The organism is Caulobacter ginsengisoli (assembly GCF_030814835.1).
Taxonomy (GTDB): domain Bacteria; phylum Pseudomonadota; class Alphaproteobacteria; order Caulobacterales; family Caulobacteraceae; genus Caulobacter; species Caulobacter ginsengisoli.
The window spans coordinates 337,854-380,998 of the sequence record NZ_JAUSVS010000003.1 but is presented as its reverse complement, the minus strand read 5'-3'; the positions used below and the strand labels follow the sequence as shown (position 1 = coordinate 380,998).

The 43,145-nt window shown below is 68.2% G+C and carries 47 protein-coding genes and 1 tRNA gene (1 of these 48 only partly in view); 21 read left to right on the top strand and 27 right to left on the bottom strand.

Translation table 11 applies throughout. The annotated features are described in order from the left end of the window. Positions 1-188: 188 nt before the first annotated feature. Genes QO010_RS11670 through QO010_RS11655 form a run of 4 tightly spaced genes read right to left on the bottom strand, consistent with a single transcriptional unit; the run spans position 189 to position 4,585 of the window. A complete protein-coding gene (locus QO010_RS11670) occupies positions 189-1,034 on the bottom strand; it encodes an enoyl-CoA hydratase/isomerase family protein (protein ID WP_307349298.1) in 846 nt (281 codons plus the stop codon). An 11-nt stretch (positions 1,035-1,045) separates the two neighbouring features. Beyond that, on the bottom strand, positions 1,046-1,945 hold the full coding sequence (mmsB, locus tag QO010_RS11665) for a 3-hydroxyisobutyrate dehydrogenase (protein WP_307349296.1): 900 nt from the start codon (positions 1,943-1,945) through the stop codon (positions 1,046-1,048). Then, positions 1,942-3,087, bottom strand: a complete 1,146-nt coding sequence (locus tag QO010_RS11660) for an isobutyryl-CoA dehydrogenase (RefSeq protein WP_307349294.1) — start codon at positions 3,085-3,087, stop codon at positions 1,942-1,944. The genes mmsB and QO010_RS11660 overlap by 4 nt, the downstream gene beginning before the upstream one ends. Before the next feature lies 1 nt (position 3,088). Then, positions 3,089-4,585 carry a CoA-acylating methylmalonate-semialdehyde dehydrogenase gene (locus tag QO010_RS11655; protein ID WP_307349292.1) on the bottom strand — a complete coding sequence of 499 codons (1,497 nt, stop codon included), beginning with the start codon at positions 4,583-4,585 and terminating at the stop codon, positions 3,089-3,091. Positions 4,586-4,686: 101 nt separating this feature from the next. Between QO010_RS11655 and QO010_RS11650 the strand changes: the two genes are divergently transcribed. Then, the gene (locus QO010_RS11650) at positions 4,687-5,583 is read left to right on the top strand and encodes a LysR family transcriptional regulator (protein ID WP_307349291.1); all 897 of its coding nucleotides are present in this window, start codon (positions 4,687-4,689) and stop codon (positions 5,581-5,583) included. 49 nt (positions 5,584-5,632) lie between these two features. On the opposite strand, the gene QO010_RS11645 is transcribed toward QO010_RS11650, so the two are convergent. Then, positions 5,633-5,707 (bottom strand) — tRNA-Gly (locus tag QO010_RS11645). Positions 5,708-5,833: 126 nt separating this feature from the next. Here QO010_RS11645 and QO010_RS11640 point away from each other — a divergent pair. After that, positions 5,834-7,081: a hypothetical protein gene (locus tag QO010_RS11640; RefSeq protein ID WP_307349290.1), complete on the top strand. Its 1,248-nt coding sequence runs from the start codon at positions 5,834-5,836 to the stop codon at positions 7,079-7,081. After that, positions 7,081-7,683, top strand: a complete 603-nt coding sequence (locus QO010_RS11635; RefSeq protein WP_307349289.1) for an HD domain-containing protein — start codon at positions 7,081-7,083, stop codon at positions 7,681-7,683. The genes QO010_RS11640 and QO010_RS11635 overlap by 1 nt, the downstream gene beginning before the upstream one ends. A gap of 19 nt (positions 7,684-7,702) precedes the next feature. Here the strand turns inward: QO010_RS11635 and QO010_RS11630 are convergent, their stop codons facing one another. The 5 genes from QO010_RS11630 to QO010_RS11610 all read right to left on the bottom strand — a co-directional run bounded on the left by QO010_RS11630 (position 7,703) and on the right by QO010_RS11610 (position 10,612). Beyond that, positions 7,703-8,575 carry an alpha/beta fold hydrolase gene (locus tag QO010_RS11630; protein ID WP_307349287.1) on the bottom strand — a complete coding sequence of 291 codons (873 nt, stop codon included), beginning with the start codon at positions 8,573-8,575 and terminating at the stop codon, positions 7,703-7,705. A gap of 17 nt (positions 8,576-8,592) precedes the next feature. Further along, a complete protein-coding gene (locus QO010_RS11625) occupies positions 8,593-8,790 on the bottom strand; it encodes a helix-turn-helix transcriptional regulator (protein ID WP_307349286.1) in 198 nt (65 codons plus the stop codon). After that, positions 8,787-9,188, bottom strand: a complete 402-nt coding sequence (locus QO010_RS11620; protein WP_307349285.1) for a hypothetical protein — start codon at positions 9,186-9,188, stop codon at positions 8,787-8,789. Before QO010_RS11620 ends, QO010_RS11625 begins: the two co-directional genes overlap by 4 nt. Positions 9,189-9,321: 133 nt before the next feature. Then, on the bottom strand, positions 9,322-10,341 hold the full coding sequence (locus tag QO010_RS11615; RefSeq protein ID WP_307349283.1) for a 2'-deoxycytidine 5'-triphosphate deaminase: 1,020 nt from the start codon (positions 10,339-10,341) through the stop codon (positions 9,322-9,324). Positions 10,342-10,402: 61 nt separating this feature from the next. Continuing rightward, complete coding sequence (locus QO010_RS11610) at positions 10,403-10,612, bottom strand: hypothetical protein (protein ID WP_307349282.1); 210 nt, start codon at positions 10,610-10,612, stop codon at positions 10,403-10,405. Positions 10,613-10,792: 180 nt separating this feature from the next. Here QO010_RS11610 and metZ point away from each other — a divergent pair, with 180 nt between their 5' ends. Together metZ and apaG are read left to right on the top strand one after the other, a co-directional pair. After that, positions 10,793-11,989, top strand: coding sequence for an O-succinylhomoserine sulfhydrylase (metZ, locus tag QO010_RS11605; protein ID WP_307349280.1), 1,197 nt, complete (start codon positions 10,793-10,795; stop codon positions 11,987-11,989). Positions 11,990-12,016: 27 nt separating this feature from the next. Next, positions 12,017-12,448, top strand: a complete 432-nt coding sequence (apaG, locus tag QO010_RS11600; protein WP_307349279.1) for a Co2+/Mg2+ efflux facilitator ApaG/CorD — start codon at positions 12,017-12,019, stop codon at positions 12,446-12,448. A gap of 108 nt (positions 12,449-12,556) precedes the next feature. On the opposite strand, the gene QO010_RS11595 is transcribed toward apaG, so the two are convergent. From QO010_RS11595 to QO010_RS11585, 3 genes are all read right to left on the bottom strand, one after another. Further along, the gene (locus QO010_RS11595; RefSeq protein WP_307349277.1) at positions 12,557-13,456 is read right to left on the bottom strand and encodes an Hsp33 family molecular chaperone; all 900 of its coding nucleotides are present in this window, start codon (positions 13,454-13,456) and stop codon (positions 12,557-12,559) included. Between the two features lie 34 nt (positions 13,457-13,490). After that, a complete protein-coding gene (locus QO010_RS11590; protein WP_307349276.1) occupies positions 13,491-14,708 on the bottom strand; it encodes an FAD-dependent oxidoreductase in 1,218 nt (405 codons plus the stop codon). A gap of 153 nt (positions 14,709-14,861) precedes the next feature. After that, positions 14,862-16,097 carry a cytochrome P450 gene (locus QO010_RS11585; protein WP_307349275.1) on the bottom strand — a complete coding sequence of 412 codons (1,236 nt, stop codon included), beginning with the start codon at positions 16,095-16,097 and terminating at the stop codon, positions 14,862-14,864. Positions 16,098-16,232: 135 nt separating this feature from the next. On the opposite strand from QO010_RS11585, the gene QO010_RS11580 reads away from it, so the two are divergent. Together QO010_RS11580 and QO010_RS11575 are read left to right on the top strand one after the other, a co-directional pair. Further along, positions 16,233-17,267, top strand: a complete 1,035-nt coding sequence (locus QO010_RS11580) for a TauD/TfdA family dioxygenase (RefSeq protein ID WP_307349274.1) — start codon at positions 16,233-16,235, stop codon at positions 17,265-17,267. 276 nt (positions 17,268-17,543) lie between these two features. Further along, complete coding sequence (locus tag QO010_RS11575) at positions 17,544-19,043, top strand: flavin-containing monooxygenase (protein ID WP_307349273.1); 1,500 nt, start codon at positions 17,544-17,546, stop codon at positions 19,041-19,043. A gap of 5 nt (positions 19,044-19,048) precedes the next feature. On the opposite strand, the gene QO010_RS11570 is transcribed toward QO010_RS11575, so the two are convergent. Then, on the bottom strand, positions 19,049-19,339 hold the full coding sequence (locus QO010_RS11570) for a helix-turn-helix domain-containing protein (protein ID WP_307349272.1): 291 nt from the start codon (positions 19,337-19,339) through the stop codon (positions 19,049-19,051). Between the two features lie 211 nt (positions 19,340-19,550). Here QO010_RS11570 and QO010_RS11565 point away from each other — a divergent pair, with 211 nt between their 5' ends. Then, positions 19,551-20,831 carry a DUF418 domain-containing protein gene (locus QO010_RS11565; protein ID WP_307349271.1) on the top strand — a complete coding sequence of 427 codons (1,281 nt, stop codon included), beginning with the start codon at positions 19,551-19,553 and terminating at the stop codon, positions 20,829-20,831. Positions 20,832-20,850: 19 nt separating this feature from the next. Then, positions 20,851-21,432 (top strand): hypothetical protein, encoded by a 582-nt coding sequence (locus QO010_RS11560; protein WP_307349270.1) that lies wholly within the window; start codon positions 20,851-20,853, stop codon positions 21,430-21,432. A 9-nt stretch (positions 21,433-21,441) separates the two neighbouring features. Here the strand turns inward: QO010_RS11560 and argF are convergent, their stop codons facing one another. From argF to QO010_RS11540, 4 genes are all read right to left on the bottom strand, one after another. After that, positions 21,442-22,392 carry an ornithine carbamoyltransferase gene (gene argF / locus QO010_RS11555; RefSeq protein WP_307349269.1) on the bottom strand — a complete coding sequence of 317 codons (951 nt, stop codon included), beginning with the start codon at positions 22,390-22,392 and terminating at the stop codon, positions 21,442-21,444. Beyond that, positions 22,389-23,564: an aspartate aminotransferase family protein gene (locus tag QO010_RS11550; RefSeq protein WP_307349307.1), complete on the bottom strand. Its 1,176-nt coding sequence runs from the start codon at positions 23,562-23,564 to the stop codon at positions 22,389-22,391. Before QO010_RS11550 ends, argF begins: the two co-directional genes overlap by 4 nt. 157 nt (positions 23,565-23,721) lie before the next feature. Beyond that, positions 23,722-24,063: a beta/gamma crystallin-related protein gene (locus tag QO010_RS11545; RefSeq protein ID WP_307349268.1), complete on the bottom strand. Its 342-nt coding sequence runs from the start codon at positions 24,061-24,063 to the stop codon at positions 23,722-23,724. Positions 24,064-24,157: 94 nt separating this feature from the next. Next, positions 24,158-24,979, bottom strand: a complete 822-nt coding sequence (locus QO010_RS11540; protein WP_307349267.1) for an ABC transporter permease — start codon at positions 24,977-24,979, stop codon at positions 24,158-24,160. A 253-nt stretch (positions 24,980-25,232) separates the two neighbouring features. Here QO010_RS11540 and gcrA point away from each other — a divergent pair, with 253 nt between their 5' ends. The 5 genes from gcrA to QO010_RS11515 all read left to right on the top strand — a co-directional run bounded on the left by gcrA (position 25,233) and on the right by QO010_RS11515 (position 29,039). Then, a complete protein-coding gene (gene gcrA, locus QO010_RS11535; RefSeq protein WP_307349265.1) occupies positions 25,233-25,763 on the top strand; it encodes a cell cycle sigma 70 cofactor GcrA in 531 nt (176 codons plus the stop codon). A gap of 50 nt (positions 25,764-25,813) precedes the next feature. Further along, positions 25,814-27,385 carry an exodeoxyribonuclease VII large subunit gene (gene xseA, locus QO010_RS11530; RefSeq protein ID WP_307349263.1) on the top strand — a complete coding sequence of 524 codons (1,572 nt, stop codon included), beginning with the start codon at positions 25,814-25,816 and terminating at the stop codon, positions 27,383-27,385. A 37-nt stretch (positions 27,386-27,422) separates the two neighbouring features. Further along, a complete protein-coding gene (locus tag QO010_RS11525) occupies positions 27,423-27,632 on the top strand; it encodes a DUF2093 domain-containing protein (RefSeq protein WP_307349262.1) in 210 nt (69 codons plus the stop codon). Positions 27,633-27,730: 98 nt separating this feature from the next. Beyond that, on the top strand, positions 27,731-28,459 hold the full coding sequence (locus QO010_RS11520) for a M23 family metallopeptidase (protein WP_307349260.1): 729 nt from the start codon (positions 27,731-27,733) through the stop codon (positions 28,457-28,459). A gap of 109 nt (positions 28,460-28,568) precedes the next feature. Then, complete coding sequence (locus tag QO010_RS11515; protein ID WP_307349258.1) at positions 28,569-29,039, top strand: response regulator; 471 nt, start codon at positions 28,569-28,571, stop codon at positions 29,037-29,039. Here QO010_RS11515 and QO010_RS11510 read toward each other — a convergent pair. Further along, a complete protein-coding gene (locus QO010_RS11510; protein WP_307349256.1) occupies positions 29,036-29,965 on the bottom strand; it encodes a lysophospholipid acyltransferase family protein in 930 nt (309 codons plus the stop codon). The genes QO010_RS11515 and QO010_RS11510 overlap by 4 nt on opposite strands. A 139-nt stretch (positions 29,966-30,104) precedes the next feature. On the opposite strand from QO010_RS11510, the gene QO010_RS11505 reads away from it, so the two are divergent. Both QO010_RS11505 and hisN read left to right on the top strand, forming a co-directional pair. After that, positions 30,105-30,488, top strand: a complete 384-nt coding sequence (locus QO010_RS11505; protein WP_307349306.1) for a helix-turn-helix domain-containing protein — start codon at positions 30,105-30,107, stop codon at positions 30,486-30,488. A gap of 59 nt (positions 30,489-30,547) precedes the next feature. Further along, a complete protein-coding gene (hisN, locus tag QO010_RS11500) occupies positions 30,548-31,351 on the top strand; it encodes a histidinol-phosphatase (protein ID WP_307349254.1) in 804 nt (267 codons plus the stop codon). A gap of 149 nt (positions 31,352-31,500) precedes the next feature. On the opposite strand, the gene QO010_RS11495 is transcribed toward hisN, so the two are convergent. The 4 genes from QO010_RS11495 to QO010_RS11480 all read right to left on the bottom strand — a co-directional run bounded on the left by QO010_RS11495 (position 31,501) and on the right by QO010_RS11480 (position 34,406). Then, complete coding sequence (locus QO010_RS11495; protein ID WP_307349253.1) at positions 31,501-32,448, bottom strand: alpha/beta fold hydrolase; 948 nt, start codon at positions 32,446-32,448, stop codon at positions 31,501-31,503. Positions 32,449-32,456: 8 nt separating this feature from the next. Then, on the bottom strand, positions 32,457-32,765 hold the full coding sequence (locus QO010_RS11490) for an SCP2 sterol-binding domain-containing protein (protein WP_307349251.1): 309 nt from the start codon (positions 32,763-32,765) through the stop codon (positions 32,457-32,459). Positions 32,766-32,883: 118 nt separating this feature from the next. Beyond that, positions 32,884-33,531: a hypothetical protein gene (locus tag QO010_RS11485; RefSeq protein ID WP_307349249.1), complete on the bottom strand. Its 648-nt coding sequence runs from the start codon at positions 33,529-33,531 to the stop codon at positions 32,884-32,886. Next, entirely contained in the window at positions 33,528-34,406 is an 879-nt protein-coding gene (locus tag QO010_RS11480) for a class I SAM-dependent methyltransferase (protein ID WP_307349247.1), read from the bottom strand. Before QO010_RS11480 ends, QO010_RS11485 begins: the two co-directional genes overlap by 4 nt. A gap of 211 nt (positions 34,407-34,617) precedes the next feature. Here QO010_RS11480 and QO010_RS11475 point away from each other — a divergent pair, with 211 nt between their 5' ends. Continuing rightward, positions 34,618-35,076, top strand: a complete 459-nt coding sequence (locus QO010_RS11475; protein WP_307349245.1) for an Hsp20 family protein — start codon at positions 34,618-34,620, stop codon at positions 35,074-35,076. 67 nt (positions 35,077-35,143) lie between these two features. Here QO010_RS11475 and QO010_RS11470 read toward each other — a convergent pair whose 3' ends face one another. From QO010_RS11470 to gpmA, 4 genes are all read right to left on the bottom strand, one after another. Next, positions 35,144-36,403: a pentapeptide repeat-containing protein gene (locus QO010_RS11470; RefSeq protein WP_307349243.1), complete on the bottom strand. Its 1,260-nt coding sequence runs from the start codon at positions 36,401-36,403 to the stop codon at positions 35,144-35,146. A gap of 91 nt (positions 36,404-36,494) precedes the next feature. Further along, positions 36,495-37,754, bottom strand: coding sequence for a pentapeptide repeat-containing protein (locus QO010_RS11465; protein WP_307349241.1), 1,260 nt, complete (start codon positions 37,752-37,754; stop codon positions 36,495-36,497). A 36-nt stretch (positions 37,755-37,790) separates the two neighbouring features. Continuing rightward, on the bottom strand, positions 37,791-38,228 hold the full coding sequence (locus tag QO010_RS11460) for a bifunctional diaminohydroxyphosphoribosylaminopyrimidine deaminase/5-amino-6-(5-phosphoribosylamino)uracil reductase RibD (RefSeq protein ID WP_307349239.1): 438 nt from the start codon (positions 38,226-38,228) through the stop codon (positions 37,791-37,793). A gap of 193 nt (positions 38,229-38,421) precedes the next feature. Next, complete coding sequence (gene gpmA / locus QO010_RS11455) at positions 38,422-39,135, bottom strand: 2,3-diphosphoglycerate-dependent phosphoglycerate mutase (RefSeq protein WP_307349238.1); 714 nt, start codon at positions 39,133-39,135, stop codon at positions 38,422-38,424. Positions 39,136-39,230: 95 nt separating this feature from the next. Here gpmA and QO010_RS11450 point away from each other — a divergent pair, with 95 nt between their 5' ends. The 4 genes from QO010_RS11450 to QO010_RS11435 all read left to right on the top strand — a co-directional run. Continuing rightward, positions 39,231-39,482, top strand: coding sequence for a hypothetical protein (locus tag QO010_RS11450; RefSeq protein WP_307349236.1), 252 nt, complete (start codon positions 39,231-39,233; stop codon positions 39,480-39,482). After that, positions 39,479-40,432, top strand: coding sequence for a KpsF/GutQ family sugar-phosphate isomerase (locus QO010_RS11445; protein WP_307349235.1), 954 nt, complete (start codon positions 39,479-39,481; stop codon positions 40,430-40,432). Before QO010_RS11450 ends, QO010_RS11445 begins: the two co-directional genes overlap by 4 nt. Before the next feature lie 124 nt (positions 40,433-40,556). Further along, on the top strand, positions 40,557-42,059 hold the full coding sequence (locus tag QO010_RS11440; protein WP_307349233.1) for a phosphomannomutase/phosphoglucomutase: 1,503 nt from the start codon (positions 40,557-40,559) through the stop codon (positions 42,057-42,059). A gap of 120 nt (positions 42,060-42,179) precedes the next feature. Further along, positions 42,180-43,145: the 5' portion of a UDP-glucose dehydrogenase family protein gene (locus QO010_RS11435; protein ID WP_307349231.1), read on the top strand. Its footprint extends 336 nt past the window's final position; 966 of the gene's 1,302 nt are visible here — the first part of the coding sequence; it begins with the start codon at positions 42,180-42,182; the stop codon falls past the right edge of the window.

Sequence of the window (43,145 nt, the reverse complement as noted above, 5' to 3'; positions counted from 1 at the left end):
CCAAGGCATGGACCGCCCTCCTCAAGAGCAAATCCAGCCAATGATGTGTCAGCTATGTCCCCGAACACCCGTCAGGCATGTCCCCGGTCCGTACAACAAGGCCTAGGATGACGGTGTTGGGGAGGGGTGTCTGCCGAGCCAAAACCGCGAAGTGCTGGCTTGGTGACATCGCTGAATGTCAATTGAGCCTACCCCTCGCCCTCCGTCCGATAATCCCCAAACCCGCCATCCCGCGCGTCGAGGGCCTGGGTCACGCTTTCGCGGAACTGGGCGAAGGTGGCGCGGGAGCTGGCGGTGGTCAGGGCCAGGGCCTGGATGTCCGTGCCGGCCCGGATGGCGGCGCGCAGGCCCATGACTTCCATGGCCCGATGGACGCTGCGCTTGTTCATCTGCTGGACGTCGGTGGGGGTCTTGGCCACCCGCTCGGCGATGGCCAGCACCTCGGCGTCCAGCTGCTCGGCCGGGAAGGCGCGGTTGGCGAAGCCGACCCGCACCGCCTCGAGCCCGTCCATGGCGTCGCCGGTCAGCATCATCTCCATGGCCGGCCGCAGCCCGCAGAGCCAGGGATGGAACTGGTTGTCGGGCGGGCTCATCGAGCGGACGGGCGGATAGCCGATCCTGGCGTCCTCGGCGACGTAGACCAGGTCGCAGGCGGTCGCCAGTTCCGAGCCGCCGGCCAGGCACCAGCCATGCACCTGGGCGATCACCGGCTTGGCCAGGTCCCAGATGCGGAAGGCCCCCTCGACCACATGCCGGGCCCACTGGCCGGGCCCGCCGGCGGTGGCGAACGGCAGGGGCTGGTGGCGGGCCTCGCCGGAGAGGTCGTAGCCGGCCGAAAAGCAGGTCCCGGCCCCGCGGATGATGATGACCCGCACCTCCGGATCGGCGTCGGCCGCTTCCAGCGCCTGGAAGACCTGGCCCCGCAACTCGTTGGAGAGGGCGTTGCGCTTGTCCGGCCGGTTGAGGGTCAGCCGCCGCACCATGGGCGCGGGATCGTCGATCAGCAGGATGGGCGTGGTCACCGACGAGGTCATGGGGCCTTCTCCTAGTTCAGGGTGTCGAGCCTGCCTCGCATCAGCTGCAGCACCGCGGAGAAATCGCGGCCGCCATGGCCCAGCCCGTCGAAGAGAGCGTAGAGCGCCTCGGCCTGGGCGCCCAGCGGCGTGGTCGCGCCGGCCTTGGCCGCCGCCTCCTGGGCCAGCTTGAGGTCCTTGAGCATCAGGGCGGTCAGGAAGCCGCCCTCATAGTCGCGGTTGGACGGGGCGGTGGGCACGGGGCCGGGCCAGGGGCAGTAGGTGGTCAGCGACCAGCACTGGCCCGAGGACTTCGAGGCGATCTCGAAGAAGCGCTCGCCGTCCAGGCCCAGCTTCTCGGCCAGGGCGAACGCCTCGCAGGTCCCTAGCATGGAGATGCCGAGCAGCATGTTGTTGCAGATCTTGGCCGCCTGGCCGGCCCCCGCCTCGCCGGCCCGGATCACCGCCCGGGCCATGGGGGCCAGCACCGCCTCGATGTCGGCGAAGTCTTGCTCGCGGCAGCCGACCATGAAGGCCAGGGTCCCGGCGTCGGCCGCCATGATGCCGCCCGAGACCGGCGCGTCGGCGAAGCGGAACCCCGCCGCCGCGGCCTGGGCGGCCACGGCCCGGGCGCTGTCGACGTCGATGGTCGAGCAGTCGATCAGCAGGGCCGCCTTGGGGGCGTTGGCCAGCACCTGCTCGGCATAGACCGCCCGCACATGCTGGCCGGCCGGCAGCATGGTGATGACGATGTCGGCGTCAGCGACGGCCTGGGCCACCGAGCCGGCGGCGGAACAGCCTGCCTCGACGGCCTTGGCCAGCGCCGCCGGCGACAGGTCGAAGGCGCTGACCTGCGCCCCCGCCTTGACCTGGTTGGCGGCCATGCCCAGGCCCATGTTGCCGACGCCGATGAAGGCGATACGTCCGCTCATTGTCTGAACATCTCCCGTCCGATGATGACCCGCATGATCTCGTTGGTGCCTTCGAGGATCTGGTGGACCCGCAGGTCGCGGACGATGCGCTCCAGGGGATAATCCTGCAGGAAGCCGTAGCCGCCGTGCAGCTGCAGGGCGTCGTTGGCGACCGTGAAGCAGGCGTCGGTGGCGAAGCGCTTGGCCATGGCGCAGAGCTTGGTGGCGTTGGGATCGCGGTTATCGAGAGCGGCGGCGGCGCTCCGGACCATCAGCCGGGCGGCCTCCAGGTCGGTGGCCATATCGGCGATCTTGAACTGCAGGGCCTGGAAGTCCTTCAGCGGCCGGCCGAACTGGTTGCGGGTCTCCATATAGGCCTTGGCCGTATCGAGCGCGAAGGCCGCCCCGCCCAGCGAGCAGGAGGCGATGTTCAGCCGCCCGCCATCCAGCCCCATCATGGCGAAGCGGAAGCCCTCGCCTTCCTGGCCGATGCGGTTGGAAACGGGGACCCGGACATTGTCGAAATTGACCTGGGCGGTGGGCTGCGAATTCCAGCCCATCTTGCGCTCGTTGGCCCCGAAGCTGAGACCCTCCCAGCCCTTCTCGACCACGAAGGCCGAGACGCCCTTGGCCCCCTCGCCGCCGGAGCGGGCCATGACCACATAGACGTCAGAGACCCCAGCGCCGGAGATGAAGGCCTTGGAGCCGTTCAGGACGTAGTGGTCGCCGTCCAGTTTCGCCGTGGTGCGCATGGCGGCGGCATCGGAACCGGAGCCCGGCTCGGTCAGGCAGTAGCTGGCGATCAGTTCCATGGTGGTCAGGCGCGGCAGGTAGCGCTGGCGCAGCTCGTCGCCGGCGAAGCGGTCGATCATCCAGGAGGCCATGTTGTGGATGGTCAGGTAGGCCGCCGTCGGCACGTCGCCGTAGCTCAGCGCCTCGAAGATCAGCGAGGCGTCCAGCCGCGTCAGGCCCGAGCCGCCGACATCGTCCTGCACATAGACCCCGGCGAAGCCCAGGCCGGCCGCCTGGCGCAGCACATCGACGGGGAAGAACTTCTCCTCGTCCCACCTGGCCGAGTGCGGGGCCATCTCGTCCCGGGCGAAGGCCAGGGCCATCTCCTGGATGGCGCGTTGATCGTCGGTCAGGGAGAAGTCCACGGCCACCCTACTTCATCGTCGGAATGACGAAGGCCGAGTCGTCGGTCATCCCCTCGGGCCAGCGCGCGGTGACGGTCTTGACCTTGGTCCAGAACTTCAGCCCCTCCATGCCGTGCTGGTTGGTGTCCCCGAACGCCGAGCGCTTCCACCCCCCGAAGGTGTGGTAAGCGACCGGCACCGGGATGGGCACATTGATGCCGACCATGCCGACATTGACCCGGGCGGCGAACTCGCGGGCCGCCCGGCCGTTGCGGGTGAAGATGGCCACGCCATTGCCGTACTGGTGGCTGGAGGGCAGGTCGAGGGCCTCCTCGAAATTGTCGGCCCGGACCATCTGCAGCACGGGGCCGAAGATCTCTTCCTGATAGGTCTTCATGCCCGGCTTGACGCCATCGAAGAAGCTGGGGCCGATGAAGAAGCCGCTCTCGTAGCCCTGCAGCTTGAAGTCGCGGCCATCGACGACCAGCTCGGCCCCCTCGTCCTGACCGATCTGGATGTAGTCGGCGATCTTCTGGCGATGGGCGGCGCTGACCACCGGGCCGTACTGGGCGTCGGCGTCGTTGGAGACCCCGACCTTCAGGGTCTCGATCTCGGCGATCATCCGCTTGCGCAGTTCATCGGCCACCGTCTTGCCGACCGGCACCACGACCGGCAGCGCCATGCAGCGCTCGCCGGCCGAGCCGAAGGCGGCCCCCGACAGGTCCTTGACCACCTGGTCGAGGTCGGCGTCGGGCAGGACGACGCCGTGGTTCTTGGCCCCGCCCATGGCCTGGACGCGCTTGTTGTGCAGCGTGCCCTGCGAATAGACGTAATGGGCGATGTCGCTGCTGCCGACGAAGCTGACGGCCTTGATGTCGGGATGCTGCAGGATGGCGTCGACCGCCGCCTTGTCGCCGTGCACCACGTTCAGGACGCCGGCCGGCGCCCCGGCTTCCATCATCAACTCGGCGAGGCGAACCGGGACCGAGGGATCCTTCTCGGACGGCTTGAGGATGAAGGTGTTGCCGACCGCGATGGCCACCCCGAACATCCACATCGGGATCATGGCCGGGAAGTTGAACGGGGTGATGCCGGCGACCACGCCCAGCGACTGACGCATGGAATAGACGTCGATGCCGGGGCCCGCGCCCTCGGTGTACTCACCCTTCAGGGCATGGGGGATGCCGCAGGCGAACTCGATCACCTCCAGGCCGCGCTGGATGTCGCCCTTGGAGTCGGCGATGACCTTGCCGTGCTCGCTGGACAGCAGTTCGGCCAGGTCCTGCATGTTGGCCTCGACCAGGCGCTTGAACTCGAACATCACCCGGGCCCGGCGCTGGGGGTTGGTCTGCGACCAGCCGACATGGGCGGCCGCGGCGGCGGCCACGGCCTTGTCCATCTCCGCCGAGGTCGCGAACTGCACCCGGGCCTGCACCTCGCCGGTGTTGGGGTTGAACACATCGCCATGGCGGCCGGACGCGCCCGTAAAGCTGGACCCGTTGATGAAATGGGCGATCTCGCGCATGGCGGCGCTCCTTAAGTCTGTCTGGCCTGAGCAGCTAGCATTGCCGGGCCGCGGCCCGTATTGCATTCTTGCCGGCATCAAGATGCAAAATTGCGGGACCTATGTTCGACTGGGATGATCTGAGGCTGTTCCTGGCCGCCGCCCGCGCCGGCTCGCTGACCGCCGCGGCCCAGCCGCTCGGCGTCGACGCCGCCACGGTGGGCCGCCGGGTGGCCCGGCTGGAGACCGCGCTGAAGGCGACCCTGTTCGTCCGCTCCTCCAGCGGCCTGCAGCTGACGGCGGCGGGCGCTCACCTGCTGGAGAAGGGGCTGAATGTCGAGGAGGCCATGCAGGCCGCCGCCGCCGCGGGCCAGCCGGATGTGGTCGGCGGCACGGTGCGGATCGGCACGGCCGAGGGCTTCGGCACGGCCATCCTGGCCCCGGCCCTGCCGGCCCTGAGACGGGCCCGGCCCGGCCTGCGGATCGAACTGGCGGCTACCTCGGAGCTGCTCTCGCCATCCCGGCGCGAGGTGGACCTGGCGGTCAGCCTGAGCGCCCCGGGCAGCCCCCGCCTGGTTGTCGAGCCGCTGACCCACTACCAGCTGGCCCTCTATGCCTCGCCCGCCTACCTGCAGGAATTCGGCGCGCCCGACCGGCTGGAGGCGCTGAGCGCCCACGCCCTGGTCGGCTATGTCGATGACCTGATCCATGCCCCGGAGCTGCGCTATTTCGACGAGCTGGGACCGGGCCTGCGCCCAACCCTCGCCAGTTCTTCCCTGCGCGCCCAGCGCGAGATCATCGCCGCGGGCGGCGGCATCGGCGTGCTGCCCTGCTTCCTGGCCCAGGGCCTGACCTGTGTCCTGCCCCAGACCCTGGTGCTGACCCGCCGCTTCTGGATCAGCACCCACCGCGACGTGGCCGCCACCGCCCGGGTGCGCGCCGTCCGCGCCTGGCTCAAGGACCTGGTCCAGGCCCGGGCGGCCGACCTGGCGCCGTTCGACCTGCCAGGCCGCCCGTAAAACCACGAGCGACCGTCCAGTTTGCCGGTGTCCGGGCGTTTGAAGAAACTGGAGCGGCCGGGGGGAATCGAACCCCCGACATTCAGCTTGGGAAGCTGACGTTCTACCTCTGAACTACGGCCGCGCCGGGAGGGCGCATGGCCCGTCCGAAGGCGGCGCAACATAGAGGTTTCGCCGTTGGCCGCAAGAGGCCGGGGCGGTGCTAGCCAAACCCGCAGCCGCCGGGCAAAGTCGGGCCGTGGGGGTGCGCATGCGTCTGTCTTCCTTCTGTATCGCGGTCGCCGGTTGGCTGGCGCTCTCGATCCCCGCCTGGGCCGGACCGCCCGAGGCGCGCCGGCTGGAGATTCCGATCAAGGCGGTGATGCTGGCCGACGGCGACATGCGTTTCACCGTGCCCGTCTCAGTCGGAGGCGGCCCCCCCTTCGAGGCGATGATCGACACCGGCTCCAGGGGCCTGCGTATCACCCCGGCGGTGACCCTGGCCCAGGCCTCGCGCTACGCCAAGACCGGCCGGATGGTTTCCACCCGCTTCGCCAACGGCCTGATCACCCGGGGCGAGATCGCCACCGCCGAGGTCGCCGTCGGCGAAGCGGCGCCGGCGACGGTCACCATCCAGGCCATCGAGAGTGTCTCCTGCATGGTCGAGCGGCCGCGCTGTGGGGTCGGCAACGCCACGCCCCAGGAGTATCGCATCGGCGGCATGGGCCCGACGGACGGCTTCGAGGCGGTGCTGGGCCTGGGGCTGCGGCTCAACAGCTTCGGCAACCCGCTGTCGGCGACGGCCAGCGGCCAATGGATCGTGGTGCTGCCCCGGCCCGGCGAGCCGGGGCCCGGCAAGCTGATCATCAATCCGACCGCGGCGGACAAGGCGGGCTTTGCCATGATGCAGCTGGAGCCGGCGACGTCCGACGACCAGCCGGAAAGCACCGGCTGGCTCGACGAGGAGCTTTCCGCCTGCCTGAGTTCAGAGACGGCGGCGGGCCGCAGCTGGTGCGGCGAGGCGGTGCTCGACACCGGCGCTCCCAACATCTACCTGCACGCCGCCGACGCGGCCCCGGAATGGCGCCGGGGCGAGGCGATGAAGGTCGAGCTGGGCCGGGGCGAGGTCGGCCTGACCTTCCGCTACCGCATGGACCAGGGGTCGGGCGCGGCCCTCTACCGCATCCCCCTGCTCGGCTCCGAGTCCGAGAAGCTCAATCTGGGCGTCCTGCCCTACTACTATTACGCGGTCTATTATGACGGCCGGGCCGGCGTGATCGGACTGAAGGCCCGTCCGCCGATGCCGCCGATGGCCACGCCGCTGGCGCCCCGGCCGCCCGCCGTAAGCGGGCCGGCCAACCGTCCCCCGTCCAGACGCGCCGCCCCCGCGCCGCCAGCCCCACCGATCGTTGGGCCGCCGGTCATCGTCGCGCCGCCGCGGCCCGCCCGGCAGATTGACGGCTGCGTCAACGGCGTCCAACGTGATGGCAACGCATGCCAGACCAAGGGAGCTAACTGATGGCCGACGGCGCTCACGGAACCGAACAACGGGCCGGCTTCCACGCCATGATCGACGGCACCGCCGAGGACTGGGGCAAGATCGCCGCCGCCTCGGTCGAGTTCGGCCGCGAACTGCCGACCCGCCTGGTCTCGCACCTCAACCTGCTGAAGGGCGACTGCGGCGGCTTCGCGGTCGACCGGCTGGAGCACAGCCTGCAGACCGCCACCCGCGCCCACAAGGACGGCCGCGACGAGGAATATGTCGTCTGCGCCCTGCTCCACGACATCGGCGACATCCTGGGACCCCGCAACCACGCCGACATCGGCGCGGCCATCGTCCAGCCCTTCGTCTCGGAGGCCAACCACTGGATGGTCGCCCATCACGGCATCTTCCAGGGCTACTACTTCTTCCACCACCTGGGCCTGGACCGCGACATGCGCGAGCAGTATCGCGGCCATCCCAGCTTCGAGCACTGCGCCCAGTTCTGCCACCTCTACGACCAGTCGGCGTTCGATCCGAACTACGAGTCGATGCCGATCGAGGCGTTCGAGCCGATGCTGCACCGGGTGATGAGCACGCCCAAGAACAGCATCTATCTGCGCAAGTCGGACGCGGCGTAAGCCGCGTCCGCGCTGTCCGCTACTTCAGGAACGCCTCGACCGCCGCCGCGAAGGCGTCCGGCTGGTCGAGCATGATGAAGTGGAAGCCGCCGTCGATGGCCTGCAGCTTCACTCCCGGCAGGGCGGCGTAGTTTTCCTTGTAGAGCGCGTCGACGCGGCCCTCGCCCATCACCGGGTCGCGGGCATAGACCACCGTCACCGGAACCGTGATCGCGGCCAGCTGCGGGCGCAGATCCGAGGTCATGATGTCGTAGGTCGCCTGGGCCATGACCTGGCGGTCGCTGGCGATGGCCCATTGCGCGGCCAGGGCCTGTGCGGCCGGCGTCTTGGCCAGCCGGGCCATGACCTGCGGCTGGCCGGCGTCGAACTGCGCCTTCGACATGGCCAGCATCTGGGCCTTGAAGGCGGTTGCCTGGGGTTCGACCTGGGCCACGGTGACACCCGGTCCGAACAGCACGCTGAAGAACGGCAGGGCGTCGACCACCATCACCTTGCCGACGTCGCCGGGGTGGGCGGCGGCCAGGGCCAGGGCGCTGTAGCCGCCCATCGAATGGCCGATCACCGCCGGATGGTCCAGCTTCTGGTCGCGGATATAGGCGTCGATCTCCTCGATCAGCGGCGCGACAACGGGGCCGCTGGCGTTGGGGCCCGGGGTTTGGCCGGCAAAGCCGTTGACCTGGATGATGTGCAGCCGATAGCGGCCCTCGAGCCGTTTGGCGGTGTCGTCCCAGACGGCCCGCGAGGAGGCCAGGCCCGGGATCAGGACGACGTCCGGCCCCTTGCCGCGCACCTCGACGGTGAAGCGGGTCGGCGTGGCCGCGGCCTGGCCGGCCAGGGCGAGCGGGATCAGCATGGCCGCCAGGGCGGCCAGGGTTTTCAGGAACTTGAACATGGGTGTCTCCGGGAGGTTTAGGCGGCGTCGTCTTGGAAAATGGCCTCGATCGGCTGATCGAAAAGCCGGGCTATGCGGAAGGCCAGCGGCAGGCTGGGGTCGTATTTGCCGGTCTCCAGGGCGTTGATGGTCTGGCGCGAGACTTCCAGTCGCGCGGCCAGATCGGCCTGGCTCCAGTCCCGCTCGGCGCGCAGGACCTTGAGGCGGTTCCTCACCGGTAGCGCAGCCGGATCAGCGGGGTGGCCAGGCCATAGGCGCCGCAGAAGATCGGACCGACGAGGAAGACCCACAGCCGGGGCGCCCCGGCATAGACCTCCAGCAGGCCCCAGACCGAGCAGATGGCCAGGGTGACGCCGATGCCCCAGAGCATGGACTCGACCAGCACGGTGCGCTCGAACTCGTCCTTTTCCTCGGCGAGATAGAGACCGATCACGGTGATGACCCCCAACAGGGGGATGCCGGGCGCGATGGCCAGGGCATAGGCGGCGACGCCGGTGATGTGGAAGTGGTCGAAGCTGTAAGTGGCCGCGAGGATCAGGGCCATATAGGCGGTCATGGTGAGCATGAACCGCCTGATGTAGCGCTTCTGGGCCGGGTTGAGGGGATGGCGCATGACGCGTCTCCTTGACGTGCTGACAAGGGCGCTTGTCACACAGGGGTGCGGGGCGCGTCAAGGGTGGTTGTCATTTTGTTTGGGGTGCTTTCCTCCCCCGTAGCGAAGCGTGCGGGAGGGGAAAGAAGGCCGCCTACTTCCAGGCCTTGAAATGCTTCGACAGCTTCAGCCCCTGACGCAGGTAGTGCGACCCGTCCTCGCCATAGAGCCGCGTCGGCCTGGCCGTCAGCGGTTCGTAGACCAGGCGGGCCACCGTCTGGCCGTCCTCCAGCAGGAAGGGCGTCTCGTGGCTGCGGACCTCCAGCACGCCCTTCGAGCCTCGTGAGTCGGTTTCCGCCGCCCCGAATCCGGGGTCGAAGAAGCCGGCATAGTGGACGCGGAACTCGCCCACCGAGGGGTCGATCGGGGTCATTTCGGCGGCCTGCAGGACGGGGATCTCGATGTCGTCCTTGGAGGCCAGGATGTAGAATTCGCCGGGATCGAGCAGCAGCTCGCCCCGCCGTGGCTCCAGCACTTCCCAGAAATCCCGGGGGTCGTGGCCGTCTTCCTTGTCCAGGTCGATGACCCCGGCGTGGCGGCGGCCGCGGAAGCCCGCCATGCCGGCCGACAGGTCGACCCCGACGCTGCGGGTGTCGAGCAGCGGTGGTTTGCCCTGTTTCAAACGCAGCTGGTTCAGCCGCGTGCCGGTCCGCACCAGGACAGAGAAGGTCTGCGGCGCGATCTCGACATACATCGGCCCGTCATAGCCCTCGGCCACGTCGTCGAAGGCCCGGCTGTGGTCGGTGAGCAGGCGCACGAAGACATCGACCCGGCCGGTCGAGCTCTTGGGATTGCCCCGCGCGGCGATGCCGGCCGGCAGCTTCAGCCGCTCCTGCACCTCGGCGATGTAGACGCAGCCGCGCTCCAGCACCGCGCCCTTGGTCAGGTCCAGTTCGTGCATGGCCACGTCGGCCATGCGGTCCGTAACCTTGCGGCCCATGCCGGGCAGGAACGAGGCCCGCACGCGCCAGACGCGTTCGCCCAGCCGCAGGTCCAGGCTGGCCGGCTGCACCTGGTCGGCGTCAAAGGGGGTCAGCGAGGCGATCGCGCCTTGGGCGATCAGGGCCTCGATCGATTGGCAGGGGAGAATCCCGGCGGGGGTGACGTCATTCATCGTCGGACCACAGTCGCGGTCCGAGCGTCCCGACGCAAGGATTTCTTGTGGTGGGGAAGGGCTAGTGACCCCCGCCGCCGCCCTTCTTGTGGTCGCCCACAACCCAGATCCCGGCCCCCACGCCGAACAACAGCACCGCGTCGCTCAAGGTGGCGACAGGCCTGAAGGCGGCCAGAAAGTTCTGCATCTGACCCGACAGGATCAGCAGCAGGACATTCAATGCCCCAAACACGCCCAATAGCGCACCGAATACCCGAAAGATCATGGTCATTGGCATAGCGTCCCTCCCTGCCTAGCCCCCGCGGGGACGTTAACCCTTTTCAGCCAAACCCCGCAATTGCCGTAACGTTGCAATCCGGGCGGATGAATTCCTCGCGCCGGGCGCGTTCGATGGTTGACCGGCGGGGGGCGTTTCCGGTTGATGCGGCTCGCTAGTATCGAGGAGCCGCCCATGGCCGAGAACCCCAACGACTGGGACCCCGCGACCAAGCTGATCCGCGGCGGGCTTTCGCGCAGCCAGTTCGGCGAGACGGCCGAGGCCCTCTACCTGACCCAGAGCTTCGTCTATGACAGCGCCGCCGACGCCGATGCGCGCTTCAGCGGCGAGAACCCCGGCTACATCTACAGCCGCTACGCCAACCCCACGACCAGCATGTTCGAGGAGCGGCTGGCCCTGCTCGAAGGCGCCGAATACTGCCGCGCCCTGGCCTCGGGCATGGCGGCGGTGCATGTCGCCCTGACCGGCCTGCTGCGGGCCGGCGACCATCTGGTGGCCGGGCGGGCGCTGTTCGGCTCCTGCCGCTGGATCTGCGCCGAGCTGCTGCCGCGCTTTGGGGTCGAGACCACCTTCGTCGACGCCACGGACCTGGACGCCTGGCAGGCGGCCATGCGCCCCAACACCAAGGCAGTGCTGATCGAGACCCCGGCCAATCCGCTGCTCGAAATCACCGACATCGCCGCCGTGGCCAAAATCGCCCATGCGGCGGGCGCCAAGGTGGTGGTCGACAACGTCTTCGGCACGCCGATCTTCCAGAAGCCCCTGACCCTGGGCGCCGACATCGTCGTCTATTCGGCCACCAAGCATATCGATGGCCAGGGCCGGGTGCTGGGCGGGGCGATCCTGGGGGCCAAGGACCTCTTGGAAGAGTCCTATCGCGACATCATCCGCCACACCGGCCCGGCCATCTCGCCGTTCAATTCCTGGGTGCTGCTCAAGGGCATCGAGACCCTGGACCTGCGGGTCCGCCGCCAGACCGAGACCGCCGCCGCTCTGGCCGACCAGATCGCCGACCACCCGGCCTCGGGCCGCACCCTCTATCCGGGCCGCGCCGACCATCCGCAGGCGGCCATCGCCCGGGCCCAGATGACCGGCTTTTCGAACCTGATCGCCTTCGACCTGGGAACCCGCGAGGCGGCCTGGCGCTTCCTGGATGCGCTCGAGATCGTCGACATCTCCAACAACCTCGGTGACGCCAAGTCGATGGCCACCCATCCCTCTACGACGACCCACCGGGCCATGCCCGAGGACAAGCGGCTCGAGATCGGCCTGACCGACGGCTATGTCCGCATGTCGGTGGGGCTGGAAGGCGCCGGCGACCTGGCCCGCGATGTCGGCCGGGCCCTGGATGCGGCCAGAGCCAACTCATGAGATGGGCCAATTCGTGAGCCCCAGATCATGAGACGGCCCTCCCGGCGCAAGAACCAGGACAGTCCTGTCTATGAGGCCCGCACGCGCGACGTGCTGGTGCGGGTGATCGTCAGCTATCTGCCGCAGGAATCCCTGCCCGAGGAGGGCAAGTGGGTCTGGGCCTACATGGTCGAGATCGAGAACCACGGGACCGAGACCGTCAGCCTGGTCACCCGCCACTGGCGCATCACCGACGCCCTGAACCGCACCGAGGCGGTCGACGGTCCGGGGGTGGTCGGCGAGCAGCCGATCTTGAAGGCGCGGGAGGCCTTCCGCTACACCTCGGGCACCTCGCTGCCGACGCCGTCGGGGACCATGAGCGGCACGTACTCCATGGTGCTGGACAGCGGCGAGCAGTTCGAGGCGCAGATTCCGGAGTTTTCGCTGCACCTGCCGGGGGCGGCGCGGAAGGCGCACTGAGCCGCTGCGGCGGCCATTTCGGTGACAGTTTACTTTATTCGCCCTCGGATCACCGGCCTGAGTGAGTGGGCTCAGAGCGAATAAAGTAAACTGTCACCGAAATTGCTCTCAGGCAGCGCCGCCGCCGATCTCATAGGTCCGCGAGCAGTACTCGCATGTCACCCGGATCTTCCCGTCATCCTCGACCATGTCGGCCCGTTCTTCCGGCGTGAAGCTCTCCAGCATCACCTCGATCCGCTCGGGCGAGCAGCGGCAGAAGGCGGCCAGGGCCTTGGGCTCGAAGACCCGCACCCCGTCTTCGTTGAAGAGGCGCCACAAAAGGGTGTCGGCCGGGACCAGCGGGTCGATCAGTTCGTCCTCGCCGGTGGTGGCGAACAGGGCGCGGGCCCGGTCCCAGACATCGTCGGTCGAGCCGCGGGCGGCGTCGGCGGCGACATACTGGATCAAGAGGCCCCCGGCCCGCCAGGTGGGGCCCTCGCCGGTGTCGACCTGGCCGACCGCCAGCTTGACCTTGGTCGGCACCTGCTCGGACTGGGCGAAATACTGCTCGGCGGCCAGGGCCAGGGTTTCGCCCTCGATGGGGGTCATGCCCTGGTAGCGCTCCATGTCGGGGCCCTGGTCGATGGTCATCACGAAGATGCCCTGGCCTAGCAGGGTGCGGGCCCCCGGGCGCACAAAGCCCTGGCTGGCCTCGGCCACGCGGTCGGCGTCATAGCGGCAATAGCCCCGGAAGGTTCCGGCGGTGTCGTAGTCGACGACCACATAGGCCACCGGGCCATCGCCCTGGGCCTGCAGGATCAACCGGCCATCGAACTTCAGGCTCGAGCCGACCAGGGCCGCCAGGGCGCAGGCCTCGCCCAGCAGGTTGGCGACGGGTTCGGGATAGTCGTGGCGGGTCAGCACCTCATGCAGCGCCGCGCCCAGCCTCACGATGCGGCCACGGACCGGGAAGCCCTCGATCTGGAAGGCGGCGACGAGATCGTCGGTAGGCTGGGAGAGGTCAGTCATGGGACGGCCCTAGATAGGGAGCCGCCGTGACAAGTCAAACCGCCGGGGTGCGGACGTGCTCGGGCCGGACACCGATTCCGACCAGGCGGGCGGGGATGCCGCGCAGCAACCGGAAGCGGTTCAGCAACCGCACTGGCAATGGGATTGGGAGCGATCCCTTCGCACCGAGAAGCGGGGCGATGATCCGCTTCTGGATGAGGCTCTGGGCGCCCTGGGTCGCCCGGGTCGGGAACATCCGCCGTTTCTGCACCGCGGCCAGGTCAGCGGCGGCGACATGGCCGGTCTTCAGCGGCCCGGCCAGGATGTTGGCCGCCGCCACCGCGTCCTGGATCGCCAGGTTGATCCCCACCCCGCCGATCGGCGACATGGCGTGGGCGGCGTCGCCGATGCAGATCAGTCCCGGCCGGCTCCACTGGGTGAGGCGGTCGATGCTGACGGTCAGCAGCTTGATCTTCTCCCAGTCATCCAACTCGGAGACGCGCTCGCCGAGGAAGGGCGACAGGCGGCGGACATCGGCCTGGAAGGCCTCCAGACCCTCGGCCCGCACCCGCTCGTGGCCGTTCTTGGGGATGACATAGGCGCACTGCCAGTAGTCGCCCCGATTCAGCATCACCAGCAACCGGCCGGGTTCGACATGGCCGAAGGTGTCGTCATCGTCGGTGGATTGGCGCGGCAGGCGGAACCACAGCACGTCCATCGGAGCGCCGACATCCTGAACCGGCAGTCCGGCCGCCGCCCGCACGGCGGAATGCCGGCCATCCGCGCCGACGGTGAGATCGGCGCGCACCTCCAGCGGCCCGTCCGGAGTGCGGGCCATGACGCCCAGCACCTTGCCGCCGGCCTCGATCAACCCCTCGACCTCCGCCTGCATGACCAGGGTGAAGGTCGGGAGCTCGCGGCCCTTGGAGGCCAGGAAGTCCAGCAGGTCCCATTGCGGCATCAGGGCCACGAACTTGCAGGCGGTCGGCAGACGACTGAAGTCGGCGACCTTGAAGCGTTCGGCGCCGATCTGCAGGGAGAGTTCGCGGACTTCCTGGTGGGGCAGTTTCAGGAATTCGTCGAGCAGCCCGAGCTCATGCATCACCTGCAGCGTGGAAGGATGGACGGTGTCGCCCCGGAAATCGCGCAGGAAGTCGGCGTGCTTTTCCAGCACGACCACCGGGACGCCGGCCCGGGCGAGCAGATAGCCCAGCATCATGCCGGCGGGACCGCCCCCGGCGATGCAGCAAACTGCACTCAGAGACCGGGTCATTCGCCCCTCACACCCGCTCATCCCCGCGAAAGCGGGGACCAAGGCTTTTTTCGTTGCGGGCGCCGCGACCGCTCCGCCAGCTGGAAACAGGACGGTAGAAACCCTCTGCGCTCAAAAACGCCTGGGTCCCCGCTTTCGCGGGGATGAGCGGGGTTATTGAGCCAGGACTTCCAGCCGCTCCATGCCCCGGAAGAAGGGCAGCTTTCGCCATTCCGGCGTCTCCTCAGGTCTCGCCAGCTTCAGGTCAGGGAAGCGCTGGAACAGCTTGACCAGGGCCACCTGGGCCTCCAGCCGGGCCAGCGGGGCGCCGATGCAGATGTGGCTGCCGCCGCCGAAGGCCACGTGCGGCTTGTGCTTGCGGGTGACGTTGAAGCGGTGCGGGTCGTCATAGACCTCGGGGTCGCGGTTGGCGGCGCGCAGCGAGACCATCAGGGCCTGGCCCTGCTTGATCGGACAGCCGCCCAGCTCCCGGTCGCTGGAGGCCACCCGGCCGGTAATGTCGACGGGCGGCTCATAGCGCAGCACCTCCTCGACCAGGCCGTTAATGATGCCCGGATCGGCCTTCAGCTTGGCCAGCTCGTCGGGATTGAGCAGCAGCAGCCGCACGGCGTTGCCGATCAGGTCGGTGGTGGTCAGGTTGCCGCCGACCAGAAGGGCTATCAGGTTGATGCGCAGCTCATCGTCGCTGAGCTCGGCGCCCTCGGCCTGCAGGGTGACCATGTCGGTGATCAGGTCGTCCTTGGGGCTCACCCGCCGGTCGGCCATGGAGTCGGTGAAATAGGTCGCCAGGGCGGTGCTGGCGATTTCCATCGCCTTGGTCTGCTCGGGGTTGCGGAAGGGGTTGAGGGCCTGGATCAGGTCTTCCGACCATTGCCGGAACTGCGCCAGCATGCCCCGGTCCACACCCAGGATCGAGGCGATGACGTCGATGGGGATGGGCACGCAGAAGCGGTCCATCAGGTCGAATTCCGCCTGCCCTTCCAGCGCGTCGAGGCTCTCGTCGACAATGCGCTCGACCTCGCCGCGGAACTTGGCGACCCGGGCATAGAGGGCCTGGGCCAGGGGCTGGCGCACCCGGCCGTGGTCGGGGTCGTCGAGCATCAGGATCGAGGTGGTGCTGGAGCGCGGCAGGTTGGGATCGACGTCCGCCACCAGGCCGCGGTTGAGGAAGGCCCCCTCCTCGGCCCGCATCGGATCGCGCCAGAGGGTGCGGTCGTTGACGATGCCGCGCACGTCGGCATAGCGGCTGAACACCACGCTGCCCGACATCGGGTCCTTGTGCACCGGACAGCGGGTCCGAAGGTCGTCGAGCAGCACGTGCGGGTCGACGCGGAATTCCTCGTTGATCGGGGTCAGTTGCAGAAGCGAGGGGATGGGCCGGTCGGTCATCGTCGTCGGGTCCTTGTGGTCGCCGCGCGGGATAGGATCGCTACTGACTACACTGTCAGTAGCCAGTCCGCCACTGTCTATGTTCACCCCGGTTACCTGGGGGTAGCATAGCGCAAAACGGCCCGAGGAAACGCCATGTCTGTCACCCCGCGCAAGCTGGACACCCATGTCGATTGGCGCTCGCGGGACGTCCAGGATCCCGCCGCCTGGACCGTGGCCCTGACCGCCGCCGACCACCGCGAACTGGACGCGGCCCTCGCCCACGCCAAGGCCAAGTCCTCGAACCTGCTGGATATCGGCCGGGACGACTTTCCGCTGGACGGCCTGGTTCCGCGCCTGGCCGAAATCGAACGTGAACTGATCGACGGCCGGGGTTTCGTGCGCATCTCGGCCCTTGATACCGACCGCTACGACGATGACGATTTGACGATGCTCTACTGGGGCGTCGGCATGCACCTGGGCGATCCCTGGCCCCAGAACAAGCATGGCCATGTCATGGGCGATGTCACCGACCAGGGCCGGGCGCCGGACGATCCCGAGGCGCGGGGCAACGAGCTGGGCCTGATCGCGCTGGACTATCACACCGACGGCTCGGACCTGGTGGGCCTGATGTGCCTGCGGCCGGCCAAGAGGGGCGGCCTCTCCTGCGTCGCCAATGTCGTGGCCATCTACAACCAGCTGGTCGAAACCCGGCCCGACCTGGTCGCCGCCCTTTACGACCACCTACCCTGGGACTTCCGCGGCGAGCAGCCGCCGGGCGGGGCGCCCTTCTACCATCGCCGGGTGTTCACCGAGCATGAGGGGCGGCTGTTCGTCCGCTTCATCCCGCAATACATCAAGGCCTCGCAGCGCCACCCCGACGCCCCGCGCCTGTCGCCCCTGGTCATTGAGGCCCTCGACACCGTCAGCGCCATGGCCAACGACCCGCAGTTCAACGTCTATATGGACCTGCGCCCCGGCGAGATACAGTTCATCAACAACTACCATGTGCTGCACGGCCGGACGGCCTACGAGGACGACGCCGCCAGTGGCCAGAAGCGCCACCTGAAACGCCTGTGGCTGGCCACCCGCTACCTGACCTCCCGCCCCGAGAGCTTCAAGAATGTGGCCCGCTCGCACTGGGCCGAAAAGCTGTCGGTCAGCCGGCTGCCGGCGGCGGAGAAGGTCTAGGTGGACTTCTTGTTTCTCCCTTCCTCCTCGATGGAGGAAGGGCGGGGATGGTGGTGGTGGCACAGCGTTTCCGGAAGCGCTCAGGGAGGCGTGGTCGCCACCCCACGCCAGTCGCCCAGGCTCCGAGTGAACACCACCAACCCTGCCCTTCCTCCATCGAGGAGGAAGGGTTCAAGAAGGGCAGGGATTCCCCCTTGCTTGCCAGGGGGAAGACTCATCGGCGATTTTGGTGTATAGGTTATCGCTGATAATGAATAAGTCAGGGAGCTAGAGGCCGTGGAACATTTCGATGTGCTGATCGTCGGCGCCGGTCTTTCGGGTGTCGGCGCGGCCGTCCACCTGCGCCAGCGTTGCCCGGGCAAGAGCTTCGTCATCCTCGAGGGCCGGGCCTCAATGGGCGGCACCTGGGACCTGTTCCGCTATCCGGGCATCCGCTCGGACAGCGACATGCACACCCTGGGCTACAGCTTCAAACCCTGGAAGCAGGCCAAGTCGATCGCCGACGGCCCCTCGATCCTCGACTACGTCCACGAGACCGCCGCCGAGTACAAGATCGACGAACACATCCGCTATAATCACAAGGCCATTTCGGCCGCCTGGTCCACGGCCGACGCCGCCTGGACCGTCGAGGCCCGCCGCGCCCACACCGGCGAGACGGTGAAGATCAGCTGCAACCTGCTCTACATGTGCCAGGGGTACTACAGCTACGACGGCGGCTTCCTGCCCGAGTTCGAGGGCGTTTCCGACTTCGGCGGGACGGTCATCCACCCGCAGAAATGGCCCACCGAGCTCGACTATCGCGGCAAGAACGTCATCGTCATCGGCTCGGGCGCCACGGCCATGACCCTGGTGCCGGCCATGGCCAGCGACGCGGCCAAGGTGACCATGGTGCAGCGCTCGCCGACCTATGTGGTCTCGCGGCCCGCCCAGGACGCCATCGCCAACCGCCTGCGCAAATGGCTGCCCGAGGGCCTCGCCTACGCCATCACCCGGTGGAAGAACACCACGCTGGGCACCTACTTCTACCGCCAGACCCGGGCCAAGCCGCAGAAGACCAAGGAGATGATTCTAAAGGGCGTGCGTGCGGCGCTCGGCCCCGACTACGACGTCGATAAGCACTTCACCCCCAGCTACAATCCCTGGGACCAGCGCCTCTGCCTGGTGCCCGACGCCGACCTGTTCGCCGCCATCAACTCGGGCAAGGCCGAGGTGGTCACCGACCATATCGACCGCTTCACCAAGACGGGCCTGAAGCTGAAGAGCGGCCAGGAACTGCCGGCCGACATCATCGTCACCGCCACGGGCCTCAACATGCTGGCGCTCGGCGGCATGACCTACAGCGTCGACGGCGAGGCGGTGCAGTTCCCCAAGACCTGGACCTACAAGGGCATGATGTATTCGGACGTGCCCAACCTGGTCTCGACCTTCGGCTACATCAACGCCTCCTGGACCCTGCGCGCCGATCTGACGGCCGAATATGTCTGCCGCCTGCTCAACCACATGGACGAGAAGGGCGCGACCCGCGTCACCCCGCGCCTGCGCGACGGCGACCGGAATATGACTCCCCGCCTGTGGATCGAGGGCTTCTCGAGCGGCTACATGCAGCGCGGCCTGGAACAGATGCCCCGCCAGGGCGACCACGCTCCCTGGCTGAACCCCCAGGACTTCGCCCGCGACAAGAAGATGATCCGCAAGGGCGCGCTGGAGGACGGCGCGCTGGTGTTCGACAACCCGGTGGCGGCCAAGGCCGCGCGGGTGCTGGAGGCGGCGGAGTAGGCCGGTCAGGCTTTCAGGGCCGCCCTGATTTCGTCCGGCAGACGCTCGATCGCGGTCAGGAAGGCTATGGCGGTGGCGTCGGGCTGTCGGCGCCCCTGTTCCCAGGTCTTCAAGGTCGCAAGCGGAATGCGGTAGGCCCACGAAAACTCCTGCTGCGACATGCGCAACGTCTCGCGCAGGGCCTTCACATCCGGCATGTCCACGACGCGCCTGCGCACGCCAGCCGGCCGCTCCTGGGGGTAATCCACAGCCCCCGCCAAACCGGCGACAGGGTTCTGGTCAAAAATCCTGGCCACTCAACGCTTCCTCTCCGTCGCGGGACGCCTCAGGCGCGGTCCCGGCGTGGGTTACGCAGGCCGCCCGGATCGGGATCACCACGCCGCTGTCAGGTTCGCGAAAGCGGCGATCGATCGGAACGGCCGATGATCCAGAGACGCGGGACGCTCGTATGAGTCCTGGGCGCTCCGGCCATCGCGCCTTCGATATCCTGCGACAGGGGGAGCGCGCGTGCAGACAGCCAAGCCTGAGAGGATTGCTTCGCTCGACGTCATGCGGGGGGTGGCGATCCTGGGCATCCTGCTCATCAACATCCCGGTGATGGGGTTCAGCGTCGCCTATTTCGCCGACCCGCGGCTGCTCGGCTGGAGCCCGGCCGACCAGGCGGTCTGGACCTATGTTTTCCAGCTGCTCGACGGGGCCGAGCGCGGCCTGCTGCAGCTGCTGTTCGGCGCCAGCGCCCTGTTGCTGACCCGCGAGGCGATGTCGCCCGACGCGCCCGTGAAGTCTGTCGACACCTACAGCCGGCGCTCTCTTTGGCTGATCGTGCTGGGCCTGATTCACGGGACATTGCTGCTCTGGCCGGGCGATATCCTGTTCCTCTACGGCCTGACCGGGCTGTTCCTGCCGGCTTTCCGGCGGCTCAAGCCCCGGACCCTGGCGGTGATGGGCTTTGTCGGTCTGGCCCTGCTGGGCGCGACCGAACTCCCCAACTACCTGCACGGACGCGAGGTCCAGGCGCAGATCGTCCAGCTGGACTCCCGGCCCGCGGCGACGCCGACGGCGGCCGACAAGGCGATCAGGGCGGAATGGGCCGAGATGAACGGCCGCCGCGAAGCCCTCAAGGCCGGCATGGGCGCCGAGCGGGCGCAACGGTTGGGCGGCTATGGCGACAACCTGGGCTGGGCGACCGGGACCTGGGCGCTCCTCAATGTCAGCCCCTTCCTCTATCTCTCCTTCGTGGAGGCGATCTGCACCATGTGGATCGGCATGGCCCTGTTCGGCTGGGGCGTGCTGCAGGGCCGCCGCTCCCGCCGCTTCTATCTGGTGATGATGGCGGCGGGCTATGGATTGGGGGTGTCGGTCAAGCTGCTCCTGGCGCGCCAGGCCATAGCCGACGGCTTTGGCCCGGTCAGCGCCGGCCACATGCTCTCCGACGTCGGGCGGCTGGGGGTGGCCTTCGGTCACGTCGGGCTGATCTGCCTGGCCGTGAAATCGCAGGCCGGACGCTGGCTGGCGGCGCCTTTCGCGGCGGCGGGGCGGATGGCCCTGACCTGCTATGTGGGCCAGAGCCTGATCTGCTGCTGGCTGCTGTTCCCCGGATTCGGCCTGGGCCTTTGGGGACGGTTCGGCTGGGCGGGCCTGGAGACCATAGCCCTGGGCGTCATCGCCTTCCAGCTGGTCTTCTGCCCGGTGTGGCTGAGGCTGTTCAAAATGGGCCCCCTGGAATGGCTGTGGCGCCGGCTGAGCTATGGGCGCACACCGCCGGTCGCCACCCAGGCCGCCCTGTGAACTCGAGAAAAGCATGAGAATGCGGCGGGTGATTTTGCCGGGTTTGGCCGTGGCGGTGCTGCTGGGTTGCGCCCCGGCCCCGCAGACGACGACGGTCTATGAGCGCTATGAGCAGCTCAAGAACGGTCCCGCCCTGCAGGCCGCGGCGGCCGAGCCCGCCCGACGGATGCGCGAACTGGACTGGATGGTCGGCGACTGGCGGACGACCATCACCGTCTTCGCCACCGCCGCCTCGCCGGAGAGCCGGGAGACGACGACGACGAGCTTCCATCTGGTCGGCGACTCCATCCTGGCCAGCGACGACCTCTCCACCATCCTGACCTACGACCCGTTCGAGCACGACTGGATCTCGGCCGGCTTCGAGCCGCCGATGGCGCCCCTCAACAACTTCCGGGCGCGCTGGGAGGGCCGCCGGCTGGTCGCCGAGGCGCCCGCCCGTATCTTTGGCGAGACCTTCGTTCTGCGTCAGTCGCTGATCCGGACCGGCCAGAACAGCTTCGAGATCCTGAACGAACAGCGCGTCAAGGGCGACCGCTTCGTTCCCGTCGACCGCTACAGCTTTACCCGGATCGTGAAGCCGCCCCAGCCGCCCGGCCAGTAGCGGACAGCCCTACCCAATCGCCCCAAAACACCACGCCAGGATCGACTTCTGCGCGTGGATGCGGTTCTCCGCCTCGTCCCAGACCAGGGATTGCGGGCCGTCCATCACCGCGTCCGTCACCTCCTCGCCCCGGTGCGCCGGGAGGCAGTGGAGGAAGACGGCCTTCGTGTCGGCGATCTCCATCAGGCGCTCGTCGACCTGGTAGGGCTCCAGGGCGTCGAGGCGCGCCTCGCCGTCCTTGTCGCCCATCGAGACCCAGGTGTCGGTGATCACCACGTCGGCGCCCTCGACCGCCTCGCGCGGGTCGTGGGTGGTCTGGATGCGGCCCTGCAGTTCGGCGGCCCGCGCCAGGTCGACCAGGTCGGGGAAATAGACCGCCGGGCTGGCGATGTTCAGCTTGAAGCCGAACTTGGGCGCGGCGTGGATGAAGCTGGAGCAGACATTGTTGCCATCGCCCACCCAGGCGATGGTCTTGCCGGCGATGGGGCCCTGGCGTTCCTCGATGGCCTGCAGGTCGGCGAGAATCTGGCAGGGGTGGCTCTTGTCGGTGAGGCCGTTGATCACCGGCACGCTGGAGTGCTGGGCGAAGCGCTCGACGTCCTCATGGACATTGGCGCGGATCATTACCGCGTCGACCATGCGGGAGAGCACGCGGGCGGTGTCCTCGATGGTCTCGCCGCGGCCCAGCTGCATGTCGTTGCTGGTCGAGATGATGCCCTGGCCGCCGATCTGGCGGATGGCGGCGTCGAAGGAGAAGCGGGTGCGGGTCGAGTTCTTCTCGAAGATCATGGCCAGCACCCGGTCCTTGCCAGGGGCGTCGGCGTCGACCCGCCCCTGGGGCCAGCCCTTGCGGGCGGCCTTGCGGACATGGGCGTCGTCGAGGATGGCGCGCAGGGTCGCCGCCTCGAGCCGCCAGAGGTCGATGAAATGCCGGGGCGCGGAAGGTCCCCGGCTGCTCACGCCGCGGCCTTCTTGCGGACCGCCTCGCAGGTCTGCTCCAGCTTGGCGATGGCTTCGCGGGCTTCGTCCTGAGTGATGAGGAGCGAGGGCAGGAGACGGACGCAGTTGTCCCCGCCGCCCGCCACCAGCAGGTGCTGGTCCCGGGCCATGGCCATGAAGTCGCGGTTGTTGGGGATCAGCTTGAGGCCGATCAGCAGGCCCTTGCCGCGCACGTCGACGATGACGTCCGGATAGCGGTCGCGCAGGCCCGACAGCTGCTGGGTGAAGTAGCCGGCGACGGTGCGGGCGTTCTCCAGGGTTTCGGGCTTGTTGATCTCGTCAAACGCCGCCACGCCCACGGCCATGGCCAGCGGGTTGCCGCCGAAGGTCGAGCCGTGCACGCCCACGGTCATGCCGCGCGCCGCCTCGGCCGAAGCCAGGCAGGCGCCGACCGGGAAGCCGCCGCCCAGGGCCTTGGCCACCGCCATGATGTCGGGAGCGGCGTCGTTGGCCCATTCGTGGGCCCAGAGCTTGCCGGTGCGGCCCATGCCGCTCTGCACTTCGTCGTAGATCAGGAGGACGCCGTTGTCGCGGGTCCAGCCGCGCAGCTCTTCCAGGTCGGCCTCGCTCATGGCCCGGGCCCCGCCCTCGCCCTGCACGGGCTCGATGATGACGGCGCAGGCGCTGGGGGCCTCGATGGCGGCCTTCAGGGCCTCCTTGTCGCCCCAGGTCACCTGGACATAGCCGGGCAGGCGCGGACCGAAGCCCTCGACATAGTTGGGATTGCCGGCGGCGTTGATCGCCCCGTAGCTGCGGCCGTGGAAGCTGCCGTCGAAGCCGATGATGTCGATGCGCTCGGGCTTGCCGACCGCCGTCTGGTATTTGCGGGCGGTCTTGAGGGCGCACTCGATGGCCTCGGTGCCCGAGTTGGTGAAGAACACCACGTCGGCGAAGCTGGCGTCGGTCAGCCGCTTGGCCAGGGCTTCCTGCCCCGGAATGCGGAAGATGTTGGAGACGTGCCAGAGCTTCTCGCCCTGGTCCTTCAGCGCCGCGACCAGGGCCGGGTGGCAGTGGCCCAGGCCGGTGGTGGCGATGCCGGCCACGCAGTCCAGGTATTCCTGACCATTCTCATCCCAAAGTCGGACGCCCTCGCCTCGCGCCACGGCCAGCGGGGCGCGGTTGTAGACGCCCATGATGTGGTCGGGGGAAACGGCGGGGGAGCTGGTCAAGATCGCCTCCAAAGGAAAGAAGGTCTCCGGGCGCGAACCCGGAGACCGATTGGAAGCTCACGTCTTTCGAACTTGGCGGCCCGGAAGTCAACACATCGGCGGTCCGCACGGGGCCGTTCGCCTATGGCCCGATGTAGCGGACCGAGGAAATCTTGTCCGACATCTGGATACCGCCCAGGCCGCCGTAGCCGCCGCGCACCACGGCGCAGCGGCCGGCATAGTAGGGATTGGTGCAGACCTGCCAGCGGCCGGTGGCGCGCAGCGAGGAGGCCCGGTCGTTGAACTGGATATCGACCAGCCGCGGAACCGAGGCGCGCAGGATGCGGAATTCGCCGACGAAGTTGGGGCCGGCATAGAGCACCAGCTGCGGCCGGAACACGGGCGCGCGTTTCGGCTTGGCCTGGGCTACGCCGGCGACGGTCAGGGCCAGCGCGCCGATGGCGGCGATCTTCAGAAGCTTCATGGTTACCCCTCTTTGATGTCCATCCCCCAACGCCGCCAAGCTAGGCGCGGTTCCGGGCGGCCTCAAGTCGTGAAGCTGGGGCCCTGCAGTTGTTTCAGGTCTTGAGGCGATAGCCGGTGCGGAACAGCTGCCAGCAGATCAGCGACAGGCTGACGGTCAGCACCGCCACCAGGCTCGCCCCGATGGCGATCGAGCCGTCGGCCTCGCCGATGAAGCCGTAGCGGAAGCCGTCGATCAGATAGAAGAAGGGGTTGTAGTGGCTGGCCGTGCGGAACGGCTCGGGCAGGCGGTCGACCAGGTAGAAGGTCCCCGACAGGAAGGTCATCGGCATGATCAGGAAGTTGGTGATCGCCGAGAGGTGGTCGAACTTCTCCGACCACAGGCCGGTCACCACCCCGACCAGGCCCAGGATCAGCGAGGCGCCGATGCCGAAATAGGCGATGGCCCAGGGGTGGCTGATGCGCAGGTCGGTGAAGGGCAGCACCGCAATCGTCCCGGCGGTGACGATGCCCACCACGATGCCCCGGGTGGCGGCGCCCAGCACGAAGGCGCTGACCTGCTCGATCGGCGCCAACGGCGGGGTGAGGAAGTCGCTGGTCAGCCCCATCATCTTGGCCTGCAGCAGCGAGGAGCTGGAATTGGCGAAGGCGTTGTTGAGGATGGCCATCATGATCAGGCCCGGGGCCACGAAGGCCGAGAAGGGAATGTTGTGGATCGGCGGCGAGGAGCCGCGCACCGCCACCACGAAGACCATCATGTAGAGCAGGGTGGTGACGACGGGCGCCGCGACCGTCTGCATGCCCACCTTCCAGAACCGCCGGATCTCCTTGAGATACAGGGTGGTGAAACCCGTCCAGTTGAAGCCGGCATAGTCGCGCGGCTGCGGCGGAAGGACGCTGTGAGCCATATCTTTCATGTGAGTCTAAGTGCGCTCGCCGCGCGTTGTTCGCAAGGCGCCCCTTGCTCCGCAAGGCGTGGGGGTCGCGGACGGGCTTGGCCGAACGCCGATCTACATGTTGATCTCTGTGGATAGGCGAATGGCGCCTATTGTGTCCGTTCATAAAAACTTTACGGTATTTTGTATGTGGGCCCTCCGAGCGGGGACCCGAGACACAACATGTAGTGTCGGTCCGCCGGGGGGACCGGCCGATTAGCGAAAGGGCGCTGCCATGGGCTGGACCGACGAACGGGTCGCCATTCTCAAGAAGCTCTGGCTGGACGGGCTCTCCGCCAGCCAGATCGCCAAGCAGCTGGGCGGGGTCACCCGCAACGCCGTGATCGGCAAGGTCCACCGGCTGGGCCTGTCGGGCCGGGCCACGCCCTCGCAGCCGGCCCGCCCGGCCTTCAAGGCCCCGCGCCCGCCGCGTCCGGCCCCCAGCCAGCCGATGATCGCCCGTCGTCCGGTCGAGCAACCCCAGACCCAGACCACCGCCTCCCACGCGCCGGTCCCGGTCGCCCCGCGTCCGGTCTTCCGCATGGAAGAGCCCGGCTCGGCCACTGTGCTGACGCTCGGCGCCCACATGTGCAAGTGGCCGATCGGCGACCCCTCCAGCGACAACTTCACCTTCTGCGGCCGCCGGTCGGACGAGGGCACCCCCTACTGCCTGGAGCATGCCCGCATCGCCTACCAGCCCCAGCAGTCGGGCAAGAAGAAGACCGGCCCCAACGAACTGGCCCGCTCACTGCGCCGCTACATCTAGGCTTCCCGGCGGGCATGGCCTGGAGCCGCGCCCGCCGTTAGGCTCCGGCCATGTCCGAGGCCGACTCAGAAACCACCAACGCCCAGGCGTACAGCGTCTCCGAACTTGCGTTCGCGCTGAAGCGCACGCTGGAAGACGCCTATGGCTTCGTACGGCTGCGGGGTGAGCTTTCCAAGGTCACCCACCATTCCAACGGCCACGTCTATCTGACCCTCAAGGACGACAAGGCGGCCCTGGACGGGGTGGTCTGGAAGGGCAGCGTGCGGGGCCTGGGCGTGCGGCCCGAGCACGGGCTGGAAGTCATCGTCACCGGCCGGATCACCACCTATCCCGCCGGCTCCCGCTACCAGATCGTCATCGAGACCATGGAGGCCGCCGGCATCGGCGCCCTGCTGGCCCAGCTCGAGCGGCTGAAGGCCAGGCTGGCCGCCGAGGGCCTGTTCGCCCCCGAGCGCAAACGGGCGATCCCCTCCATGCCGTCCACGGTGGCGGTGATCACCAGCCCGACCGGGGCGGTAATCCGCGACATCCTGCACCGCATCCGCGACCGCTGGCCCTGCCGGGTCATCGTCTGGCCGGTGGTCGTCCAGGGCGACCAGGCGGCCGCCCAGGTGGCCGGGGCCATCCGTGGCTTCAACGCCTTGGGGGAGGACGGCCCCCTGCCCCGCCCCGACCTGATCATCGTGGCCCGGGGTGGCGGCTCGGTCGAGGACCTCTGGCCGTTCAACGACGAGGCCCTGGCCCGCGCGGTGGTCGAGGGGACGATCCCGCTGATCTCGGCGGTCGGGCACGAGACCGACACCACCCTGATCGATTTCGTCTCAGACCGTCGCGCTCCGACGCCCACCGCCGCCGCCGAGATGGCGACGCCGGTGCTGGCCGACCTGAAGGCCGTGCTCAGCGACTTCGAGCGGCGGATGAGCCAGTGCGGCGGGCGGATGGTCGAGGACCGCCGCCAGCGGCTGACCGGCGTGGCCCGCGGCCTGCCCCGCCCAGACGACATCCTGGCCCTGGCCCGGCAGCGCTTCGACAACGCCGCCAGCCGGCTGAGCAACGGCCTGCGGGCCAATGTCGACGTCCATGAGCGGGCCCTGCTGCGCAGCGCCGGGCGGCTGCAGCCGGGCGTGCTCAAGCGGTCGTTGGAGGCCTGTGTCGGACAACTCGGCAATGCCTCCAGCCGATTGAACAGTGCCCTTATTTCCAATGTCGATATTCACGAGCGCGCCTTGCTGCGCACCACCGGCAAGCTCCAACCGGGTGTGCTCAAGCGGTCACTGAACGCTCACACGGAGCGGCTCAGCCAGGTCAATCTGCGCTTCAATCGCGCCACCGCCGTTGACTTCGATCGCACCGAGCGCCGACTGAAATCCGTCGGCCAGTTACTGGAGACTCTCAATCCCAGTCGGCCTCTACAGATGGGCTTCGCGCTGGTCAGGCGGTCCGACGGTTCATTAGTCCACCAAGGGGCTTCGCTCTCGGCCGGTGAGGAAGTCAGCTTGAAATTCGCGGACACCACCCGCCAGGCTGTCATCGACGGCGCCAGCGGCCAGCCCGCGCCCCCTCCCCCGGCCCCGCGCGCCAAGCCCAAGGCGCCGCCGCCCGGCCAGGGCGATCTGTTCTGACCTCGACCGGAGGGGCCCGGGCGACTACATTGGCGGCATGAACGCTTACGACAGCAACCTGGGCCAGGCGACGGTCCATTACGGCGACGGCGACTATGCGGTGCTGCGGCCCGGCAAGTTCGTGGTCTGCGCCATCAGCGGCAAGAAGATCCCGCTCGACGCCCTGCGCTACTGGAGCCCCGAGCTGCAGGAGGCCTATGCCGGCCCGGCCGAGGCGCTGCAGCGCTGGAAGGAACTGAACCCCTGAACAGGCGGGCGCTGCTGGCTGGCGGTCTCGTTCTGGCGGCCAGCCCGGCTTTCGCTGCCGCGCCGCTGCGTCTCGCCGGCCGCTATCGCCAGGGCGGCATGGCCATCGGCCGCACCCTGCCCCGGGCCGCCGTCTTCGTGGACAACGAGCCGGTCGGCCAGGCCTCGGCCAGCGGCCTCTTCGTCATCGGCTTCGATCGGGACAGCGGCCCCAGCTGCTCGCTGCGGGTCGAGACCGAGCAGGGCCCGGCCTCGCAGCTGCTCTCCATCGCCCCCGGCGATTTCGACATCCAGGCCATCAACGGCCTGCCCGACAACCAGGTCGACAACTTTCCGCCCGACCTTCTGGCCCGCATCAAGGCCGAGGCCGCCCGCAAGCGGGTGGGGTTCGCCAGCCAGGCCGACAGCGACGATTTCCGCGCCGGCTTCCGCCAGCCGCTCGACAAATACCGCCTGAGCGCCCGGTTCGGCGGCCAGCGCATCCTCAATGGCGTTCCCAAGACGCCCCATTATGGCGCGGACCTGGCCGCCCCGACCGGAACGCCGATCCACGCCCCCTGCGCGGGCCAGGTCTGCTTCGCCGAGGCAGGACTGCATTTCGACGGCGGCCTGACCATGATCGATCACGGCCAGGGCCTGATCAGCCTCTACCTGCACCAGTCGCGGCTGGTCGTGCAGGCCGGCCAGCGTGTGCAGGCCGGCGATCTGATCGGTTCTGTCGGTAAGGAGGGGCGGGCCACCGGCCCGCATCTCTGCTGGCGGATGAAGTGGCGGGGGCGAAACCTCGACCCATTACTCATGGTGGGGATATCTGCGCCCGGCGCCTGAGGCGTAAACGGGAAAGTAGGACACCTGGGTCTATAACCTGCCCCCATGTAAGCGAACCGCTGCGTACAGAACGAGTTCGCGCTTTCAGGCTGTCTGGGGGACTATCCGCATGTCGGATGGCTTTGGTTCATTGAAGGTCCTGCTGGCTGATGACAATCAGCACATGCGGGCCATCATCGTGGCGATCCTGAAGGGGGTCGGCATTACGCATCTTCGTGAGGCCAATGACGGGGCAGAGGCGCTGCAGATCCTGCGTGACTGGCCGGCCGACCTGGCCATCGTCGACTTCCACATGCAGCCGCTGGACGGGGTGGAGTTCACCCACATGGTCCGCAACTCGACCGACAGCAAAAATCCCTACCTGCCGATCATCATGATGACCGGGTTCGCCGAGCGCAGCCGCGTGGTCGACGCCCGCGATTCCGGCGTCACCGAGTTCGTGGTCAAGCCGGTGACGGCCCGCTCGATCATCGACCGGATCAATGCGGTGATCTTCCACCCCCGCCCCTTCGTGCGCACCGACGACTATTTCGGCCCGATGCGCCGCGGCATAGACGAGCCCGTCAAGGCCCGGGCTTAGAGGCCTTTTTCCCTCAGCTCCGCATAGGCCTCGTTGGGCCAGCGGCGGTGGACCCAGAACCATTCCTCGGGCCGCTCGCGGATGCGCTCTTCCATGAACTGATTGACCTTCAGCACCCCGGCCGCGATGTCGGCGGTGCGGTCGCCGGTCTTTTCCAGCACGATGGGGTCGTGGACCACGGCCCGGAAACGGGCCCCCCTGGTGCGCTGTACCGACATCGGCTGCAGCACCGTGCCGAACCTCAGGGCCAGGCGTGAGGGCCCCGGCGCGGTCATCACCTCCCGCCCGAAGAAGGGCTGGGCGACGCCGCCGCGATTGAACTTCTGGTCGTTCATCAGCGCCACCGACTCGCCCTTGCCCAGGGCCTCGAGCAGTTCGCGCGCGCCATCGCCGCCCTTGGGGGCAAACAGCCGCACGCCATAGCGGAAGCGGCTCTCCTTGATCCGCTTGTCCACATACGGATTGTTGGCCGCCCGATAGGTCATCTGGCAGGTGACCCCGCTGTCGACGATGGCGGCCGGCATCACCTCCCAGTTGGAGAGGTGGCCCGAGACGAACACCACCGGCTCCATGTTGGCCGCGATCTGGTGCAGCCGCTCGGCATTGACCAGCTCGACCCGACCGGTCGAGGGCCGGATGCGGTCCATCAGCGGGAATTCGGCGAAGGTGCGGCCGTTGTTCTCCCACTGGTCGGCCAGCACCTTGTCCCGCCAGGCCTGATCCTTGTCCGGGAAGGCCAGCAGGATGTTGTCGCGCGCCACCTTGTGGGTCTTGGTCAGCGGGCCCAGCCAGCGGAACAGCGTCCCCACCACGCCCGAAGCGAAATCGACCGGCATCAGGCGGAACAGGAAGGTGAAGAGGTCGAACCCGACCGCTTCGATCCGCCACGCGAGGTCGCGGGTCCATGACACAGGCTTGTCGCTCATCCGTCTTAACTAGGTCGGGACGCCTGCTGCGCGCAACAGCGTGGTGAACCTTCGCTTGGCAAGCGACTTGCGACCCAGAGGGCAGACCGTTTCGTTTCGGGACAGTCGGCGGACCAACAACGCGGGGGCTACCATGCCCATGGGCAACGACATCGACGTTCACCTCGGCAAGCGGCTGCGCCGCCGTCGCCGTCTCCTGGGCCTGACCCAGCAACAACTGGCGGGCACCGTGGGTGTGCGCTTCCAACAGATTCAGAAATACGAGTGCGGCGCCAACCGCATCTCGGCGGCGCGCCTGTGGCAACTCAGCGAAGCGCTGGAAGTGCCGGTCGGCTATTTCTACGACGGCCTCTCCGACCAGGACCGCCGCGACGCGGCCAATGACGGCGAAGGCGGCGGCGAGATGTTCGCCCGCAAGGAAACCCTCGACCTGATCCGGGCCTACTACCAGCTGGGCGAACGGCCCCGCCGGCGTCTGCTCGACCTGGCAAAGTCGCTGAACGGCGAGACGGACGCGGCCTAAACCGCGATCCGCCCGCGGTTGGTTTGCATCGGTGTGCGGGGAGCCGTAAAGGCTCCCCCATGCTTCAGCCAAACCAGCTCGCCGAGCTCGACGCCTTCCTGGTCGAACTGAACCGCGCCTCCTCGGCGGTCATCCTGCCGCTGTTCCGGGGCGACCATGGCCTGGAGGACAAGGGCGGCCCGCAAGGGTTCGACCCCGTCACCGAGGCCGATCGCGGCGCCGAAGCCGCCATCCGCAAGCTGATCGCCGAACGCCATCCCGAGCATGGGGTGATCGGCGAGGAATACGGCGAGGACCGCCCGGACGCCGAGTTCGTCTGGGTGCTGGACCCCGTCGACGGCACCCGCGCCTTTGTCGGCGGCCTGCCGCTATGGACCACCCTCATCGGCCTGAGATTCCAGGGCCGGCCCGTCCTGGGCTCGATCGGCCAACCCTATCTGGGCGAGCTCTATATCGGCTCGGCCGCCGGCTCGCGGCTGATGACGCGCGGCTCTAGCCAGCCGCTGAAGACCCGGCCCTGTCCCGATTTCAGCCGCGCCATCATCGCCACCACCGATCCCGAAGCCTGTTTCAATCCGGCCGAACGCCAGGCCTGGCGCGACCTGCGCAAGGCCACGCGCCTGGCCCGCCTGGGCTGCGACGCCTATGCCTATGCCATGGTGGCGGCGGGGACGATGGACGTGGTGGTGGAGTCCGGCCTGAAAAGCTGGGACGTCGAGGCGGCCATGCCGGTGATCGAGGGCGCGGGGGGCTTCCACAGCGACTGGAAGGGCCAGCCGATCGGGCAGAGTGGTGGGACGATGGTCCTGGCGGGGGATCGGGCGGCGCTGGACGCCACCGTGGCCATTACAGGCTTGGCCTGACCCTTAAACCCGCTCATCCCCGCGAAAGCGGGGACCCAGGCGTTTTTGAGGGAAGCGCCGTTTCCCCGTCCTGTTTCCAGCCGACGGAGCGATCATCGAGCCCGCAATTGAAAAAACCTGGGTCCCCGCTTTCGCGGGGATGAGCGGAATTATCTGGGGGCCGCCACGTCCGCCAACGCATCGAACTCCCGCCACACCTGCGCTCGGATGTCGTCGGTTTCCTGCAGCAGCTCATGGTAGGCGCCCGGAATCTCCAGGTACTTCCCTTTGGGAATCCGCGCCGTGATCACCCGCTGATCGGCGTTGTCCACCAGGCGTTCCTCGCCAGCCCCAATCACCGTCACAGGAATGCCGATGCGGGTCATGCCCGCGTCCTTCTTCAGCCAGGCCGAGGCGTCGAGGGCGAAGTTAAGCCAGCTCCAGGTGCCGGCCCCCAGCTTGAGGTCCGGATTGGCCTCGACCTGGGCCCGGAAGCGGTCGAACCGGGCCTTGTCGTGGGTCAGGATGTTGGTCTCGAAATCGTTGTCGTGCGGATTGCCGGGGTCGCCCAGGATGTAGTCCTGCGCCTTGCCGGTCTTCATCATCGTCCAGGTCAGCAGCCGCACCACCGGTTTGGGTTGCCCGCCGGTCAGCAGGCCCAGCATCGGGGCCGACAGCAGGGCGGCGGCGAACCGGGTCTCGCCATGGCCCAGGGCCAGGGCGGTCAGGCAGCCGCCCATGGAATGGCTGAGCATGATCCAGGGCTTGGGCAGGCGCGGCTCGTAGAGGTCGAGCAGAATCTTGAAATCGCTGAGGTATTCCGCCATTCCGGCGGTGTGGCCCTTGAAGCGGTCGGCCAGCGGGCGGTGCGACAGACCCTGGCCGCGCCAGTCGTGGACCAGGACGACAAAGCCGCGGTCCAGCAGTTCCTGGACGACCTCGAAATACTTCTCGATGGGCTCGCTGCGGCCGGGGCTGACGACCACCGAACCACGGGCCTTGCCTTCAGGCGAAAATAAAGCGGCGCGGAGGCGTGAGCCATCCGCGCCGCTGAACCAGTCCGCCGTTCCGTGATCGGGAACGGGCGCCTCGGGGATATCGACCAGAGGCGCGGTCACTGTATTGCTTAGGCCATCTTGGCGAAGAGGGCGCCCATCTTGGGCTGCAGCGACATGGCAAGACCCATGTCCGACAGCTTCAGGCGGCCGCTCATGAAGGCCATGGTGGCGTCCAGCTTGCCCTGGCCCATTTCGATCAGGTCGGCGAGCGAGATGGTCATGGTCAGATCGGCCGGAGCGTCTTCGTTGGTGACCGTTCCGCCGTCGATATGGATGAAGCCGTCGCCCTTGAGGTCGAACTTCAGGCTCTTGCCGAGACCGGAGTCATCGCCCACGGCCGCTTTGACCCGATCGGTGATTTCTTGGAGTTGCGACACGAATGCCTCCCTGTGCTGCGCGCCCAAACCGGATAGCTTGGCGAGGCGTTCTGGGCAAGCGAACTGACATCAGTGACAGCAAAAAGATGACGCCCTCGCCACCTTACCCGCCGTCAACCTAGACCAGCACCGCGCGGGCGGGGGGCTTGGCGAACCGGAGCTGGCTGGCGCCCTTCAGATTGGCGGGATTATAGGCCGGCAGGGTCTTGAACAGCGGCAGGGCGGCGGTCTTGCCGCCCGGCAGCACGGCGGTCCCGGCCGGAACCCCGACGAAGGCCACCTGGGTGATCTTGGGCGCGGCGAAGCCCAGCACCCCGGCGTTCTTCTTGATGGCCGTCCCGCACTGGGCGATGGCGGCGGCGAAATCGCCGGCGTTCATCACCTCGGCCATAGGCACGAGCGGCTCCATCTGCATGTTGAGCTGGAACTTGCCCTCGCCCTGGGCGGTGATCTCGATCTGGGCGCCCGCCTTGAGGTCGGCCAGGGTCGGGGTGCGGGTGAAGCGGCCGTTGGGTCCCACCGGCAGCGGCGTGCGCACGCCATTGGCCCCGATCAGGGTGAAGCCCGCCCCGCTCCAGGGCTTGCCGTCGCGCTTGAGATAGTAGGCCAGGGTGAAGCGGTTGCGTTCGGCCGGCGGGATGCCGAGGTAGAGATCCAGGAACTGGAAGATCTTCTTGGCCGGGATGGTCTTGGACTCGGCCAGGGCCAGGCCCGGGACGGCGGCGGTCGCCAGGCCGGCCAGCAGGAAGCGGCGGTCAATGGTCATTTCGGTTTCACCAGCTTGAGGGTCATGCGATCGCTCTCCCCGATCGCGTCGTATTGCGAATGGTCGAAGCCCGGCTTGGGCGGTTCGCCGCGCGGGGCCGACAGCCGGGTTGGCGGCAGGGTCCAGACGCCGAAGGGGTGCTTGGTATCGTCTTTCGGATTGGCGTTGATCTCGCTGGCGCCGCCCAGCCTGAACCCAGCCTCCTCAGCCAACTGCAGCACATAGGCCTGCTGGACATAGCCGTCGGCGGCGAGCGGATCCTGGATGCCGCCCGGCCTGGCGCGGTGCTCCTCGATCCCCAGCACGCCGCCGGGCTTGAGGGCGGCGAAGGCCTCGCGGAAGGCCTTGTCGGCGATGCCGCCGGCCATCCAGTTGTGGACGTTGCGCAGGAAGAGGACCAGGTCGGCCGAGCCGGCCGGAGCGACCGGCGCCGTGCTCGCCGCGCCGAACTGGGTGGTGGTCACCTCGCCATAGAGCTTGGGCTTTTCGGCCAGCCGGCGGCTGAGGGCCTCGACCATCTCGCTGGACGTCGCCTCGTCCGGCTCCAGGTTGGCGGCGTAGAGCTTGCCGCCGGTGGCGGCCAGGAAGGGCGCCAGGATGTCGGTGTACCAGCCGGCCCCCGGCCAGAATTCCACCACCGTCATGCCGGGCTTGAGGCCCCAGAAGGTCAGGCTCTCGACCGGGTGGCGCCATTTGTCGCGGGCCCTGTCCTGCGGCAGGCGCCAGTCGCCGGCCACGGCGTCGGCGATGGTCTCGATGCCCTTGGCGGCGGCGGGCTTGGCGGAGGGCGTCTTGCCACAGGCGGCCAGAGTCGCGGCCACGGCCCCGCCAAGGAAGCCCCGCCGCGCCAGCAACACCGTGTCCAAAACCGCCATTTCACGCCCCCGGCCCGCCCGACACAGACCGCATGGGCTTACTCCGCCATGGTCGTAGGGTCAAAATTAGGCCGCCCCTTGAACGCGTCAAATCGCTCACCACCTAGGTCTCGAAGGCGCTGGATTTCCGGGTCTTCCGGACCACGGCAGGGCTACGGCCTGTCATCGGTTCGCAACATGAAACCGCATTGCTCTTAGAAGGATGTGACCCATGCGTACGATCGACTTCTCCCCCATGTACCGTTCCGTCGTCGGCTTCGACCGCCTCGCGGCCCTGCTCGACAGCGCCGCCGCGCAGGACAGCGCCGCCGGCTATCCGCCCTATAATATCGAGCGGACCGACGAGAACACCTACCGCATCGAGATCGCCGTCGCCGGCTTCCGCCCGGAAGAACTGGGCGTCGAGGTGAAGGAAAACCTGCTGACCGTCACCGGCCGTAAGGCGGCCAACGACGATACCCGCAAGTTCCTGCACCGCGGCCTGGCCGAGCGCAATTTCGAGCGCCGCTTCCAGCTGGCCGACTATGTCATCGTCACCGACGCCGACCTGTCGGACGGCCTGCTGTCGATCAGCCTCAAGCGTGAACTGCCCGAGGCCCTGAAGCCCCGGACCATCGCCATCAGCACCGCCCCCAAGGCGCCGCTGATCGAGGCCGAAAAGGCCGCCTAAGCGACTTGAACTAAAAGGATTTTCCCCAGAATCCGAGGGAAGGGGCGGCGCTTGCGTCGCCCCTTTTCTATATGCCGGCGATGAGGCCGATGATCTGGGCCAGGTCGACATCGCGCATCGAGGCCTGCTCCATCTTGGCCCCGGTCAGGTCGGCGCCGCGCATGTCGGCCCCGTCCAGCACCGCCGAGGTGAGGTCGCAGGACTGGGCGGTCACGTAACGCAGCTTGGCCTGGGAGAGGCTGGCCGGATTGCTGCGGCCCGGCCCCAGCGGCAGCACGCCCAGAAGGGCGCCGCGCAGGTCGGCCTTGGTCAGGTCCGCCCCGGCCAGCTTGGCCCCGCGCAGATCGGCCCTGAACAGGCAGGCGCCCCGCAGGTTGGCGCCTTCCAGATTGGCCCCCTGCAGGTGCGAGCCGCTGAGATTGAGGCCGGCCAGACAGGCGCCCCGGGCGGAGGCGGCGGTCAGGCGCAGGCCTTTGAAACGATCGCCGATCGGCCGCAGGTCCTCGCCGTCGAAACGGGCGGGCTTGCCGTTCTGGCCGCCGGTCTCGCACCAGCTCTGGTTGCCCATGGCCATGTCCAGCAGGTCGGGAACCTTGGCGATGGCGGCGGCGCTGGGCGACTGCAGCGCCCCTTCCAGCCGAGCCCCGCTCATGCGGGCGTTGACCGTGTTGACCCCGGTCAGCATGGCCCCGCGCAGGTTGGCGCCCTCCAGGTTGGCGCCGGAGACATCGGCCCCGTCCATGATGGCGCCCGAGAGGTTGGCGTCCTTGAGATTGGCCCCGGTCATCTTGGCGCCGCGCAGCGAGCAGTCGGAGAAGTCGGCGGCGAAGGCCGAGGCCCCGCCGAACTGCGAGCCGTCCAGGGTGGCGCCGGAGAAGTTGGCCCCGTCCGCCTCGCCAGCCCGTTTCTCGTGGGTGATGACCGACAGGCCCTTGCGCGGGTGCGGGACGGCCACCTGGCCTTCGCGGAAATCGGCCTGGGTCAGATCGGCCTGGGAAAGGTTGGCGCCGCGCAGGCAGCAGCCGCGCAGGTCGGCGCGGATCAGGATGGCCTGGCGCAGGTCGGCCTTGCGCAGGTCGCAGCCAAACAGGTTGGCCCGCTCCAGCTTGGTGCGGATCATCCGCGCGCCGTTGAAGATCGAGGCGGAAAGGTCGGCGTCGGTCAGGTCGCGCTGCGACAGGTCCAGGCCGGAAAAATCCATGAAGCGCAAAGAAGCGCGCCGGCCGCCGGGCCGGCCCTTCAGGAACCGCTCATGGCCCTCGATGCAGAGGTCCAGCTCGGCCTGGGAAAGGCGGCGGCGTCCCGACAGGGTCTGCACAGCTGTCATCGTCTTGTCTGCGCCCCCCGGCCTGGTGTGTCGCGAATCATTGTTTTGGGACGTTAGCCGCCGCCGGCTTAGATAGGGTTAAAGCCGACGTCTAAATCATCCCCGGCAGGCCACGCGCGCCGGTGCGGATGATGTCGACCAGTTCGGCGCCCTTCAGCTGGGCGTTGGTCAGGTTGGCGCGGGTCAGGTCGGCGCCGGTCAGGTTGGCCTGGCGCAGGTCGGCCCGGGCCAGATCGGCGGATTTCAGGACGGCGCCGGTCAGGTCGCTGGGCAACAATCGCTCGGCCGAGATCATCAGTGGCCCCAGCTGGGCGTCGCGCAGGTCGGCCCCATTGAGCTTGGCCCCCGCCAGCCGCGCCCCGCGCAGGTCGGCGCGTCTGAGGTTGCAGCTGCGCAGGTCGGCGCCCTGCAGCTGGGCCCCCTGCAGCTGCACGCCTTCCATGTCCAGGCCGTAGAAGACCGCCTCCTTGGCGGCAAGAGCGGTCAGGTTGAAGCCGCGGAGGGTCTTGAGGGCTCTCAGGTCGGCCTTGTTGAAGGTCGAAGGCTTGCCTTCCACCCCGCCGGTTTCGCACCACAGGGCGTGGTCGTGCATCATCGCCTCGTAGGGCATGTCGCCGACCGGCGGACCCGACGGGGTGTCGGTCAGCACGCCCTTCATGTTGGTGTCGCTGACATTCCAGGCGAAGGTCTTGGCCCCGACCAGGATGGCGTCGTGCAGGTCGGCGCCGGAAAGATCGGCGCCCGACAGGTCCGCGCCCTGGAAATTGCAGCCGACCATGGTGCACTGCTTCAGGTTCGCCCGGACCAGCTTGGCGTCTTTCAGAATGGCGTCGGTGAAGTCGGCCCTGATGGCCACGACGCCCGACATCCGCGAGCGCTCCAGATTGGCGCCGGCCAGGATGGCGCCGTGGGCGTGGGTCGCCTTGTTCTGCGGCTCCAGGATGCGGAAGCCCTTGTCGCGGTCATGGGCGGCGATCGAGCCCTCCCGCAGGTCGGCCTCGAACATGTCGGCGCCGGAGAGGTTGGCGCCCCGCAGGCAGGCCCCGCGCAGGTCGGCCCGGCGCAGCGAGGCCTCGGTGAAGTCGGCCCCCTGCATGTCGGCCCCGAAGAAGGAGGCGTTGTCGAGCCGCGCGCCGCCCAGCCGCGTATCGTGCAGGGTCGCGCCGGTGAAATCGGAGTCGGCGAGGTTGCGGCCGCGCAGGTCCAGGCCCGACAGATCGCAGAAGCCGAACACCGCGCGCGCTCCGCCCATCCGCGCCGAGAACAGCCGGTCGTGCTTGGCGCAGATAAGATCGACATCGGCCTGGGTGAGCCGCCTCTGGGCGGCGCCCGCAGCCTGGACGGCGGTCATACAGTTCTCCTCAGCGAGAACTATGCCGCAGACCGATTAACGCCGTCCTTCCAAGGACTTGTATCGCAAAGCCGCCCTGGCCTCGTCCGCCAGCAGCCCCGATTCAACCTTAACACCCGCCGCCCGCAACCGCTCAGAGCCGCCGCCGGAGGCGAAGGGGGAGGAGTCTTCGCAGGCGTAGACGACCCGGGCGACGCCGGCCTGAACCAGCCGCAGCGAGCAGGCGACGCCTCCGGCGGACCGTTCGGCGCAGGGTTCGAGGGTGACATAGGCGGTGGCGCCGCTGGCCTCGCCGCCGAGTTTATCCAAGGCCTGCTCCTCGGCGTGGGGGCGGCCGGACGGGGCGGTGGCGGCCTCGGCAAGCACTTCGCCATCCTTGACGATGACGCAGCCGACGCAGGGGTTGGGATCGGTCAGCCCGACATTGGGCAGGGCCAAGGCGATGGCCCGGCGCATGAAGTCGAGGTCGCTCATGCAAATCCTCCCCCGGAGGGGGAGGGGGACCGCCCGAAGGGTGGTGGAGGGGGTTGCCGCCGCCGACCACGCTTGTGGCAAACCCTCAGCCGATCCGCTGCGCTCCATCCTGAAACCGAGCGGCGGCGTAAACCCCCTCCACCATGCTCCGCATGGTCCCCCTCCCCCTCCGGGTGAGGATTTGGGGAAGCCGTCACTTCACCGCCGGCAGGACCTGAGCCCGCGCCGCGTCCAAATACCGCGCCGCCGTCGGCTTCAACGCCGCATCCAGCTCGATCAGCAGCGGATTGCCGTTGGGAATCTCGACCCCGACGATGGCGTCGTCCGGCACGTCGAACAGCAGCTTGATGATGGCCCTTAAGGAGTTGCCATGCGCCGAGATCAGCACCGTCTCGCCGGCCCTCAGGTGCGGCGCCAACTCGGCGTCCCAGTAGGGTTCGACCCGGTCCAGCGTGCTCTTCAGGCTCTCGGTGTCGGGGATGTCCACGCCGGCATAGAGGGGGTCGGTGTGGAAGTCGTACTGGCCGCCTCGTTCGAGCGGCGGCGGCGGCACATCGTAGGAGCGGCGCCAGATCTTGACCTGGTCCTCGCCGTGCTTCTGCGCCGTCTCGGCCTTGTTGAGCCCGGTCAGCCCGCCGTAGTGGCGCTCGTTCAGACGCCAGTCGCGAATCTGGGGCATGTCGCCCTGCCCGGCCGCCTCCAGGGCGATCTCGCCGGTGCGGATGGCCCGGATCAGCACCGAGGTGTAGGCCCGGTCGATATGGATGCCGGCGGCCTTGATCAGTTCGCCGCCCTGGCGGGCCTGGGCCTCACCCTCGGCGGTCAGGTCGACATCGACCCAGCCGGTGAAACGGTTTTCCAGGTTCCAGGTGCTCTGGCCGTGGCGCAGCAGGATGAGTGTGGGCATGGGGGCGGGCTAAGGGACAGCGCCCCAGCCGTCAAGGATATGGCGTCAAGCGGTCGAGGTTTCCCTTGGGCGCGCGATGCGGCTATAGGCCGGACATGCGTGATCGCCTCTTCTATCCCCTGGCGTTGCTGGCGGCGGCCGCCATGATCGCCCTGGCCATGGTCTGGCCGCAGGGCCTGGGGACCACCTCGCCCGCGCCGTTCGGCCACCCGATGGGGCCCGCCCCGCCGCCGGAAGCCGAAAAGGTCAAGCCGGCCAAGGCCGCGATCAAGGCGCTGACCCAGCCGCCCGCCGCCCCCAAGACCGAGCCGAAGCTGCGGCCCCCGATCGGGTCCGGAACCCAATGAGCGCCTTCGACGCCGTCGCGGTCGGCCGCCGGGTGCTGAGCATCGAGGCCGACGCCCTCAAACAGACCGCCGAGAGCCTGGGCGAGGCCTTCGTCCAGGCCGTCGAAACCCTGTTCGCCGCCAAGGGCCGCATCGTCTGCACCGGCATGGGCAAGTCCGGCCATGTGGCGCGCAAGATCGCCGCCACCCTGGCCTCGACCGGCGCCCCGGCGATGTTCGTCCACCCCGCCGAGGCCAGCCATGGCGACCTGGGCATGATCGGGCCGGACGATGTGGTGCTGGGCCTGTCCAAATCCGGCGAGGTGCGCGAGCTGGCCGACGTGCTGGGCTACACCCAGCGCTTCTCGATCCCGCTGATCGCCATCACCGCCAATCCGGAGAGCGCACTGGGCCGCGCCGCCGACGTCGTCCTGAAGTTGGTCGACGCGCCGGAAGCGACGGCCGCGGTCGGCGCCCCGACCACCTCGACCACCCTGCAGATCGCCCTGGGCGACGCCCTGGCCGTGGCGCTGCTGGAGCGGCGCGGTTTCACCGCCAGCGATTTCAAGGTCTTCCACCCCGGCGGCAAGCTGGGCGCGCAGCTGATGAGCGTCGGCAACCTGATGCACACCGGCGCCGAACTGCCGCTGGTCGGGCCGGACGTTCCGATGGCCGAGGCCCTGCTGGTGATGACCGAAAAGCGCTTCGGCTGCGTCGGCGTGGTCAAGGACGGCAAGCTGGCCGGCCTGATCACCGACGGCGACCTGCGCCGGCATATGGACGGGCTGATGGGCCACACGGCGGGCGAGGTGATGACCGAGGGCCCCCAGACCGTCGCCCCCGACGCCCTGGCCGCCGAGGCGCTGAACCTGATGGAGGAGCGGCGGATCACCGTGCTGTTCGCCGTCGAGGACGGGGCGCCCAAGGGCATCCTGCATATCCACGACATCCTGCGGGCCGGGGTGGTCTGAGGCGCGTTATCAGGGCGGACCACGTTCAGCGAACATGTAACCTGGAACCTGGACGGGGACACGCCGCTTTGAGCGGGGGCCGGCCAGGGGTATAGGGGCCGCCTCGCTTTCAAGAGAGCCGTTCATGCCCTTCATGCCCCGCGCCGACATTCTGGAAAACACGGTCGCCTACGAGATGGAGCCGCTGGTCAAGGCGACCGGCTTTCGGGAATACGACGCCCGTTGGCTGCTGGGGGCAGAGATCAACCTGCTGGGCGTCCAGGCGCTGGGCCTGGGGCTGGGGACCTATATCCAGGACCAGGGCCTGAGCCGCATCGTCGTCGGCCACGACTTCCGTTCCTACTCGATCTCGATCAAGCAGGCCCTGACCATCGGCCTGATCCAGGCGGGCTGCGAGGTGCTGGACATTGGCCTCGCCCTCTCGCCGGTGGCCTATTTCGCCCAGTTCGACCTCGACGCGCCGTGTGTGGCCATGGTCACCGCCAGCCACAACGAGAACGGCTGGACCGGGGTGAAGATGGGCGCGGCCCGGCCGCTGACCTTCGGCCCCGACGAGATGGGCGCGCTGCGCGACATCGTGCTGGGCGGCAAGTTCAAGGAGAAGGCCGGCGGCAGGCTGACCCGGGTCGAGGGCGTGGCCAAGCGCTACATCGCCGACGTCGCCAGCCGGGTCTCGCTCAAGCGGCCGCTGAAGGTCATCGCCGCCTGCGGCAACGGCACGGCCGGCGCCTTCGCCCCCCAGGCCCTGCGCGACATGGGCGTGGCGGTCGTGGTCGAGATGGACTGCGAGCTGGACTGGACCTTCCCGAAATACAATCCCAACCCCGAGGACAGCGTCATGCTGCACGCCATGAGCAAGGCCGTGCGTGAGATGGGGGCCGACATCTGCCTGGGCTTCGACGGCGACGGCGACCGCTGCGGCGTGGTCGATGACGAGGGCGAGGAGATCTATGCCGACAAGATCGGCCTGATGCTGGCCAGAGACCTGGCCCCGCTGCATCCGGGCGCGACCTTCATCGCCGACGTGAAATCCACCGGCCTCTACGCCACCGATCCGATCCTGGCCGCCAACGGCTGCACCACCGTCTACTGGAAGACCGGCCACAGCTACATCAAGCGCAAGACGGCCGAGCTGGGCGCACTGGCCGGGTTCGAAAAGAGCGGCCATTTCTTCTTCAACACCCCGCTGGGCCGCGGCTACGACTGCGCTCTGACGGCGGCGGCGGCGATCCTGGGGATGCTGGATCGCAACCCGGACAAGAAGCTCTCCGACCTGCGCAAGGCGTTGCCCGTCGCCTGGACCTCGCTGACCATGAGCCCGCATGCTGCGGACGAGGTGAAATACCAGGTCGTCGACCGCATCGTCGCCGAGTACGAGGCGCTGGGCAAAGCCGGCGGCACGATCCTGGGCCGCAAGATCGCCGAGGTCATCACCGTCAACGGCGTGCGCGTGGCGCTGGAGGACGGCAGCTGGGTCCTGGTCCGCGCCTCGTCCAACAAGCCCGAGATGGTGGTGGTGGTCGAGAGCACCCAGTCGGAAGCCGACATGAAGGCGCTGTTCCACCAGGAAGTGAAGCCGCGCCTGGCCAGGCACCCCGAGGTCGGGGCCTACAACCAGGAAATCTGACCGCTGTTTCCGTAAGGCCACGGCCGGGCGCCGATTGTGCGAAGCACAATGTCTGCGAGATTGTCCCCGGCCGCGCGCCGTGCTCAAAGCCGCTCAAACCACCTCTAGGGGGACCCCGCCATGCGCGTGGCCATGATCGGGACGGGCTATGTCGGCCTCGTCTCTGGCGCCTGCTTCGCCGATTTCGGCCATACGGTCTGCTGCATCGACAAGGACCAGACCAAGATCGATGGGCTGAAGGTCGGCAAGATGCCGATCTACGAGCCCGGTCTGGAACAGCTGGTCGCCCAGAACGTCCGCGAAGGCCGCTTAAGCTTCGCCGTCGAGGCCAATGAGGCGGTGCGCAACGCCGACGCGGTGTTCATCGCCGTGGGCACCCCCTCGCGTCGGGGCGACGGCCATGCGGACCTGTCCTACGTCTATGCCGCCGCCGCCGAGATCGCCGACCTGATGGAAGGCTTCACCGTAGTGGTCACCAAGTCGACCGTGCCGGTCGGCACGGGCGATGAGATCGAGCGGATCATCCGCGAGCGGCGCCCCGACGCCCAGTTCGCCGTGGTCTCCAATCCGGAGTTCCTGCGCGAGGGCGCGGCGATCAACGACTTCAAGCGGCCCGACCGCGTCGTGGTCGGCACGAATGACGACAAGGCCCGGCAGGTGATGACCGAGCTCTACCGGCCGCTGAACCTCAACGAGACCCTGATCCTGTTCACCAGCCGCCGCACCAGCGAGCTGATCAAGTACGCGGCCAACGCCTTCCTGGCGATGAAGATCACCTTCATCAACGAGATCGCCGACCTCTGCGAAGCCATCGACGCCGATGTGCAGCAGGTTGCCAAGGGCATCGGCCTGGACAACCGCATCGGGTCGAAATTCCTGCACGCCGGGCCCGGCTATGGCGGGTCCTGCTTTCCCAAGGACACCCTGGCCCTGGTCCGCACGGCGGCCGACGCCGGGGCGCCGCTGCAGCTGATCGAGACCACGGTCAAGGTCAACGACACCCGCAAGAAAGCCATGGCCGGCAAGGTCGCCGACGCCATGGCCGGCGAGCTGAAGGGCAAGATCATCGGCGTGCTGGGCGTCACC

What these genes read in the sequence shown, in the direction of transcription:
- QO010_RS11540 (WP_307349267.1), bottom strand. Translation starts at nt 24,979, where the DNA reads ATGAAAGATATGGCTCACAGCGTCCTTCCGCCGCAGCCGCGCGACTAT.
- QO010_RS11525 (WP_307349262.1), top strand. Translation starts at nt 27,423, where the DNA reads ATGAACGCTTACGACAGCAACCTGGGCCAGGCGACGGTCCATTACGGC.
- hisN (WP_307349254.1), top strand. Translation starts at nt 30,548, where the DNA reads ATGCTTCAGCCAAACCAGCTCGCCGAGCTCGACGCCTTCCTGGTCGAA.
- QO010_RS11475 (WP_307349245.1), top strand. Translation starts at nt 34,618, where the DNA reads ATGCGTACGATCGACTTCTCCCCCATGTACCGTTCCGTCGTCGGCTTC.
- QO010_RS11610 (WP_307349282.1), bottom strand. Translation starts at nt 10,612, where the DNA reads ATGACCATGATCTTTCGGGTATTCGGTGCGCTATTGGGCGTGTTTGGG.
- QO010_RS11595 (WP_307349277.1), bottom strand. Translation starts at nt 13,456, where the DNA reads ATGACTGACCTCTCCCAGCCTACCGACGATCTCGTCGCCGCCTTCCAG.
- QO010_RS11515 (WP_307349258.1), top strand. Translation starts at nt 28,569, where the DNA reads ATGTCGGATGGCTTTGGTTCATTGAAGGTCCTGCTGGCTGATGACAAT.
- mmsB (WP_307349296.1), bottom strand. Translation starts at nt 1,945, where the DNA reads ATGAGCGGACGTATCGCCTTCATCGGCGTCGGCAACATGGGCCTGGGC.
- QO010_RS11590 (WP_307349276.1), bottom strand. Translation starts at nt 14,708, where the DNA reads ATGACCCGGTCTCTGAGTGCAGTTTGCTGCATCGCCGGGGGCGGTCCC.
- QO010_RS11520 (WP_307349260.1), top strand. Translation starts at nt 27,731, where the DNA reads ATGGCCATCGGCCGCACCCTGCCCCGGGCCGCCGTCTTCGTGGACAAC.
- QO010_RS11640 (WP_307349290.1), top strand. Translation starts at nt 5,834, where the DNA reads ATGCGTCTGTCTTCCTTCTGTATCGCGGTCGCCGGTTGGCTGGCGCTC.
- QO010_RS11460 (WP_307349239.1), bottom strand. Translation starts at nt 38,228, where the DNA reads ATGAGCGACCTCGACTTCATGCGCCGGGCCATCGCCTTGGCCCTGCCC.
- QO010_RS11615 (WP_307349283.1), bottom strand. Translation starts at nt 10,341, where the DNA reads ATGAATGACGTCACCCCCGCCGGGATTCTCCCCTGCCAATCGATCGAG.
- QO010_RS11545 (WP_307349268.1), bottom strand. Translation starts at nt 24,063, where the DNA reads ATGAAGCTTCTGAAGATCGCCGCCATCGGCGCGCTGGCCCTGACCGTC.
- QO010_RS11650 (WP_307349291.1), top strand. Translation starts at nt 4,687, where the DNA reads ATGTTCGACTGGGATGATCTGAGGCTGTTCCTGGCCGCCGCCCGCGCC.
- QO010_RS11485 (WP_307349249.1), bottom strand. Translation starts at nt 33,531, where the DNA reads ATGACCATTGACCGCCGCTTCCTGCTGGCCGGCCTGGCGACCGCCGCC.
- gcrA (WP_307349265.1), top strand. Translation starts at nt 25,233, where the DNA reads ATGGGCTGGACCGACGAACGGGTCGCCATTCTCAAGAAGCTCTGGCTG.
- metZ (WP_307349280.1), top strand. Translation starts at nt 10,793, where the DNA reads ATGGCCGAGAACCCCAACGACTGGGACCCCGCGACCAAGCTGATCCGC.
- QO010_RS11510 (WP_307349256.1), bottom strand. Translation starts at nt 29,965, where the DNA reads ATGAGCGACAAGCCTGTGTCATGGACCCGCGACCTCGCGTGGCGGATC.
- QO010_RS11450 (WP_307349236.1), top strand. Translation starts at nt 39,231, where the DNA reads ATGCGTGATCGCCTCTTCTATCCCCTGGCGTTGCTGGCGGCGGCCGCC.
- QO010_RS11505 (WP_307349306.1), top strand. Translation starts at nt 30,105, where the DNA reads ATGGGCAACGACATCGACGTTCACCTCGGCAAGCGGCTGCGCCGCCGT.
- QO010_RS11635 (WP_307349289.1), top strand. Translation starts at nt 7,081, where the DNA reads ATGGCCGACGGCGCTCACGGAACCGAACAACGGGCCGGCTTCCACGCC.
- QO010_RS11585 (WP_307349275.1), bottom strand. Translation starts at nt 16,097, where the DNA reads ATGACCGACCGGCCCATCCCCTCGCTTCTGCAACTGACCCCGATCAAC.
- QO010_RS11445 (WP_307349235.1), top strand. Translation starts at nt 39,479, where the DNA reads ATGAGCGCCTTCGACGCCGTCGCGGTCGGCCGCCGGGTGCTGAGCATC.
- QO010_RS11670 (WP_307349298.1), bottom strand. Translation starts at nt 1,034, where the DNA reads ATGACCTCGTCGGTGACCACGCCCATCCTGCTGATCGACGATCCCGCG.
- gpmA (WP_307349238.1), bottom strand. Translation starts at nt 39,135, where the DNA reads ATGCCCACACTCATCCTGCTGCGCCACGGCCAGAGCACCTGGAACCTG.
- QO010_RS11620 (WP_307349285.1), bottom strand. Translation starts at nt 9,188, where the DNA reads ATGCGCCATCCCCTCAACCCGGCCCAGAAGCGCTACATCAGGCGGTTC.
- QO010_RS11480 (WP_307349247.1), bottom strand. Translation starts at nt 34,406, where the DNA reads ATGGCGGTTTTGGACACGGTGTTGCTGGCGCGGCGGGGCTTCCTTGGC.
- QO010_RS11655 (WP_307349292.1), bottom strand. Translation starts at nt 4,585, where the DNA reads ATGCGCGAGATCGCCCATTTCATCAACGGGTCCAGCTTTACGGGCGCG.
- QO010_RS11470 (WP_307349243.1), bottom strand. Translation starts at nt 36,403, where the DNA reads ATGACAGCTGTGCAGACCCTGTCGGGACGCCGCCGCCTTTCCCAGGCC.
- QO010_RS11630 (WP_307349287.1), bottom strand. Translation starts at nt 8,575, where the DNA reads ATGTTCAAGTTCCTGAAAACCCTGGCCGCCCTGGCGGCCATGCTGATC.
- QO010_RS11560 (WP_307349270.1), top strand. Translation starts at nt 20,851, where the DNA reads ATGCGGCGGGTGATTTTGCCGGGTTTGGCCGTGGCGGTGCTGCTGGGT.
- apaG (WP_307349279.1), top strand. Translation starts at nt 12,017, where the DNA reads ATGAGACGGCCCTCCCGGCGCAAGAACCAGGACAGTCCTGTCTATGAG.
- xseA (WP_307349263.1), top strand. Translation starts at nt 25,814, where the DNA reads ATGTCCGAGGCCGACTCAGAAACCACCAACGCCCAGGCGTACAGCGTC.
- QO010_RS11550 (WP_307349307.1), bottom strand. Translation starts at nt 23,564, where the DNA reads ATGGGCGTCTACAACCGCGCCCCGCTGGCCGTGGCGCGAGGCGAGGGC.
- QO010_RS11580 (WP_307349274.1), top strand. Translation starts at nt 16,233, where the DNA reads ATGTCTGTCACCCCGCGCAAGCTGGACACCCATGTCGATTGGCGCTCG.
- QO010_RS11440 (WP_307349233.1), top strand. Translation starts at nt 40,557, where the DNA reads ATGCCCTTCATGCCCCGCGCCGACATTCTGGAAAACACGGTCGCCTAC.
- QO010_RS11465 (WP_307349241.1), bottom strand. Translation starts at nt 37,754, where the DNA reads ATGACCGCCGTCCAGGCTGCGGGCGCCGCCCAGAGGCGGCTCACCCAG.